The organism is Devosia sp. UYZn731 (assembly GCF_040546795.1).
Classification (GTDB): domain Bacteria; phylum Pseudomonadota; class Alphaproteobacteria; order Rhizobiales; family Devosiaceae; genus Devosia.
This window is the reverse complement of sequence record NZ_JBEPOL010000007.1, coordinates 110,036-167,184: the sequence shown is the minus strand read 5'-3', so window position 1 is coordinate 167,184 and position 57,149 is coordinate 110,036. Positions and strand designations below refer to the sequence as shown.

Annotated in this window: 55 protein-coding genes (2 of these 55 running past the window's edge); 22 read left to right on the top strand and 33 right to left on the bottom strand. The window is 61.3% G+C overall.

The genetic code is table 11. The features are described from left to right. Nucleotides 1–814 carry the 3' portion of an ROK family transcriptional regulator gene (locus ABIB57_RS18355; RefSeq protein ID WP_354042640.1) on the top strand. It extends 374 nt beyond the left edge of the window, so the window shows 814 of its 1,188 coding nt (coding positions 375–1,188); its start codon lies off the left edge, out of view; its stop codon occupies nt 812–814. Nucleotides 815–1,127: 313 nt separating this feature from the next. Here ABIB57_RS18355 and ABIB57_RS18350 read toward each other — a convergent pair whose 3' ends face one another. The 5 genes from ABIB57_RS18350 to ABIB57_RS18330 all read right to left on the bottom strand — a co-directional run bounded on the left by ABIB57_RS18350 (nt 1,128) and on the right by ABIB57_RS18330 (nt 6,441). Next, a complete protein-coding gene (locus ABIB57_RS18350; RefSeq protein ID WP_502914423.1) occupies nt 1,128–2,072 on the bottom strand; it encodes a D-ribose ABC transporter substrate-binding protein in 945 nt (314 codons plus the stop codon). A gap of 276 nt (nt 2,073–2,348) precedes the next feature. Further along, complete coding sequence (locus ABIB57_RS18345; RefSeq protein ID WP_354042639.1) at nt 2,349–3,194, bottom strand: DeoR/GlpR family DNA-binding transcription regulator; 846 nt, start codon at nt 3,192–3,194, stop codon at nt 2,349–2,351. A gap of 28 nt (nt 3,195–3,222) precedes the next feature. Further along, nucleotides 3,223–4,266 carry an ABC transporter permease gene (locus ABIB57_RS18340; protein ID WP_354042638.1) on the bottom strand — a complete coding sequence of 348 codons (1,044 nt, stop codon included), beginning with the start codon at nt 4,264–4,266 and terminating at the stop codon, nt 3,223–3,225. Between the two features lie 10 nt (nt 4,267–4,276). Continuing rightward, nucleotides 4,277–5,800, bottom strand: a complete 1,524-nt coding sequence (locus ABIB57_RS18335; protein ID WP_354042637.1) for a sugar ABC transporter ATP-binding protein — start codon at nt 5,798–5,800, stop codon at nt 4,277–4,279. Next, nucleotides 5,797–6,441 carry a DUF2291 family protein gene (locus ABIB57_RS18330; protein ID WP_354042636.1) on the bottom strand — a complete coding sequence of 215 codons (645 nt, stop codon included), beginning with the start codon at nt 6,439–6,441 and terminating at the stop codon, nt 5,797–5,799. Before ABIB57_RS18330 ends, ABIB57_RS18335 begins: the two co-directional genes overlap by 4 nt. 258 nt (nt 6,442–6,699) lie before the next feature. Here ABIB57_RS18330 and ABIB57_RS18325 point away from each other — a divergent pair, with 258 nt between their 5' ends. The 6 genes from ABIB57_RS18325 to ABIB57_RS18300 all read left to right on the top strand — a co-directional run bounded on the left by ABIB57_RS18325 (nt 6,700) and on the right by ABIB57_RS18300 (nt 12,419). Next, a complete protein-coding gene (locus ABIB57_RS18325) occupies nt 6,700–7,539 on the top strand; it encodes a transketolase (protein ID WP_354042635.1) in 840 nt (279 codons plus the stop codon). Continuing rightward, entirely contained in the window at nt 7,539–8,501 is a 963-nt protein-coding gene (locus tag ABIB57_RS18320; RefSeq protein WP_354042634.1) for a transketolase family protein, read from the top strand. Before ABIB57_RS18325 ends, ABIB57_RS18320 begins: the two co-directional genes overlap by 1 nt. Then, nucleotides 8,498–9,955 carry an FGGY family carbohydrate kinase gene (locus ABIB57_RS18315; protein ID WP_354042633.1) on the top strand — a complete coding sequence of 486 codons (1,458 nt, stop codon included), beginning with the start codon at nt 8,498–8,500 and terminating at the stop codon, nt 9,953–9,955. Before ABIB57_RS18320 ends, ABIB57_RS18315 begins: the two co-directional genes overlap by 4 nt. A gap of 17 nt (nt 9,956–9,972) precedes the next feature. Continuing rightward, nucleotides 9,973–10,953 carry a sugar phosphate isomerase/epimerase family protein gene (locus ABIB57_RS18310; protein WP_354042632.1) on the top strand — a complete coding sequence of 327 codons (981 nt, stop codon included), beginning with the start codon at nt 9,973–9,975 and terminating at the stop codon, nt 10,951–10,953. A gap of 489 nt (nt 10,954–11,442) precedes the next feature. Further along, nucleotides 11,443–11,895, top strand: coding sequence for a YybH family protein (locus tag ABIB57_RS18305; RefSeq protein ID WP_354042631.1), 453 nt, complete (start codon nt 11,443–11,445; stop codon nt 11,893–11,895). Between the two features lie 26 nt (nt 11,896–11,921). Further along, complete coding sequence (locus tag ABIB57_RS18300; RefSeq protein WP_354042630.1) at nt 11,922–12,419, top strand: GyrI-like domain-containing protein; 498 nt, start codon at nt 11,922–11,924, stop codon at nt 12,417–12,419. A gap of 789 nt (nt 12,420–13,208) precedes the next feature. Here ABIB57_RS18300 and ABIB57_RS18295 read toward each other — a convergent pair. From ABIB57_RS18295 to ABIB57_RS18285, 3 genes are all read right to left on the bottom strand, one after another. After that, nucleotides 13,209–14,135, bottom strand: a complete 927-nt coding sequence (locus ABIB57_RS18295; RefSeq protein WP_354042629.1) for a manganese catalase family protein — start codon at nt 14,133–14,135, stop codon at nt 13,209–13,211. A gap of 124 nt (nt 14,136–14,259) precedes the next feature. Then, complete coding sequence (locus ABIB57_RS18290) at nt 14,260–14,499, bottom strand: DUF6894 family protein (protein ID WP_354042628.1); 240 nt, start codon at nt 14,497–14,499, stop codon at nt 14,260–14,262. After that, a complete protein-coding gene (locus tag ABIB57_RS18285) occupies nt 14,499–15,248 on the bottom strand; it encodes a Crp/Fnr family transcriptional regulator (RefSeq protein WP_354042627.1) in 750 nt (249 codons plus the stop codon). Before ABIB57_RS18285 ends, ABIB57_RS18290 begins: the two co-directional genes overlap by 1 nt. 125 nt (nt 15,249–15,373) lie before the next feature. Between ABIB57_RS18285 and ABIB57_RS18280 the strand changes: the two genes are divergently transcribed. Genes ABIB57_RS18280 through ABIB57_RS18270 form a run of 3 tightly spaced genes read left to right on the top strand, consistent with a single transcriptional unit; the run spans nt 15,374 to nt 16,697 of the window. Then, nucleotides 15,374–15,727, top strand: a complete 354-nt coding sequence (locus ABIB57_RS18280) for a hypothetical protein (RefSeq protein ID WP_354042626.1) — start codon at nt 15,374–15,376, stop codon at nt 15,725–15,727. Further along, entirely contained in the window at nt 15,708–16,469 is a 762-nt protein-coding gene (locus ABIB57_RS18275) for a Crp/Fnr family transcriptional regulator (protein ID WP_354042625.1), read from the top strand. The genes ABIB57_RS18280 and ABIB57_RS18275 overlap by 20 nt, the downstream gene beginning before the upstream one ends. Continuing rightward, entirely contained in the window at nt 16,470–16,697 is a 228-nt protein-coding gene (locus ABIB57_RS18270) for a hypothetical protein (protein ID WP_354042624.1), read from the top strand. Nucleotides 16,698–16,716: 19 nt separating this feature from the next. On the opposite strand, the gene ABIB57_RS18265 is transcribed toward ABIB57_RS18270, so the two are convergent. The 8 genes from ABIB57_RS18265 to ABIB57_RS18230 all read right to left on the bottom strand — a co-directional run bounded on the left by ABIB57_RS18265 (nt 16,717) and on the right by ABIB57_RS18230 (nt 26,821). Next, on the bottom strand, nt 16,717–18,759 hold the full coding sequence (locus ABIB57_RS18265; protein WP_354042623.1) for a hybrid sensor histidine kinase/response regulator: 2,043 nt from the start codon (nt 18,757–18,759) through the stop codon (nt 16,717–16,719). Between the two features lie 163 nt (nt 18,760–18,922). Further along, nucleotides 18,923–19,741, bottom strand: coding sequence for an SDR family oxidoreductase (locus tag ABIB57_RS18260; RefSeq protein WP_354042622.1), 819 nt, complete (start codon nt 19,739–19,741; stop codon nt 18,923–18,925). Between the two features lie 86 nt (nt 19,742–19,827). After that, a complete protein-coding gene (locus ABIB57_RS18255; protein ID WP_354042621.1) occupies nt 19,828–20,391 on the bottom strand; it encodes a TetR/AcrR family transcriptional regulator in 564 nt (187 codons plus the stop codon). A gap of 254 nt (nt 20,392–20,645) precedes the next feature. Beyond that, on the bottom strand, nt 20,646–21,752 hold the full coding sequence (locus ABIB57_RS18250; protein WP_354042620.1) for an ABC transporter ATP-binding protein: 1,107 nt from the start codon (nt 21,750–21,752) through the stop codon (nt 20,646–20,648). Nucleotides 21,753–21,760: 8 nt separating this feature from the next. Then, entirely contained in the window at nt 21,761–23,689 is a 1,929-nt protein-coding gene (locus ABIB57_RS18245; protein WP_354042619.1) for a glycoside hydrolase family 127 protein, read from the bottom strand. A 23-nt stretch (nt 23,690–23,712) separates the two neighbouring features. Beyond that, entirely contained in the window at nt 23,713–24,588 is an 876-nt protein-coding gene (locus tag ABIB57_RS18240) for a carbohydrate ABC transporter permease (protein WP_354042618.1), read from the bottom strand. Further along, entirely contained in the window at nt 24,588–25,499 is a 912-nt protein-coding gene (locus tag ABIB57_RS18235; RefSeq protein ID WP_502914431.1) for a carbohydrate ABC transporter permease, read from the bottom strand. The genes ABIB57_RS18240 and ABIB57_RS18235 overlap by 1 nt, the downstream gene beginning before the upstream one ends. A gap of 71 nt (nt 25,500–25,570) precedes the next feature. Then, nucleotides 25,571–26,821 (bottom strand): ABC transporter substrate-binding protein, encoded by a 1,251-nt coding sequence (locus ABIB57_RS18230; RefSeq protein WP_354042813.1) that lies wholly within the window; start codon nt 26,819–26,821, stop codon nt 25,571–25,573. 286 nt (nt 26,822–27,107) lie between these two features. Here ABIB57_RS18230 and ABIB57_RS18225 point away from each other — a divergent pair, with 286 nt between their 5' ends. The 6 genes from ABIB57_RS18225 to ABIB57_RS18200 all read left to right on the top strand — a co-directional run bounded on the left by ABIB57_RS18225 (nt 27,108) and on the right by ABIB57_RS18200 (nt 33,646). After that, a complete protein-coding gene (locus ABIB57_RS18225; protein ID WP_354042616.1) occupies nt 27,108–28,145 on the top strand; it encodes a LacI family DNA-binding transcriptional regulator in 1,038 nt (345 codons plus the stop codon). Nucleotides 28,146–28,377: 232 nt separating this feature from the next. Further along, nucleotides 28,378–29,304: a galactofuranose ABC transporter, galactofuranose-binding protein YtfQ gene (ytfQ, locus tag ABIB57_RS18220; RefSeq protein ID WP_354042811.1), complete on the top strand. Its 927-nt coding sequence runs from the start codon at nt 28,378–28,380 to the stop codon at nt 29,302–29,304. A gap of 95 nt (nt 29,305–29,399) precedes the next feature. After that, complete coding sequence (locus tag ABIB57_RS18215) at nt 29,400–30,917, top strand: sugar ABC transporter ATP-binding protein (RefSeq protein ID WP_354042615.1); 1,518 nt, start codon at nt 29,400–29,402, stop codon at nt 30,915–30,917. Further along, nucleotides 30,914–31,918: an ABC transporter permease gene (locus tag ABIB57_RS18210; RefSeq protein ID WP_354042614.1), complete on the top strand. Its 1,005-nt coding sequence runs from the start codon at nt 30,914–30,916 to the stop codon at nt 31,916–31,918. Before ABIB57_RS18215 ends, ABIB57_RS18210 begins: the two co-directional genes overlap by 4 nt. Beyond that, the gene (gene yjfF / locus ABIB57_RS18205) at nt 31,915–32,892 is read left to right on the top strand and encodes a galactofuranose ABC transporter, permease protein YjfF (protein WP_354042613.1); all 978 of its coding nucleotides are present in this window, start codon (nt 31,915–31,917) and stop codon (nt 32,890–32,892) included. Before ABIB57_RS18210 ends, yjfF begins: the two co-directional genes overlap by 4 nt. A 1-nt stretch (nt 32,893) precedes the next feature. Continuing rightward, nucleotides 32,894–33,646 carry a FadR/GntR family transcriptional regulator gene (locus tag ABIB57_RS18200; RefSeq protein WP_354042612.1) on the top strand — a complete coding sequence of 251 codons (753 nt, stop codon included), beginning with the start codon at nt 32,894–32,896 and terminating at the stop codon, nt 33,644–33,646. Between the two features lie 50 nt (nt 33,647–33,696). Here the strand turns inward: ABIB57_RS18200 and mepA are convergent, their stop codons facing one another. The 6 genes from mepA to ABIB57_RS18170 all read right to left on the bottom strand — a co-directional run bounded on the left by mepA (nt 33,697) and on the right by ABIB57_RS18170 (nt 40,057). Beyond that, entirely contained in the window at nt 33,697–34,554 is an 858-nt protein-coding gene (gene mepA, locus ABIB57_RS18195) for a penicillin-insensitive murein endopeptidase (protein ID WP_354042611.1), read from the bottom strand. A gap of 138 nt (nt 34,555–34,692) precedes the next feature. Then, a complete protein-coding gene (locus tag ABIB57_RS18190; RefSeq protein WP_354042610.1) occupies nt 34,693–35,676 on the bottom strand; it encodes an ABC transporter ATP-binding protein in 984 nt (327 codons plus the stop codon). Next, nucleotides 35,673–36,644, bottom strand: coding sequence for an ABC transporter ATP-binding protein (locus tag ABIB57_RS18185; protein WP_354042609.1), 972 nt, complete (start codon nt 36,642–36,644; stop codon nt 35,673–35,675). The genes ABIB57_RS18190 and ABIB57_RS18185 overlap by 4 nt, the downstream gene beginning before the upstream one ends. Next, a complete protein-coding gene (locus ABIB57_RS18180; protein ID WP_354042608.1) occupies nt 36,641–37,558 on the bottom strand; it encodes an ABC transporter permease in 918 nt (305 codons plus the stop codon). The genes ABIB57_RS18185 and ABIB57_RS18180 overlap by 4 nt, the downstream gene beginning before the upstream one ends. Continuing rightward, nucleotides 37,555–38,478 (bottom strand): ABC transporter permease, encoded by a 924-nt coding sequence (locus ABIB57_RS18175; RefSeq protein WP_354042607.1) that lies wholly within the window; start codon nt 38,476–38,478, stop codon nt 37,555–37,557. Before ABIB57_RS18175 ends, ABIB57_RS18180 begins: the two co-directional genes overlap by 4 nt. A 55-nt stretch (nt 38,479–38,533) precedes the next feature. Then, on the bottom strand, nt 38,534–40,057 hold the full coding sequence (locus ABIB57_RS18170) for an ABC transporter substrate-binding protein (protein ID WP_354042606.1): 1,524 nt from the start codon (nt 40,055–40,057) through the stop codon (nt 38,534–38,536). Nucleotides 40,058–40,182: 125 nt separating this feature from the next. Between ABIB57_RS18170 and ABIB57_RS18165 the strand changes: the two genes are divergently transcribed. Next, nucleotides 40,183–40,968, top strand: a complete 786-nt coding sequence (locus ABIB57_RS18165) for an IclR family transcriptional regulator (protein WP_354042605.1) — start codon at nt 40,183–40,185, stop codon at nt 40,966–40,968. A 70-nt stretch (nt 40,969–41,038) separates the two neighbouring features. Beyond that, nucleotides 41,039–41,752: an RraA family protein gene (locus tag ABIB57_RS18160; RefSeq protein WP_354042604.1), complete on the top strand. Its 714-nt coding sequence runs from the start codon at nt 41,039–41,041 to the stop codon at nt 41,750–41,752. Nucleotides 41,753–41,764: 12 nt separating this feature from the next. Here the strand turns inward: ABIB57_RS18160 and ABIB57_RS18155 are convergent, their stop codons facing one another. From ABIB57_RS18155 to ABIB57_RS18115, 9 genes are read right to left on the bottom strand one after another with little or no spacing between them, the layout of a single operon-like run. Then, nucleotides 41,765–42,529: an enoyl-CoA hydratase/isomerase family protein gene (locus ABIB57_RS18155; RefSeq protein WP_354042603.1), complete on the bottom strand. Its 765-nt coding sequence runs from the start codon at nt 42,527–42,529 to the stop codon at nt 41,765–41,767. Next, on the bottom strand, nt 42,529–43,722 hold the full coding sequence (locus ABIB57_RS18150) for a CaiB/BaiF CoA transferase family protein (RefSeq protein WP_354042602.1): 1,194 nt from the start codon (nt 43,720–43,722) through the stop codon (nt 42,529–42,531). Before ABIB57_RS18150 ends, ABIB57_RS18155 begins: the two co-directional genes overlap by 1 nt. Before the next feature lie 12 nt (nt 43,723–43,734). Then, a complete protein-coding gene (locus ABIB57_RS18145; RefSeq protein ID WP_354042601.1) occupies nt 43,735–44,505 on the bottom strand; it encodes an SDR family NAD(P)-dependent oxidoreductase in 771 nt (256 codons plus the stop codon). Continuing rightward, a complete protein-coding gene (locus ABIB57_RS18140) occupies nt 44,505–45,686 on the bottom strand; it encodes an aldose 1-epimerase family protein (RefSeq protein WP_354042600.1) in 1,182 nt (393 codons plus the stop codon). Before ABIB57_RS18140 ends, ABIB57_RS18145 begins: the two co-directional genes overlap by 1 nt. A gap of 10 nt (nt 45,687–45,696) precedes the next feature. Continuing rightward, nucleotides 45,697–46,029: an L-rhamnose mutarotase gene (locus ABIB57_RS18135; RefSeq protein WP_354042599.1), complete on the bottom strand. Its 333-nt coding sequence runs from the start codon at nt 46,027–46,029 to the stop codon at nt 45,697–45,699. Nucleotides 46,030–46,033: 4 nt separating this feature from the next. Next, nucleotides 46,034–46,945, bottom strand: coding sequence for a carbohydrate ABC transporter permease (locus ABIB57_RS18130; protein WP_354042598.1), 912 nt, complete (start codon nt 46,943–46,945; stop codon nt 46,034–46,036). Further along, nucleotides 46,932–47,867: a carbohydrate ABC transporter permease gene (locus tag ABIB57_RS18125; RefSeq protein WP_354042597.1), complete on the bottom strand. Its 936-nt coding sequence runs from the start codon at nt 47,865–47,867 to the stop codon at nt 46,932–46,934. The genes ABIB57_RS18130 and ABIB57_RS18125 overlap by 14 nt, the downstream gene beginning before the upstream one ends. A gap of 25 nt (nt 47,868–47,892) precedes the next feature. Beyond that, nucleotides 47,893–49,167, bottom strand: a complete 1,275-nt coding sequence (locus ABIB57_RS18120; protein WP_354042595.1) for an ABC transporter substrate-binding protein — start codon at nt 49,165–49,167, stop codon at nt 47,893–47,895. Nucleotides 49,168–49,202: 35 nt separating this feature from the next. Beyond that, entirely contained in the window at nt 49,203–50,354 is a 1,152-nt protein-coding gene (locus ABIB57_RS18115; RefSeq protein ID WP_354042594.1) for a mandelate racemase/muconate lactonizing enzyme family protein, read from the bottom strand. A 97-nt stretch (nt 50,355–50,451) separates the two neighbouring features. On the opposite strand from ABIB57_RS18115, the gene ABIB57_RS18110 reads away from it, so the two are divergent. Together ABIB57_RS18110 and ABIB57_RS18105 are read left to right on the top strand one after the other, a co-directional pair. Continuing rightward, the gene (locus ABIB57_RS18110; protein ID WP_354042593.1) at nt 50,452–51,126 is read left to right on the top strand and encodes a GntR family transcriptional regulator; all 675 of its coding nucleotides are present in this window, start codon (nt 50,452–50,454) and stop codon (nt 51,124–51,126) included. 235 nt (nt 51,127–51,361) lie between these two features. Beyond that, the gene (locus ABIB57_RS18105; protein WP_354042592.1) at nt 51,362–53,314 is read left to right on the top strand and encodes a hybrid sensor histidine kinase/response regulator; all 1,953 of its coding nucleotides are present in this window, start codon (nt 51,362–51,364) and stop codon (nt 53,312–53,314) included. Nucleotides 53,315–53,432: 118 nt separating this feature from the next. Here ABIB57_RS18105 and ABIB57_RS18100 read toward each other — a convergent pair whose 3' ends face one another. Continuing rightward, nucleotides 53,433–54,491, bottom strand: coding sequence for a sensor histidine kinase (locus ABIB57_RS18100; protein WP_354042591.1), 1,059 nt, complete (start codon nt 54,489–54,491; stop codon nt 53,433–53,435). An 8-nt stretch (nt 54,492–54,499) separates the two neighbouring features. Next, nucleotides 54,500–55,936, bottom strand: a complete 1,437-nt coding sequence (locus ABIB57_RS18095; protein WP_354042590.1) for a DUF7125 family protein — start codon at nt 55,934–55,936, stop codon at nt 54,500–54,502. Between the two features lie 480 nt (nt 55,937–56,416). Here ABIB57_RS18095 and ABIB57_RS18090 point away from each other — a divergent pair, with 480 nt between their 5' ends. Next, nucleotides 56,417–56,764 carry a response regulator gene (locus ABIB57_RS18090; RefSeq protein ID WP_354042589.1) on the top strand — a complete coding sequence of 116 codons (348 nt, stop codon included), beginning with the start codon at nt 56,417–56,419 and terminating at the stop codon, nt 56,762–56,764. Between the two features lie 117 nt (nt 56,765–56,881). Continuing rightward, on the top strand, nt 56,882–57,149 hold the 5' portion of the coding sequence (locus ABIB57_RS18085; RefSeq protein WP_354042588.1) for a DUF72 domain-containing protein. It continues 614 nt past the right edge of the window; 268 of the gene's 882 nt are visible here — the first part of the coding sequence; its start codon is at nt 56,882–56,884; its stop codon lies beyond the right edge, outside the window.

Sequence of the window (57,149 nt, the reverse complement as noted above, 5' to 3'; positions counted from 1 at the left end):
CACCCGCGTCGTTCGCCACGCCATCGAAAATCTCTATAAGGAGCACAGCTTGCCCTATTCGGGGCTGCTGGGCGTAGGCTTTGCGGTCTCCGGCCCCCTCGCCCCCAATGGCCGCATCATGCGCGCCTCGGTGCTGCCGACCTGGGGCGGCATCGATCTCAAATCCACCTTCGCGCCGGTGCTGCAAAAGCCCATCTTCGCCGACAATGAAAGTAATTGCGCCGCGCTTGCCGAAGTGATGTGGGGCGCAGCGGCCGGGGTCGAAGATTTTGTGCTGTTCAAGCTCGACTTGGGCGTGGGCGGCGCCATCGTCGCCAATGGCAAGGTGCTATCCGGCTCCTCAGGCGCGGCGGGCGAATTCGGCCATATGGTGATCGAGCCGCAAGGCCCGCTCTGCCGCTGCGGCAATCGCGGTTGCCTGGAACTCTATTGCAGCGCCGCCAGCGTCGTATCGCTGGCTCAGCAGCGCCTGGGCCGCGCCACCAGCGTCGCCGAAGTCGTCACCCTCGCCAGCAATGGCGATGTCGGCTTCCAGCGTCTCTTGGCGGATGCTGGCGAGGCCGCGGGCCGAGGCCTGGGAATTGTCGGCAGCATCATCAATCCGCCCCTCTTCATCATCAGCGGCGGCCTCGCCAAGGCCGGTGAACTGCTGCTCGCGCCGCTGCGCGCCAGCTATGAGAAGCATGCGCTGATCAAGCGGCAGGACCTCGATGAGGCCGCATATCCGCGCTTCGTCACCGGCCGGTTCCTCGACAACGACAATTGCATGGGCGCCGTCGGCCTGGTGCTGCGCCACAGCGGCAGATTGACCTGACAGTAAGGTCAAATCCCGACCTCCAACCAAACCGGACGGCCTCTCCCCCCCTTGTGGGGAGGGAACCAATCGAGATCGGCACAAGATCGTCGATTGCCCACCGCCTTCCCGCGGACTTGATCCGCGGGCCTTTCCCCACACGGCACATGTTGATCGTGGCCCGCGGATCAAGTCCGCGGGAAGGCGGTGGGTGGGGAGGCAGCCGGGCTATGGGGCGCCGCCACCATCGGGCTCTGAACCGATGCCCTCCGCCCATCAAACAAAAAGCCCGGGCCTTGCGGTCCGGGCTCTGGGACGCCTGGGAGGGCGTTGATTATCCCTTGACCTGGAAGGTCTCGAGCTGAGCGGCATTGGTGCTGTCGATCAGCACGCAATCCATCGAGATCTTCTCGTCGACGCCGGTGGCGCCGTCCTTGAGGAACTTGTCGGCCAGCTCGACCGCATACTGGGCCTGGCGGAACGCCGGCTGCAGCACGGTCGCCTTGATGGTGCCGGCCTTGATGGCGTCACGCACGTCGTTGGAACCGTCGAAGCCCACAACGACCACGTCCTTGCGGCCAGCTGCGTCGAGCGCAGCCACGGCGCCCATGGCCATGGTGTCGTTGCCGGCAATCACGCCCTGGATATCGGGATTGGCCTGCAGGATGGATTCCATCTTGGTGAAGGCCTCGGTCTGGCTCCAGTTGGCGCTCTGCTGGGCGACCATCTTGAGGTCCGGATACTGGTCGATCACGTCGTGGTAGCCCTTGGACCGGATGCCCGCATTGGTGTCGGATTCCTTGCCCGTCAGCTCGACGAAATTGCCCTTTTCGCCAACTGCAGCCACGAAGGCTTCGGCGCCCAGGGTCGCGCCCTGGTAGTTGTTCGAAACGATCTGTGCGGCAGCGACGCCGGTGGCGTTGATTTCGCGGTCGATCAGGAACGACGGGATACCCGCGTCCTTGGCCTTCTGCACCGCAGCCACCGAAGCATCGGCGCCGGCATTGTCGAGGATGATGGCCTTGGCGCCAGCGGCGATGGCCGAGTCGATCAGCTCGTTCTGCTTGTTGGCGTCGTCATCATGCGAATAGACCTGGGTCGTATAGCCCAGCTCTTCGGCCTTGGCCTTGGCGCCCGCGGCTTCAGCCGCGAAGAACGGGTTGTCGTGGCTGGGCGTGATGATCACGATCAGCTTGTCCTGCGCCATTGCGGGCATGACCAGAGCAATACCGGCCATCGCGCCCAGAGCCAGGGCGGCAAGGGTCCTTACGATCTTCATTTCTGTCCTCCAAAAATGACCCTTGCGGGTCGTTTCGCAAACAAAGCCTTTTCGGCTGGTTCGTATTTTTTGCGTATTTTGATGATTACAAAGCAAGCGCAGACGAGTCAATGCGAGTATTTGCGATTGTTGATGATTGCGGGCGAGGCGGTGGAGCGGCGACTCCAAAGCGAGCCGTGATGTTGACCGGACGCTAGCGCTAGGCGGCCCAAAAATAGGCCGTTGGGACGCCGCGTCAACACGGCGGCCAGACCAAAAACCAATAGAAATCAGCAGTTAACGGGCGATGATGACTTCGATTCCGCGCTTCTCGAACTCGGCGCGGTCAGTGTCGGAAATTCCGTCATCGGTGATGAAACCATGGATCAGGTCGATCGGCCCCAGCGACGAGAACGAGGTTCGTCCGATCTTGGTGCTGTCGGCCACCAGATAGACCTTGGAGGCCGCCTTGATCATGGCTCGTTTGACGTAAAGGTCCGCCATTGCGGGGAAAGTCAGCCCCGCCTCGAACGACACCGCAGCCGTCGCCAGGAATAGCTTTTCGGCAAAGATACCGCTGAAGAAATCGCCGGATTTCTCGCCCGTCAGCGACAATGTCGGCGCTTTGAACAGCCCGCCCGACATATGCACGGTCATCGACGGCAGCGCGCCAAGCAGTAGCGCGATGTTGATGGCATTGGTGATGACATTGAGGTTCTGGTGCCCGGTCAGGTTGTTGGCAACCTCGGTCGCGGTCGATCCGGAATCGATGATGATGGTCTCGCCATGCCCCACCAAAGCCGCGGCGGCCCTGCCGATTTTCTTCTTTTTATCCATATTGGCTAGGTGCTGCAGCGACATCGACTGCACCTGCTGCGGCATGGATTTGAGATAGGCCCCGCCATGCTCGCGCACCACGAAGCCATCGGTATCGAGCCGCTCCAGATCCTGCCTGATGGTGGCTTCGGACACAGCGAATGCCACCGATAGGTCACGCACGCGGGCGCTGCCTTCTTCCTGCAGCCATTCGAGAATTTTCATGCGGCGTGGCTCGGCCAGCAGGTTCTGGCGGGGCGCCTCTACAGCCGGCTTGCGGCTCTTGCGGCGTCCCGACATGTCTCCCGTCGCGCTGGAATCAGCCAATCTTCGCTCTCCGAATGCAGCTTGCTGCTTAGCCCTGCCGCGTATTGGCGGCAAGCCGTCGCTGCAACTGATCCAGCACCACGGCCGCGATAATCACAAGCCCTTTGATGACCATTTGCCAGAATTCGGAAACACCCATCATCACCAGCCCATCGCTGAGCACGCCGATGACGAAGGCGCCGATAATGGTTCCGCCGATCATGCCGCGCCCGCCGGACAGCGACGTGCCGCCCAAAACAGCCGCCGCGATGGCGTTGAGTTCGAAGGTTTCCCCGCTCGCCGGATGTGACGCCACTAGTTGGGAGGAGACGATCAGGCCGACCACGGCGGCACAAAATCCCGAGATCATGTAGACCGCCAGCTTGATGCGATCGACACGGATGCCCGACAGGGCCGCGGCGCGCTCATTGCCGCCCACGGCGTAGACCCGACGGCCAAACGGCGTGCGCTGGGCCACATAGGCGGCGATCAGCGCCAGCACGATCAGGATGACGATGGAGAGCGGAATACCCAGCAATGTGCCGGATCCGATGATCGGATAGCCCTGGTTTTCCAGTTCGGGCTTGCCCACGAGGTTAGCGAACGTTGCGCCACCCGACAGCAGCAAGGCCGCGCCGCGCGCCACATACAGCGTGCCCAGCGTGGCGATGAAGGGCGCCACCCCGAGCTTGGTTATGAGGAACCCGTTGATCGCTCCGATCAGCGTGCCGACCACCAGCGCGATCACGATCACCTCGATAACATTGGGAAACACCACCACGCCGAACATCGGCAATTGGATGCCATGCACGATCAACCCCCCGGCCACCATGCCGGTCAGGCCGACGATGGAGCCGACCGACAGATCGATACCCCCGGTCAGGATCACATAGGTCATGCCGATCGCCAGGATCGCGTTGATCGCCACATGCTTGGAAACGATCACCGCATTGGCCACCGAGACGAAGTTCGGTGCCATGAAGGCGAAGAACAGCACAACGACGATCAGGGCGATGAAGGTGCGCAGCTTCAGAAGCAGGAGCAGGACCGAGCCATTGCCGGCCGGGACGGAAGTCACTGTAGCGGTGGACATGGCGGGCTCCTCAGGCGAATGCCGGTTCGGCGGATTTGGTGGTTGAAGCGCGTACCAGCGCCTCGTCGGTGGCCTCGTCGGCCCGCAGGTCGGCGGTGATCCTGCCATAGGCCATCACCAGGATACGGTCGGCTACGGCATGGGTCTCCTTGAGATCGGAGGTGGCGTAGACAACGGCGAGCCCAGAATCGGCGAGATCGCGCATGGTCGAAAACACCTCGCCCTTGGCGCCGATATCGATGCCGCGGCTGGGCTCATCCAGCAGCAGCACGCGCGGCTGGGTCAGCAGCGATTTGCCGATCACCACCTTCTGCTGGTTGCCGCCCGACAGCGAGGTGATTGGCGCATCAGGGCTGGAGGTCTTGATGTGGAGCTGGCCGATAACCTGGCGCAGGAGCGGGGCTTCCGCCGATTTGGAAATGGACAGGAATCTGGTGAACCGGCGTAGGCTCGCCAGCCCCAGATTGCCGCCGACGCTGAGATTTTGCACCAGCCCGTCGCGCTGCCGGTCCTCGGGGACCAGCAGCAGGCCCTGCTTGATGCGCCGGCTGATCGACTGACCGGCAAGCTCGGCGCCGTCGAGCTTTACCGAGCCCGTCGCCGCTTGGCGCAGGCCGCAGAGGCTCTCGAACAGTTCCGTGCGCCCTGCCCCAAGCAAGCCGTAGATCGCGGTGATTTCGCCGGTGCGGAACGCTACGGTGACGTTGTCCACGGCCAGCCCGGCGCCACGACGTGGCAGGCTCAGATGCTCGACCTCCAGAATCACCGGACCGGCCGGTGCTGCTGGCGGGCGCTTGGCGATGATTTCGTCAGCGCCCAGCATTTTCTGGATGATCCAGGGGATGCTCACCACGTCGCGCCCAGCCGTCGCCGCCAGCTTGCCATCACGCAGCACGGTGAAATGATCGCCGATCCGCACCAACTCTTCCAGCCGGTGGGAGATATAGATGATGGCGACGCCGGCGCGCTTGAGCTCGGCGATCACCCTGAACAGCACTTCGACTTCTGCGGCCGACAGCGCCGAGGTCGGCTCATCCATGATGAGGATGCCAGCGTCCTCGGCCAGCGCCTTGGCGATTTCCACGATCTGCTGCTGCCCGATCATCAGGTCGGCGACCAGGGCGTCCGGGTCGACGGCGTGCTCCAGTCGCCCCAAAAGCTCGACGGTGCGGGCCTTCTGCGCCGCGCGGTCGATATGAAAGCCGGCCCGCGTCATGTCACGGCCGAGGAAAATGTTCTCGGTCACGCTCATGTTGGGGCACAGGTTAAGCTCCTGGAATACAATACCGATGCCCTTGCTCGCCGCATCGCGCACCGACGAAAAGCTTACCGGCTCGCCACCCATAGTGATCACGCCAAGCGTCGGCCGTTCGACACCGGCCAGTATCTTCATCAGCGTCGATTTACCGGCGCCGTTCTCGCCGATCAGCACGTTGACGGCGCCCGCATGGACGTCGAAATCGACATCCTGCAACGCCAGCGTGCCGGGAAAAGCCTTGGTAATGCCGCGGGCGCTGAGAACGATGTCGCTCATGGCGCCGCCTTCTTGAGCACTACCGGCGTCACCAGCAGTTTGTCTGAGGCACCCGCCATGCTGATCGCACCAGTGAATTCGACGTGGTCGCCGACGGCTAGGCCCGCCACACCGGCGGCAATCCCTTCGACGGCCAGCGCCGTCAGCGCCTTGCCGGCATCGGCATATTCGATCTGGTTGGTGAAATCCTTGAACGACACGAACGGCAATGCGTCGCGAACGGCATTGCCCCGGATCACGGGGCCGATTTGCAAGGCGACCTCAAGCGGGGGCACGACACCGTCGAGAGCCACGACCAGAGTGCCAGCCCGCGACTCGGTGTTTTTGGCCGTCACGATGCCAGCGCCGTTCACGATGAAGCTCCAGGGCGAGCCTTCTCCGGGCCGGTAGCCGAACTTATCCCCGGCCTCTGCGAAATCAGCCATAGTCGCCGCAATGACTTCGGCCGCCGGTTTGGCATTGGCGAAAAAATGCGGCAGCGCCTGTTTGGTCCAAAGCCCGGTCGCATAACTGGTCGCGTCGAAGGCGCCGGCCTTGTCTTCGGCCTGCTCCTGCCCGATCGGCACAATCTTGCAGCCTGCCAGGGTCAGCGCCATAGCCAGAAGCACGCCAAAGCAGGCTATACGCCGTTCAATTATCATCAGGCTTTCCAGCTCCCCATCGCCGACCATTCGGTTCATTGCGATAATTTGCGATTTTTCCTGTTGTGCGCATCAAATTGGCCAGTGTCAATGTCGATTTCAGGTACATAAAAGCCCATATCTTGGTACTTTAATGAGCGAAATCAGTTACTTGTTTGATTCCTCAGAAAACGAAAATTTTCTCGTTGCGAGCTGCGGTTCCGGGCGTTAGCTTGCAACCAGCCCGCCAAGACGCCGCTCGCGACAGGAAAATACCAAGTGCCCCTCACCGCCCCAGATCGCCGCAACGACCGCGTTGCTACCATTGCCGACAAGGCGCTGTGGATTCGACGCCGCAGCTTCCAAATGGTCTATGAGGCGCAATTGGGCCATCCAGGCGGCGATTTCAGCGCCACCGACGTGCTGGCAACGCTGTATTTCGGCGTGATGCGCTATGATCCGACCAAGCCGAACGATCCCGGTCGCGACCGCTTTGTGATGAGCAAGGGCCACTGCACCGGCGCCTTCTATTCGGTGCTGGCCGCCGCCGGCTATTTCCCCGAGGCGGACCTCTCGAGCTATATGCAGCCGCTGAGCAAGCTCAACGGTCACCCCAACCGCAATTACCTGCCGGGCGTCGAGACCAATACCGGCCCGCTCGGCCATGGCCTGCCGGTCGCCCTGGGCATCGCCATTGCCGGGCAGATCGACAATGCCGATTTCCGCACCTTCGTGCTCACCGGCGACGGCGAATTGCAGGAAGGCAGCAATTGGGAGGCGGCGCTCACCGCGGGCCACCGCAAACTGCGCAACCTGACGCTGATCATCGACCGCAATCGCCTGCAGCAAGGCGCCCGCACCGAGGAAACCGCTTCGCTCGATCCGCTGGACGACAAGTGGCGCGCCTTCGGCTGGCATGTCGAAATGGTCGATGGCCACGATCATGGCAAGCTGCTCGACGTGCTCAGTGCAGACCCGGCGCAGCGCGACAAGCCGCTTTGCGTCATCGCCAATACATTCAAGGGCAAGGGTGTCAGCTTCATGCATGACAATGTGGCCTGGCACCACGGCGTGCCGACCAAGGAACAATTCGAGCAGGCCATGGCGGAGCTGGTTTGATGAGCGCAGCAGCACCAATCAAGACGGGTCTCTTCGATTGCCGCGATAGCTTTGCCGCCACCATCGAGTCGCTTGCCGAGACCGATCCGCGAATCGTGACCGTCGTCAGCGACAGCCTGGGATCGTCCAAACTGGGTGGTTTCAAGAAGCGGTGGCCCGAGCGCATGGTCAATGTCGGCATTGCCGAACAGACCGTGGTTGCGGTGGGCGCGGGGCTGGCAAATGGCGGCAAGGTGCCGTTCGTCTCGGCCGCCGCGTGCTTCCTGACCGGCCGCGCGCTGGAGCAGATCAAGGCCGACATCGCCTATTCCAACGTCAACGTGAAGCTGATCGGCCAGTCGAGCGGTGTCGCTTATGGCGAACTTGGCCCCACCCACCATTCCATCGAGGACATGGCCTGGCTGCGGCTGCTGACCAATCTCACGGTCATCGTCCCGTCCGACCCCTGGGAAACCGAGCAGGCTATTCGCGCCGCCGCAGCCATGGATGGCCCGGTCTTCGTGCGAGTCAGCCGCATGCCGGTGCCCGCGCTTGAGCGCAGCAATGCGAAGTTCGAAATCGGCAAAGCCGAGACGCTGGTTGAGGGCGATCAGGCGACGATCATCGCCAACGGCACCATGGTGCATCGCGCGGTTGCGGCAGCCAAGACCTTGGCCGCCGAGGGCATTGCGGTGCGCGTGGTCAATATGTCGACGATCAGCCCGCTGGACGAAGCTGCGATCATCGCCGCCAGCCAGACGGGCGCTATCGTCACCGTCGAGGAGCACAACGTGCGCGGCGGGCTGGGTGGCGCGGTCGCCGAGGTGGTGACGGCCAATACGCCGGTGCCGATGCGCATCATGGGTTTCCCGGGCTTTTTGCCGACCGGTTCGGCGGAATGGCTGATGGAGCAGTTCGGGCTGACCTCGGCTGGCATCGTTGACGCGGTTCGCCAGACCATCGCGCGCAAGGCCAAGAAATGAGCACGCCGCTCGTCCTAGCGATCGACCAGGGCACGACCAATACCAAGGCCCTGCTGGTCACCCCGGATGGCCGCATCCTGCAGCAGGCTTCCGTGCCCAATCACGTCGATTATCCGCAGTCCGGCTGGGCCGAACAATCGGCTATCGCGCTGTGGCAGGGCGTGCAGGCGGCGATTGCGGCGCTGCTGGCCAAGGCGGATGGGGCCCAAGTAGCGGCCATCGCCATCTCCAACCAGCGCGAGTCCATCATGGTCTGGGATGCGGCGACCGGCGAGCCGATCGGGCCCTGCGTTATCTGGCAATGCCGCCGTTCGGCGCCAAAATGCGAGGCTCTGCGCGCGGCGGGTCATGCCGAAATCATCGAGCAGAAGACCGGCCTGGCACTCGACCCGCTGTTTCCAGCGGCCAAGATTGCCTGGTTGATCGATTCCCTGCCCGGTGCCCGCCTGCGTGCCGTGCGTGGCGAGTTGCGCGCCGGTACGGTCGATAGCTGGCTGCTGTGGCGCCTCACTGGCGGCAAGGTGCACGCCACCGATCATTCCAATGCCTCGCGCACGCAATTGTTCAATACGCAGACGCTGCAATGGGACGATGAACTGCTGACTCTGTTCGACGTGCCGCGTCCGCTGCTGGCGCCGGTGCAGGCATCGGATTCAGAGTTCGGCCAGACGGTTGATGGGGTAACTGCCCTGCCCGCCGGTATTCCCATCCGCGCCATGGTGGGTGACTCCCATGCCGCCCTGTTCGGCCATGGCGTGCGTCAGCCGGGAACCGTCAAGGCCACGTACGGCACTGGCACCTCGCTTATGACGCTGACGCCGCAGCGCGTGCGCTCGGGCCATGGCCTATCAGGCACTATTGCCTGGAGCACCAGCGTCGGCGTCGTGCATGCGCTCGAGGGTAATATCTCGGTTTCGGGCCAGGCGGCGGCGTTCATTGCGCAAATACTTGGTGTCCCTGACGTCGCCGCGCTGTCGGCGATGGCGGCCGGGGACAGCAATGGCGTTGCCTTCGTGCCGGCGCTGGTTGGCATGGGTGCGCCCTATTGGCGCTCCGACGCCCGCGGTACGATCACCGGCCTGTCGCTGGGCACGCAGCCGGGGCATCTGGCTCGCGCGGCCATCGAGGCGATCGCCTTCCAGGTCGCCGATGTGTTCGCGGCCATGCAGCAGGATCTGGGGTTTCCGCTGGCGGAATTGCGGGCCGATGGCGGGGCGTCGCAGAATTCCGTGCTGATGCAGTTCCAGGCCGATCTCATCGATCGCCCGGTCAGCGCCAGCACCGCGCCCGAAGTCAGCGCACTCGGCGCTGCCGCGCTGGCGTTCGAGGGCATGGGGATTACGACGGGTTCGGCGGCGCCCGGCGCCCGCTTCGCCCCGCATATGGCGCCAGACATTCGCGCACGCCACCTCGATGGGTGGTCGGCGGCCATTCGACAAACACTGACACAATAAAACAGGGAGAGACCAAAATGAGCACACTCCGCTTTGGCGCCGGAATTTGGCACTTCGCGACCTATGTGGATCGCTATGCCACGGACGGCTACGGCCCGCCGCGCAGCGTCATCGAGGCCATCGACATTGCCGGCAAGGTCAAGGACCTGTCGGTGGTCGACATCAACTACCCCTATTTCGGCGGCGAGTTCACCAAGGAGCAGATCAAGGTGGCGCTGGATCGCAACAAGCTTGGCGTCATCGGCATTACGCCGGAAATCTACACCCGCGAATTCGCGAAGGGCGCCTTTACCAATCCGGACGCCGGCGTGCGCCGCCGCGCGCATGAGCTGATTACCGAAGCGGCCGAACAAGTGCGCTTTTTCGGCGCCGACTACGTCAAGCTCTGGCCCGGCCAAGATGGCTGGGACTATCCATTCCAGGTCGATCACGGCGCATTGTGGAAGAATTCGCTCGACGGCGTCGGCCAGCTTGCCAGCGAAAACCCGGACCTGAAATTTGTCATCGAGTACAAACCGCGCGAGCCGCGCGTACATATGAGCTTTGACTCGCTGGCCCGCACCCTGCTGGGCATCGAAAAGATCGGCCTGCCCAATGTGGGCATCCTGCTCGATTTCGGCCATGCCCTGTTCGCCGGCGAGTCCGCGGCGGATTCTGCCCAGATGGCCATCGATTACGGCCGGCTGTTCGGCATGGACGTGAATGACAATTACCGTTCATGGGACGATGACTTGGTCGCCGGCAGCCTGCACCCGATCGAACTGTTCGAATTCTTCTACACGCTGCGAAAGAACAAGTGGGAAGGCGTCTGGCAGCTTGACCAGTTCCCCTTCCGCGAGGACAGTGTAGAAGCGGCTACCTATGCCATCGACTTCCTCAAGGCAGCGGGGCGGGGCCTTGATGCCCTGGATATCGACGCGCTCAAGGCGGCCCAGAGCAAACACGACGCGATCGGCGCGCTCCGCATCGCCCAGAAGGCCCTATTCGGCGCGTTCTAGAACGCGCTGCGCCAAAGAGTGCATTGGGCCGATGGGCATTGACGGCGGGAAATTCCGCCGTCAGTCTTTATTGAAGCGTCGCCATTGAGCAGCCGTCTCGCCGATGTTTCCCTAAAAGTCTGCGCCTGCGATTAAGGCGCGCCGTAATCAACACTCGGCAGGGGGCGGCGGTTAAATCGTGGAAGGTCTAACTTTGGGACCCGGTCGTGACCTCGAATGACCGGCGTGCGGCGCACAACTGGCGTTCCTCAGTGACGATGAACGGCAGCTTTGGGTTCGGCCAGCTAGCTCCGAACGACTGCAATGGGGTGGGACCAGATGAATTGGAAAAGCCGCCAGTCAATGCTTGGCGAGTGAAGGTGGATAACTCACAGCTTACTATCCGGACCTTCCCGTATGCTAGCTGCAGGCGGCTCGTAACCATCCTAGCTCGATCGTCAAGCCGTTTGTCGGTCCTACCAATTCCTGGCCCTTAGGCGGTGACCAGCCTTGGAACGAGGCTGTAACTGTTATCAATTATTTTATCTGTCGATGTCGGGATGGTCAGACCAGCTTCGTCTTTTCGTAAGACGGGAAGGAGCAGGGAAATGTGCGAAGCAGCGGTTATATCCGTCATTTTTTGATCTCCCGCCGCCGTTGGTTTATCAGGGCAATCAGGCGCGCGACATTGAAGCGCTGGACGCTTGGTTTGCGACTTGGCGCGACGGAGTCACGGTTCATCTGGCTGATCCACACATCATCATCGATGGCGACCTTGCCGTCGCATTTGGACTGTCGGGGATGACCGGCATTAAGACGGATGGCACCAAGGTCGACTCCTGGAGCCGGCGAACCGTCGTGCTGCGGCGCAGCGTCGGAGTGTGGAAAATCGTTCACGAGCATGCCAGCTTCCCCATGGCGATGGACGGCAGTGGCCGCGCGGTAACGGACCTTCTGCCGTGACCCGGAAATAGCCAGGAACGCGACACATGGAAATCATTGCGGCACCGGCATTGGGGTTCCGGCAGGCCTATCCCACGCTAGGCATCCGCGTCCATGCTCCATTTCGCGGCATGCTCTCCGTACGGGACCAACTTTGGGCCGAGTTGATCGATTGGCTCAAGGCCAACAATGTCCCATATACAGGCAGGCTGTTCCTGCGCTTCCATGTGGTGAACATGACGGGAACGATGGATATGGAGGCTGGCGTCATCACTTCGGAAAGGCTTGGCGGCGATGACCGGATCAAACCCGGAGAGCTGCCTGCCGGCGATTATGTAACCCTTACACACCGCGATCACTCGGTGCGGGCAAACAAACTGCTTCTGCAATGGGCTGCAGACAATCAGATCGAGCTTGATAAGACGACGGGCGAGAGCGGCGACCATTTTGCCTGCCGATACGAGCGGGTCTCGTCGGATATTCGCACGGAACGAAGGAGGACAAACTGGTTGGTCGAACTCAATATTCGCGCATTGACTCGATGATGCTTGCTCTCGGCTCTCCTGCGCAAAGCTACTCATCGACTGGTTGGAGGAGCGCGCCCGGCTTAGCATGGATTTTAGCCAACCTCGATAAGCCTCGGCGCCGCCGGCGCATTGCACTGGCGACTTGCCACCGCCGAAGCGGGGGCGGCCGACCATGGTGCGGCCCTATGCCCGGATCGAGGATCAATCATCGGGCATTGATCCCAGCCTGTCCGACGCGAACTGTGTTGGAACAAACGTCCACGGCGGAGATTGTCTCTCGTCGCTGAATCTTCAAACGGCGAAGAGACCGCTGCCCCCTGCCCCGGGGGCTCGGCGGCCTCAACTTAGGGAGGCAAGCATGCGAGTGAACGTGTTCATTAGTCGCTCGAATGGCAGGGCGCAGAACTCGTTTCTGGCAGTTCCGGAGAGCCAAGTGGTGCTACCGCCCAAACTGCGGAAACACTGGCAGTATTTTACAACAGTTGACACTGCGGATGCCATGTTCAGGTCTGTCAAGGTCGACGAGGAACTGTCGATGAAGGGATCTTGCGTATTCACGCCATAGAGGACGCCGCCTCACGCATCGCCAGGCGTTTCGCGCACTGATTTCGTCCCTTGCTCGCTCGGACTAACAAACCGGCACCCGGCCGGAAGCCGCGTCGACAATTGCAGGTGCCAAGGGGGTAAGTCTTAGCGAGCATGGCTCAAACAGGCTGAGTTAGCCCGGGCATTATGCTTCCCAGCGAGTGCCTCTGGTGCATTGTTCGAGGCAGATCGCCGGCCGCATGCAGGCGATCTATCCATTCTTCAGCGCGAGGCTTTATAGAGCTTGCTGGCGATTTCGAACATTTCTTCGGGAGCGTAGTCTGGAGTGAAGGCCGAGGGCACGCCCACCAGCTGCTGCATTTTTCCTCCTTCGGGCATGCCTTCCACCACCTCTAGTTCACCCGGCGGGTCATCGGGCAACGCAACTTCTCCGTTGCCCCAAATTCCCGAGATTTCCTGATAGTCGGTGTTGCTCCAAGTGTAGAGACGGCGATGCGAGCCTTCGTCGAGATATTTCTGGCATTCCGGAATGTTGCCGAGCGGGATATTGGGTGTCGGCAGCATTTTCTTGATATCCACCCCCGTCAGCTTTTCGATTGCCAAGGCGTAGGAATGAGCGTGGACAGATCCGCGAACCAGCAAATATCCGCAAACCTCGCGGCCAGTCGGGTCGCTTAAGGTCTCGTAGACCCGCATCTTGTGCAGCCGGGCACCGCATTCGAGATGAAAGTTGTGCAGCAGGTCGAAGATCACATTGCCGGTGGTGGTGATGAAGTCCGTGTTCCATGAAACGCCATTGCTGTTGACCGGCGTCGCGCCTCCGCCATTGGCGAGGAAGGCCGCGGCGAGACGAATATCGGTCATGGCTTCGAAAGGCGTCTTGGAGATATCGCCGCCGTTGCCCTTGTCGCCGTTCTTTTTGTCAGGCCCACTATTCAGCATAGCGACGCCGTTGCTGACCAGTTCCACATGGGCGAGCTCTTCGGCGGTGATTGAGGCCACCAGGCTATAGAACGGCCGCAGCTTGTCCTTGGACCTGAAATTGAAGCTCTGAAACATGTAGTTCCCGAGCGTGGACATTTCGCCATATTTTCCGCCCAGCAATTCTTGCAGGGCGGCAGCAGCATTGGGATCTTGTGTCTGTGGTGGAGGCAGTTCCGTTATCAGTCTGTCGACCCGCATAAACATCGCGCCACTCCTGTGTTGGACGCGCCCCAACGGTCTCGGCAGTGTGGTGTTCCTCAATGAATGGCGCTTGCCACCGAGCGTGCGTTTTAGGACGCTCGAACGCCGCTAAGGGCGGAAGCGGCTTTTACCCCTGCTCGGGCAATTCGGTTGTCAACGTGACCGACAGGACAACGGGGCCCTCAGCGCCATCGCGGATGCGAATGAGAACTTCTCGTGCGGATTCATCTCGTAAGACGTCCCGAACCATATCGGCAAGCGCCCGACGCGCTTCGCGGATTGCCGCATCCATGCCCGAAAGTTCGAGGCCGATATCGTCAACGAACACCCCCTCGCCGTCCTGCACATCGAAGAAGTAGCGGGGCATTAACGCGGCTCCTGAACGAGGTGTAGATATCGGTCATCGAACTCTGCCGCCTTGGCAAGAGCAGGCCAGCTAGGAATTTCCATGATGCCGCCGTCCCAAACAATGAGTTGGAGCTGGCGCAGTTCCTGCAAAACCCGGTTGATGTGCACAGTTGAAATTCCGACCGCGTCCGCTAGAGCGGCCTGCGTGATGGGGAAATTGAAACGGTTTCCAGAGGCCAGCCCGATCGCCTCCAGGCGCCTGTAGGTTTCGCAAACCAGATGGGCTGTGCGTTGCGGGGCGGACAGACGACCCATCCCCACCAGCCATTCGCGATGGATCGCGCCATCGAGAAGCGTCAGCAACCACAGCAGCCGGGTCAGATGCGGAAAGCGCTCGGTGACTTTGACTAAGCGCTCATGCGGAAACGTTACGATCGAGCACTGTGTTAGTGCTCCAACTGAATGGTCCATTTCCTTGAGCAGGAAGCTATGCAGATCGACGAAATCGCCAGGGAGATGAACGGCCGTTAGTTGGCGCTCGCCAGCGTTGACCATGCGATAGCGGCAGGTAAACCCTGTGGTGACCAACATGCTGCGCCGGGGGCGATCGCCCTCGGACACCAGATCATCACCCGCGGCAAAGTCCACCCGCTGATCGGCTGCTGCAGCAATTGCGCGCTGCTCTTCGGCGCCCAGTACATCGCGTAGCTGAATTTTTCGGAAGAATGGCTGGAGAAGCTCTTCGACCGACGCGCTGCCATCTGCCATTGGACCTCTCCTTCCCATGGGTAATCGGCAGTGGCACTGTTGGTTGCAAGGACCGTGGGAAACTTCATTTCGGTGCGATTAACACACGTTAATTGAGCGGCTTCGCGCCGATGGTATGGGGGAGGATGAACCATCTTCTGGATGACATCGCTGAACCCCAACAGATTGCGTGCCCGTCGCGACCAAGCGCCGCGTCGACAGAATGCCGTGGTTACTCGAACGGCGCGATCGTGCAACAGAGCTCGATGGTTCTGGATGTTGAAGTTTCGCACCATGGCACCGTTCACAAGGCGAGCTATTTCGTGGAGCACGGCGTTATTCATGCCAAAATCGGCGACGGTGTAAGGCAGTTCCCCTTGGACGACGGGGATGCGGGGGCCACCGTGATGTCGCACCTGACGGGATACCTGCATCAGATTGACCGGAAGCGGGCACTGGCGCGTATCTGGAGCAGTGTGCTTGGAACCCCAAGCCAGTAACGCATTCATGATGTCCCCAACCGCCAACAGATTGCTTCGCTCTTTACCGGCTGAGCTTGTCGCATCACTCATTCCTGACCTGGAATTTATTCCTTTGGTTTCCGGACAGGCTTTGGAATTCGCCCGCGCGCCGACGGATTTTGTTTGCTTCGTCGTCGCCGGCATCGTGGCGGCGTCTGTACAAGCAGGCAGCGACCACACATCGACCGTGGCGATTATCGGCTCAGAAGGCGCGACCGGTGCGGCGCTCGCGATGGGCGATGAAATTGCCGTACATGACACCATCGTCCAGATGGACGGCAGCGCGTTCGGGATGCCGGCGGATCGTTTCCTCTCGCACCTCGACCGATTGCCAACACTGCGCTCAATGATGCAGCGCTACGCCCGATCCTTGTGGCTGCAAACAATGTTCACCTCGGCCTGCAACGCGCGCTCTGGCCTGGACGTCCGGATGGGGCGTATACTTTTGATGATATCGGATCGGGTCGGGCCCGAATTCCGCGTAACGCACGAGCATCTCGCGCGTATACTCTGCGTACGCCGCCCCGGCACAACCAGCGCCATACACCTGCTTGAAGGTCTGCACCTGATCAGGTCCAGCAGAGGCTACATGGCCGTTACCGACCGCGCGGGCCTTTTGGATTTTGTTGGCGACGCATATGGCAGGCCTGAGAGCGAATATGAGCGCTTGATCGGAGGGCAGTCCGCATCAAAACTCAATCATCCCTCGGTCGAGGCCTAGATGTTCAAACAGTATCGCGTCGTCGATTGCAGATCGCCTATCATCCAACCAGACGATCATATCGTGGCTGCCGACACCCCGGAGCAGGCTGCCAGACTAGTTCTCGGCGAAAATCTGGTCCGCGGGAGTCAGGGCAATAAGATGATCCGGGCACGCGTCTATTCGGACAGTGTGTCCGGCATCAAGACCATGGTTCGCCTCTATGCGCCGGCAGCGCCGCGCCGCTGACCAGCCAAGCGCCCATGTGTTAGCTTGTCTTGGCAGTCAAATCCCTCACCCGTCGGGCGAACGTCTCGCCGACGAGGGGCTTGGTCATGACGTGCATCCCAGGATCGAGATGACCGTGGTTTAGCACAGCATTTTCGGCATATCCGGTAATGAACAGAACTTGCAGCCGAGGTCGACTTGTTCGCGCCGCATCGGCCAATTGGCGGCCATTCATCCCATTCGGTAGGCCGACATCGGTGACCAGAAGATCGATTGGCTGATCTGATTGAAGAATTTTGAGAGCTGAGGGCCCATCAACGGCCTCGAGCACCTGGTAGCCGAGGTCGGTCAACATCTCGATCGCCACCATGCGTACCAACGGTTCGTCATCTACTATCAGGATCGTCTCGTGATCGCTTGACCGGACGGCGGCCGCTGGCTCGGGCTGACCGTCATCGACGTCCGCGTCGCCATGATGCCTGGGCAGATAGATGCAAACCATCGTCCCCTTGCCGATCTCAGAATATATCCTCACTGCTCCGTTCGACTGCCCCGCAAAACCATAGACCATCGATAAGCCGAGGCCTGTGCCCTGGCCAGTCGGCTTGGTGGTGTAGAAAGGATCAAAGGCGCGGTCGATCACGTCTTTGGCCATCCCGGTTCCAGTGTCGCTAACGCACAGTGATACATATTGTCCGGTCGGTAAACCGCGCTTCTTCGCAGCCCGCTCGTCCAGCCAGCGATTGCCGGATTCGATCGTAAGCTTGCCGCCGTCAGGCATGGCATCACGTGCGTTAAGGCATAGGTTGAGCATGGCATTCTCAAGCTGCCCTTGGTCTACGAAGGTGGTCCAAAGTCCTCCGGCCGCTGCGGTTTCGACCTGCACGGCGGGGCCTACGCTTCGCTCTATCAAGTCCTGCATGCCTGATATCAGCCGGTTTAGATCGGTCGGCTTCGGGTCAAGCGTCTGGCGGCGCGAAAATGCCAGTAGGCGCTGCGTCAGGCCGGCCGCGCGCCTGGCCGCCCCTTGCGCGCCGGTGACATACCGATCCAGATCGGCAATCCGACCTTGCGCCAAGCGCGTCTTCATCAGGTCCAGGCTTCCGCTGATGCCGGCCAGGATATTGTTGAAATCGTGCGCCAGGCCGCCGGTGAGTTGGCCGACGGCTTCCATTTTCTGGGACTGGCGCAATGCCTCTTGGGCTAGGCGAAGCTCTTCCGCCGCCGCCGTTTCCTCCGTGATGTCACGGCCGACCGTATAGAACAGGCCGCTTCCGGTCGCCTCGGGAACCGCAGACCAGGCAAAAGCGATCGGCGTTCCATCTTGGGCAAGAAGTCGAACATGAAACTGATGAACGGCTCGTCCGGCCTGGAGCTCTGCGATGACCGCGCCGGTCTCGCCGAGATCGTCAGGATGGATAAATTCCCCAAACGGCGTGCTCAGCAGCCAATCGGCCGGACGTCCCAGGCGGCGCGACCATGCCGGATTGATCGATGTCAGCATGCCATCGAATGTCGCAACCGCGAACAGATCGGGGCTCATCTCGAAGATGCGATCCCGCTCTCTAACCGCCGTGGCCAGTTGCGCCTTGTCCACAGCAATACGGCCGGTGGTTTCGATGCATACCCCGTAAAGGCCCTCTACCGTTCCGTCGTCCGACTTGATCGGGGTATAGGAAAAATCGAAAGAGGCGTCCTCGACCACGCCCTGCCTGTCGAGACCGACGGTGAAACCGGTCATATGGATGGCTTCACCGGCAAATACGCTATCGAATAAAGGCCGCAGGTCAGACCATGCCTCGGCCCAAACCTCGCTGCTCGGAAGGCCAATCGATATCGGATGCTTGCGTCCGGCAATCGGAATGAAGGCGTCATTGTAGAGCCAAGTTCGCTCAGAACCCCAAGCCAGGAACATGAGCTGCTTGCTCGTCAGAAGCAGTTGAACGAGCAGCTCCGCCGGCCACATCTCGGGCATACCGAGCGGGGAACTCGACCAGTCGAATGCGCGAAGCCGTTGCGCCATCTCTGAGCCCCCGGACAGGAACTGCGGCTGTCGATCAATATCCGCTGTCCCCAAAGCCATGGCTCCTCAAAGTTTGCGACAGCGCAACGCCCACGTGCCGACTTGGATGCAATGAGCGTAGCTAGTGTTCGTCTACCAGCGTCAGCGCTGATTGAATGGCGGCTTTGGGAAACCGAAAATTTGCTCTCAACGCCGTAAAGGCAGGATGAGAGACCGCGCGCTCTTATGCGAAATTGGCCGCGATTTTCGCCAGATACTCTTCGATTGGCACGCTGTTGCGCAGTGCCATCAAATCCTTACCCGCCTGGCCCACCAGCGTCCTGAACTTCTGGTTTTCGCCCGTCGCCAAAGCGAGGATTTCATCCACAATGTCCTGCGGATCATCCAGCGTTGCGTCTTTGGCGGAGGCGAACATAGCCTCCACCTTGCCGAGTATGGCGTCGTAGTCGGTGATCCCGGGATGGGTATTGAACACGACGCTATCGAGGAAATTATTTCCCTTGGATCCACCCTGTTCGATCAGGCGAAGTTCGATATTGAGGGGCTTGAGTTCATAGTAAAGGCCTTCAGTCAGGCCTTCGAGGGCGAATTTTGACATGTTGTACAGCGAGCCAGTCGGCACCGCCGTAGTGACCCCCATGAACGAGCTGATATTGATGAACATGCCGCCCTTGTTGGCGCGGAAATGGGGCAGGAAGCTGCGGATGACGTTGATCGGGCCACGCACATTGAGGGCGAATTGCCAGTCGATGGTCTCCTCCTTCGCAAATTCCAGCGGCCCATATGAGCCAGCGCCGGCATTGTTGACGACGACGTCGACCTTGCCAAAACTAGCAATTGCCGCCTCGGTGGCCGCCTGGACCTGCGCCACATCGGTCACATCCAGCTTGAACAGCCTGATGTTGTCATATTCCGTCAGCTCGGTTTCCTTTTCCGGCGTCCGCATGCTGGCCGCAACGTTCCAGCCAGCCTTGGCAAAATGCATTGCCGTCAATTTCCCGAGGCCACTGCTGGTGCCTGTGATGAAGATGGTCTTGGTCATCGTTTTCTCTCTTGGTTGGGATAAAATTATGGACTATTCAGTCTAAAAAAAGACATGCGGAAGCATGTGGAGCTTGCCTTGAAGCTCTAGGCCAAACTCCTCAGCGCCATGTGCATAATGTCCCGGAGGGCTTCCAGGGGCGCGCCGCCACGGGCCGCGACCTTTATCCCGGAGAGGGTCGCCATAACGAAGTGGGCCGCCGCCGTTTCGTCGATCCCTGCATCGATCTCGCCAGATGCCTTTCCCTCCGAGATCCGCCGCTGGAGTGCGGCGCGCAGGGCCCTGGCTGCGGTGTCGTTCAGCATGGCTATCTCGGGGTCCCTATGGCCGAACTCGCAGACGGCGCTGACCCCTAGGCAACTCCTGGAAGGCCGGAGAATAAAGGCATTGAGCATAGACTCGATACCCTTGAGCGGCGAGCCGCCATTAAGCGATTGCAACTGCTCGGCTATGCTCTCGGCCGCATAGGTCTGCAACGCTTCCAGATAAAGCTGCCGCTTATCGCCATAGGTATTGTAGAGGCTCTGGCGGCTGATATTCATGGCGTCAAGCAACTGGTCGGTCGAGGTGCCTTCATAGCCATGCTCGGCGAACGCCGAAATGGCGTTCCCCAGTGCTGCTTCGCGATCAAACTCTCTTGGTCTGGCCATGAGCGGGGATATATTCATACTAGACTGATTTGTCAAGAATATGGATGGTTTCAAACCCGATGGACGCTTAGCGATCTGAGCAGTTCGCCACTGACCACATTTTGCGAGACCAGGTCTGCCAGCATTCGTGCGCCGTGCTCGCAGGACCGAAGTGGTCGACCGCGGAGGCGAAAGGCCGCCTCGTGCTCTCCTGCACCAGAGGAGCCCGTCAGCAAGGCGCCCGTGTCGGCCGTTCAGCGAAAACTGCGTACGTCCTAAAAGCGGACATCCGGACGAATGGCCTGTTCTGTCTGCGGATCGAAGATATGGATTTTCTCCATGTCGATGCTCAGCACCATCTGCTGACGCGATGGCGGCGCCGCCTCCGGGATGACGCGAGCGCAGACAACAATTTCGCCAATGTTGAAATAGAGCAGCGTCTCCACGCCCAGGGGCTCAACGATGTCCACCTTGGCCAAAACCGGAGCCGCATTCGGTCGCCCCATGGGCTGGCTGACGGTTTCGGGCCGTATGCCGACAATAACCTGACGGCCTTCTGTCAGGGTGGAGCTTCGCATGGCGGGTGGCAAAGCCAGCGCCGTGCCGTCTGCCAGAACGAGGCTCATTGCATCCGCAGCGACCGCAACCCGCGCTGGCAGCAGGTTCATTGCGGGTGAGCCGATGAACCCGGCGACGAACAGGCTGATCGGGCGATGATAGAGTTCCTGCGGCGGGCCGACCTGCTCGATGCGCCCCTTGTTCATCACCACAACCCGATCGGCCATGGTCATGGCCTCGATCTGGTCGTGGGTGACATAGACCGTGGTGGTCGGCAGGGCTTGGTGCAGCCGCTTGATCTCGGTGCGCATCTGCACGCGCAGCTTGGCATCCAGATTGGACAGGGGCTCATCGAACAGGAACACCTTGGGGTTCCGGACGATGGCACGCCCCATGGCAACGCGCTGACGCTGGCCACCCGAGAGTTGGCCGGGCCGGCGCTCCAGCAAGTCGGTAATGTGCAAGGTCTGTGCCGCCGTCGCGATGCGCTGGGCGATCTGCTCCTTGGGCATCTTCTTCTGCTGGAGGCAAAAGGCGATGTTCTCGGCAACGCTCATATGCGGATAGAGTGCATAGTTCTGGAATACCATGGCGATATCGCGCTCGCCCGGACCCAGATCGTTGACCACGCGATCGTCGATGGCGATCTGGCCGCCGGAAATGTGCTCCAGCCCGGCAATCATGCGCAGCGTCGTCGACTTGCCGCACCCGGACGGTCCCACCAGCACGACAAACTCCTTGTCCGCCACCTCGAGATCGATACCACGCACGGCGTGGTGTTCCTGATAGGCCTTGATGACCTTGCGAAGGGAAAGCTGGGCCATGATGTTTCCTATTGCTCCCGGAGCCAGACGAGCATGCCGCCGGCCTGGCGGTTGGCCCAAAGATGATATGGAATTGCAGTGAGCGTCGCGGCTTCCCTCGACGGACGCCCGCGCTGGTACAGTTTGCCGTCCCAGCCTGCGTCGCTGGCCTTGCTGGCCGGTGCCGAGAGACGCACCGCCCCTCCGAGCAGACCGGCGTCGAACGAATGGCTGATCGTCGCTTCGGCCGGCAGGGACAGGCGTTGCGGTGCAAAGCCGATATCGGCTTGCTCCACGCAGTACACCACCGGCCCGCGCTTGAGCGCCACGCGCCCGGCATCTTCGCTCACCTCGGGATGGGCGTAGAGGCGCTCGACCGGCATATCGAATGACAGACGAACCACGTCACCCGCCGCCCATTCGCGCTCGATAGCGAGATAGCCCTTGCGCGCTGCGGCGACGTCAACCGCAATGCCATTGACCGACACTTCCGCCTTGCTGCACCAGCCGGGCAGGCGCAAGCGCACCGTGAAATGCGCCGGCGTGGCAGGATCTATCTTGAGCGCGATATCGCCATCCCACGGATAGGCCGTGACCTGCGCAATACGCACCGTCTGCCCCACGATTTCCGCCTCGGCAGTGTTGGCGCCGTAGAGATGCACCGCCAGTTCATCGGGCTTGGTGGTGTAGAAATAGCTTCCGAGCGAGGCGATCAGCCGGGCGATGTTGGTCGGGCAGCAGGGGCAATAGTGCCACTTCCAGCGCCGGTGCTGGCCATGGCTTTCCAGAACATTCTCATAGAAATAGTGCTCGCCATCGCGGGCTATGCCCGAGAGCGCACCATTAAAGATCGCCAGTTCGACGTGGTCGGTATAACGGCTGTCCAGATCGACCTGCGCCATGCGATGCCCCCAGAAGGCCAGCGCGATGGCCGCGCAGGTTTCCGCATAGGCGCTTTCATTGGGCAGGTCATACTCGCGGGTAAAACCCTCATTGGCGCCCGATGGGCCAAGCCCCCCGGTCACATAAAGCTGGCGTCCAGTCAGGTTGTCGAACAGCCGGTCACAGGCGGCAAGCAGCGTCAGATCGCTGGTCTCAGACGCAAGGTCCACCATAGCCGAGAATAGATACATCGCCCGGACGGCATGCCCAACCACTTGCGTCTGCTCGCGAACCGGGCGATGGGCCTGGCTGTATTCATAGTTCTGGCCATAGTGATACTTGGCCGGATCATCGCCACGGCGGCGGGCTTCTTCGTCATAATAGGACGGTTGCTGGCCACGCTCATCGACAAAGTACTTGGCGAGCTTGAGATGCTTGGGATCCTTGCTCACGCGGTAGAGCTTGATCAGCGCCAGCTCGATTTCCTCATGGGCGTCATAGCCGCGCAGCTTGCCAGGCTCTGCACCGAAGGTCGCGTCGATATGATCGACGGCTTTGGTCATGACATCGAGGAACCTGCGCTTGCCGGTCGCCTCGAAATAGGCGACGGCGCCCTCCAGCAGATGCCCCATCGAATACATCTCGTGCAGGTCGCGCAAATTGGTCCAACGCTTGTCCGGCTCGCGGCGGATGAACCAGGAATTGAGGTAGCCGTCCGCCATTTGCCCCTTGGCCAGCTTGTCGACGATATCGTCGATCTTGGCTTCGAGCGCTGGATTGGGATGCGCCCGAAGAGTGTAGCTGGCCGCTTCGATCCATTTGCCGAAATCGCTATCGAAGAAGTGCTGCATCGACAGCCCGGACGGTTGGATCGGGCGCGCCAGATCGGCGGGTGGCTGGTCGAAATTGAGCACTTCGAGGAAGCGCTCCTCGTCGAGCCGCATATGCTGGGTCGGCACGGTCACCTTGCGCACCGTTTCACTCCAGCTTTCCCAAAATCCGCCGGTGAAATCGACCTTGGCGTGATCGACGGGAGCATAGCGATCGAGGCGCGCGCGGGTGGATTGGTCAGTCATGAGGCAAACTTTCAGAAGAGAGGTTATTTGACGGCGCCTGCCGTCATGCCGCGGACATAGTAGCGCTGCAGCAGGAGGAAGAGGATGAGACAGGGGATCATCGTGACGGTGACGCCGGCCTGGAGCGCGCCCCAGTCGATGATGCCGTAAATGCCGGACGACACGTTCACCAGCATGATCGGCAGTGTAAATTTGTTCTGATCCGACAGGAAGATCAGCGCGGCCAGAAACTCATTCCACGAGTTGAGGAAGGCGAACAGGGCCACGGTCGCCACGCCCGGAAAGGCGATGGGGATCATGATGCGGCGCAGGATCGTCCATTGCGATGCGCCATCAATCCGCGCCGCTTCGATCAGTGCCTTGGGCACCGCATCAAAGGCATTGCGCATCATGAAGATGGAGAATGGCAATTGAAACGTCGTGTAGATGAGCACCAGCCCCACCAGGCTATTCTGCAACCGGAGCGCCTTGAGGATCAGGAATAGCGGCGTCAGGATCGACTGGAACGGGATCATCATGGTGGCCATGATGAGCACGAACAGCACGATCTGGCCGGGGAAGCGGAACTTGGAAAAGCCATACCCGGCCGGCACCGCGACGAGAACCGTCAGCAGCACCGTGCCGGCGGCAATCATCAGGGAATTGCCGACATAGACATACCACCCCGCCCCAACGCCTTCGAGCCGGCGATAGTTGTCGAGCGAGAACGCCTTGGAAAACAGTGCCAGCGGATTGGCGAGTGCCTCGGCTGGTGGCTTGAACGAATTGGCCACCGACCAGATCATCGGCAATAGGAACAATACCGCGACAATGCTCGCGACGACGTAAGATGCCCATGTTCCGAGGCGTTCGCGCCGCGATTGGCGGTTGAGCGGCGGGTTCAAGCTCAGGTCGGCCATCAGCTTTCCTCCGGACGCGTACGCAGGAAGGCGAGCTGGATCGAGCTGATCGCCACAAGAACCACGAGCAGGACCAGCGACAGCGCCGAACCATAGCCCAGGCGATATGAGCTGAATGAGGCCAGATAGATCTGGAACACCGCCGTGATGGTCGAATTTTGCGGCCCGCCCTGGGTGATGACGAAGAACTGGTCGAAGGCGAGCATGGACGAGGTAACATTGAGCACCAGTGCCAGCAGCACCGAATTGCGCATCAGCGGCAGGGTAATATTGCGAAAACGGCTCCAGGCATTGGCGCCATCGATCTTGGCCGCCTCGATGATCTCGCCCGGCACGCTTTGCAGGCCCGTGAGCAGGATCACCATGGTGAAACCGGCACTCTTCCACACCACCATGAGAATGATGACGCCCAGCGCGGGCCAGAAGCTTTCGATCGGTCGAGGCGCGGCGCTAACCAGATGCAGGCTTCGCAGGAGCTGAGCGAAAACACCGCTATCGGGGTTAAGCAGCCAGAGCCAAAGCGTCGAGGCGGCGCCGAAGCCGATGACGACCGGCATGAAATATTTGGTTCGGAAGAACCCCGCAGCGCGCAGCGGCCGATCGACCAGCAGTGCCAGCGGAAACGCCACCGCGAACAGGGCCAACGTCACCAGCACCGTATAGAGCATGGTGAAGCCAACGCTGTTCCACAGCTGGCTGTCACCCATGATCTCGACGAAATTGCCGAGGCCGATGAAGCTCGAGCGACCAAGCAGAGGCCAATCATGCAGGCTCATCCACACCGTCATCAGCAGCGGTACGATGAAGAAGACGCCGATCATGATGAGGCTGGGTACGATAAAGAAGGCACCCAGCCACTGGTGCGGCTCGCGCGTTTGGGGTGCCGGCTGGTCTAGAGGCACGGTCAAGATGGGACACTCCGTACTGGCGGATCAGACGGCGGACGAAACAATGTTCCGCCCGCCCACGCTTGGGAGGAGCGTTACTTGGGATTGGTGCGATTGAGAATGCGGGTAAAATCTGCCTGGGCCTTGGCGATGGCCTCATCGATATTGCCGTCAAAGATCGCCGACTGCAGCAGATTGACCCACGGACCGGTGCGAGCGACGAACAGTTCATCGGACGCGTAGGTATAGGGTGTCTTGGCCTTGGCGAGGATGTCATAGGCGACGAGATTACGCGGATCGAACGCACCATAGGCCTCTTTGGCCAAGTCCGTACGAGGGGGCATGCCCGATTCCTTGGTAATCAGCACCTGCTGCTCAGGCTGCATGTAGAAATCAATAAAGCTCTCGGCCACGGCCTTCTTTTCGGGGCTGATGCCCTTCATCAGGGACAGCGTATCGCCACCGGCAAAGCTGGATGCGCCACCATCTGGCCCCGGAATTGCCGCGACGCCGAAATTGACGTCCGGGTACTGGCTGGTCATCAGGTTGACGATGTAGGAGCCCGTCATCAGCACGCCGACCTTGCCCGACGCGAAGGCCGCGACAGCATCATTGCCGACGCCCGAACGGGAGGTCGGGTGAATGGCGCCGGCTTTCCACATGTCGTTATAGGCGGCCAGCGTCGCGCGCATCGCCGGCGTGTCGATCGTGGCCGTGCGGCCATCTTCGGAAAGGATATCGGCTCCGGCAGCCCAGATATGAGGCGTGAAGTCATAAACCAGCCAACTGCCCGAACTTGCGACAAAGAACAGGCCGTAGGTGTCATTGCCAAGGGCGGTGATCTTCTTGGCGTCCTCGGCGATTTCAGCCAGCGAGGTCGGCGCCTTTTCCGGATCGAGACCCGCCTTGGCAAAGAGGTCCTTGTTATAGGCAATGATTGAGGCATCGGGCAGCGCCGGCACGCCGTACTTCTTGCCATCAAAAGTGGCGAGACGGATATGGGACGGGCTCAGAGCCGCGGCATAAGGCAAGCCGTCGATGAAATCGGTGAGGTCTTCGAGGCTGTCGGTGGCTGCAAATGTCGGCAGGTAAATCAGGTCGAGCACTGCGCCGTCCGGTGCAGCGCCAGCGGCGATCGACGCCCCAAGCTTGGGCACCATCTGTTCGGCGGTGATGCCAGTGATGACCACCTTGTCGTCATGACTGGCATTGTAGAGGTCGGCGAGCTTTTCGAGCACGCCAGCGGAGGAGGTGCGTACCCACAGATTCAAATCCTCCGCTTGCGCCGGCATGGACATCAGTCCTGCGGTCGCAATCGCCGTGGTCAACAGCATCCAATTCTTCATCATCGTCCCTTCCCTATCCCTGTTTACCAAGGCCCCTCGGCTCCTGGATTTCACCCGCCCTGCGGCAGGGCAGATTGTCGTCGTCGATTCCTGCGTTTAGCACCCGCCTTATACGAAAATGCCTGATCTAAATTTGCGAAAACGCTTTCGCAATTTCGTCAGACTATCGTGAATTTCATTGGGATCAAGCGGATTCTTGAAGACAAAATCGCAGATTTTGCGAAAACATGCGAAAATGCCTGGGAGGACCACTTCTCCGAACACGCACCGCCTGCTACGAGACCGCATGAAAGCCCCGCTGACGCCTGCTGACCAAAAGCCCAAAGTCGCCACTCTTGAGGATGTCGCGCGCGCAGCCGGTGTATCGTTGGCCACGGCATCCAAGGCGCTGAACGGCCGGGACCGGGTCAGCGATACGACGCGCTCGCGGGTGGAGGACGCTGCGCGAGCCCTGTCCTACGTGCGCAATCCCATGGCCAAGGGGCTCTCGGAGGGGCGCTCCGGCACTGTGGGTCTACTGACGTCGGATCTGGAGGGTCGTTTCAGCCTGCCCATCCTGATGGCGGCTGAGGACAGTTTTGGCGCCGGGCAGATATCGGTGTTTCTGTGCGACGCGCGCGGCGACGCCATAAGGGAGCGCCACTATATTTCGGCCCTGTTGGCGCGGCGGGTCGATGCGATAATGGTGGTGGGCAGCAAGACCGATCATCGCCAGCCCATCGGTCGCGATCTGCCCGTGCCGGTGGTCTATGTCTATACGCCGTCCCGCGATCCCCGTGATTTGTCCATCACGCCCGACAATGTGGTCGGTGGCCGTCTGGCGACGGAACACTTGCTCGCCACGGGACGCAAGCGCATTGCCCACCTAACCGGCCCGCGGACCGAGCGAGCGGCGGCAGATCGCGCCGTTGGTATTGGCCAGGTCCTTGCCGAAACAGGAACCAGCCTCGTGTATGAGACTAGTTATGGCGAATGGAGCGAGCGCTGGGGCCGCTCGTCCTGCGCCATGATGCTGGACCAGGGGGTTGCCGTCGACGCCATCCTCTGCGACTCCGACCAGATCGCCCGAGGCGCCCTCGACGCCCTGCGCGAACGCTCCATCCGCGTGCCTGAGGATGTCGCTGTCGTCGGCTTCGACAATTGGGACGTGATCGTCGAGGGCACGCATCCTGCCCTTACCAGCATCGACATGAACCTGGAACTGCTGGGGCGCAGTGCTGCCGAAAAGCTGTTCGCCGCCATCGGTGGAAAGCCGCTGGCACAGGGTATCGAACTGGTCGACTGCCGCCTTGTGGTGAGGGGCTCGACGACGCAGACAATCTAGGGCGGGCCGCCGGGACTGATTGACTGTCTCCGGACCAGTTTCGAACCATTTTTGGCTGTGTTAGCGAGCAGAACTCAAGGCATCGCCGAAAGCATTTTTGAGACTTTACATATAATAGTACTTTATATAGCGTCCTCTCACCGTCGCAGGCGAATACGCCGCGACGGCCACATGGGAGGACATCGTGACCATCATTTCCAAGCTTGCCATCGCGGCAAGCCTCGTTACCGCTTTGACTTCAGTCAGCCTTGCGCAGGAAAATCTGAAAGGCCTGACTATCGGCTTCAGCCAGATCGGTTCTGAATCCGGCTGGCGCGCAGCCGAGACTTCGGTGACCAAGCAGCAGGCCGAAGCCCTGGGCATCGATCTCAAATTTGCCGATGCGCAGCAGAAGCAGGAAAACCAGATCAAGGCCCTGCGCGGCTTCATCGCCCAGGGCGTCGACGCCATCCTGGTTGCCCCAGTGGTCGCCACTGGCTGGGAAGACGTGCTGAGCGAAGCCAAGGAAGCCGAAATTCCGGTGATCCTGCTCGATCGCGGCGTCGATGCCCCCGAAGACCTCTACCTCACCTCGGTCGCGTCGGACCAGGTCAAGGAAGGCCGCGTTGCCGGCGACTGGCTGGTCGGCGCAGTGGGGGATGCCGATTGCAAGATCGTCGAACTCCAGGGCACCGTTGGCTCGACTCCGGCAATCAACCGCAAGAAGGGCTTTGAGGAGGCCATTGCTGACCATGCCAACCTGACCATCGCACGTAGCCAGACTGGCGACTTTACCCGGGCCAAGGGCAAGGAAGTGATGGAAGGCTTCATCAAAGCCGAAAACGGTGGCGCCGATATCTGCGCGGTCTATGCCCATAATGACGACATGGCCGTAGGCGCCATTCAGGCGATCAAGGATGCCGGGCTCAAGCCAGGCACGGATATCAAGGTGGTGTCGATCGACGGCGTGCCGGATATCTTCCAGGCCATGGTTGCCGGCGAAGCCAATGCCTCGGTCGAGCTGACCCCGAATATGGCCGGTCCGGCATTCGCTGCTCTCTCGGCCTATCTTGCCGACGGCACGGAACCTGCGAAGTTCATCATCACCGAGTCCAAGCTCTACACTCCGGCGGACAACCCGCAGGGCGAGTATGACACCCGCAAGGGTCTGGGCTACTAATCGCAGGGACGAAGACGGGCTCCGCCAGTACGCTGGCGGGGCCCACTGTTGCGACACGACCAAAATGGCGGCGCGACGTGAATGGGGAGGGTTGCATGGCAGATGGCGAATACGTGCTCGAAGCACGCGGCGTCATGAAGATTTTCGGCAACCATGTCGCTCTCGACACTGTCGATTTCGGCCTGCGCAAGGGCGAAGTCCATGCCTTGCTCGGCGAGAACGGCGCGGGCAAATCCACGCTCATCAAGATCCTGACCGGTGCCTACCAGCCAGACGGTGGCGGAATTTACATGGATGGCGTGCAGATATCGCTCGACAATCCGCTCCACGCGCAGTCCTTCGGCATCGGCACGGTCTATCAGGAGGTAAACCTGCTGCCCAATCGCTCGGTGGCGGAGAATCTCTTTCTCGGTCACCAGCCGCTGCGCTTCGGCTTCGTCAACTTTCGCAAGATGGAAGCGGACGCCCGCGTTCTGCTGGCCAACTACGACCTGCAGATCGATCCGGCCAGCGAACTGGGCACCCATTCGGTAGCCGTCCAGCAAATCGTCGCCATCGCCCGCGCGGTGCAATTGTCCGGCAAAGTGCTGATCCTGGACGAGCCCACCGCGAGCCTGGACCGCAACGAAGTGGAACGCTTGTTCGAAGTGATCCGCGGCCTCAAGGCCAAGGGTCTGGCGATCATCTTCATAACCCATTTTCTCGATCAGGTTTTCGCCATTTCCGACCGCGTCACTGTGCTGCGCAATGGCAAGCTGATCGACACGCGCCCGCTGGATGATCTGAGCCGCACCGACGTGGTGCGCCTGATGCTGGGCAAGGATATCGCCTTTTCAGGGGCTACCGACCTGGAGAGCAGCGCAACGCAAAACGAGGTGCTGGTCGAATTCAAGGGCTATGGGCGCAAGCGCGGCGTGCTGCCCTTCGATCTGACCATCCACAAGGGCGAGGTCGTCGGCGTGGCCGGCCTGCTCGGCTCCGGCCGCACCGAGGTGGCGCGCATCATGTTTGGCGCCGATCCGGCCGATCAGGGCACGGTGATGGTCAATGGCCAGCTCACCGCCATCCGCAAGACGACCGACGCCATCCGGCACAGCTTTGGCTTCTGCCCGGAGGATCGCAAGGCCGAAGGCATTCTGGGCGACCTGTCGGTCCGCGAGAACATCGTTATTGCGCTGCAGGGTAAGCTGGGCTGGTTCAAGGCTCTAAACCGCGACGAACAACTTGAGATCGCCGGCAGGTTCAGTGAGGCCATGGACATCCGGGCCGCTTCGCTCGACATGCCAGTCAAGCTGCTCTCGGGGGGTAACCAGCAGAAGGTTATCCTGTCGCGCTGGCTGGCCACCGACCCGGCATTTCTTATCCTGGACGAGCCGACGCGCGGCATCGACGTGGGCGCCCATGCCGAGATCGTCCGCACCATCAACCGGCTGCGCGACGAGGGCATGGCCATGCTGGTCATCTCGTCCGAGCTGGACGAGGTCGTGGCCTACAGCTCCCGCATCGTGGTGATGCGGGACCGCGAAATGGTCGCCGAACTGCGTGGCAAGAACATCAACCCCGGCATCATCGTGCAGGCGATTGCCAATAACAGTGACGAGGCTGTCGCATGAAGCGGCTCCATCTCGAACGCCTCGCCAATCCGCAACTGCTGGCGCTGGTGGCCGTCCTGCTCATCAACTGGCTGCTGTTTCCCAACTTTTTCCGCATCGCCTGGCAGGATGGGCGCCTGTTTGGGAGCATGATCGACGTCATCAATCGCGGTGCGCCGGTTGCAATCTTGGCCATCGGCATGACCGGCGTCATTGCCACCAAGGGCGTTGACCTTTCCGTCGGCGCTATCATGGCCGTCTGCGGGGCTGTCGCTGCTACCATGGTGGTCGCCGGCTATCCAACGCCTGTCGCCGTCGTTTCTGCGCTTGCGGTAGGGCTCGCCTGCGGACTGTGGAATGGTTTCCTGGTCGCGGTGCTCGATATCCAGCCCATTATCGCCACACTGGTGCTGATGGTCGCAGGACGCGGCATCGCGCAGCTGATTACAGAAGGCTCCATCGTCACATTCAACGATCCGGCTCTGGTTTTCCTGGGCACCGGCTCCTTCTTCGGCTTTCCGATGGCGGCGGTCATTGCTTTGGTGCTGATGCTCGTCGTCACCCTGCTGGTGCGGAAAACCGCTATTGGCCTGTTCATCCAAGCCATTGGTGTCAACCGGGCCGCTGCATCGCTGGCGGGCATCCATAGCCGCATGCTGCTGATGCTGGTCTATGCGCTTTCCGGCTTCTGTGCCGCCATTGCCGGCATTGTCGTGGCCGCCGACATTCGCGGCGCCGATGCCAACAATTCCGGCCTGTGGCTCGAACTCGACGCCATCCTCGCGGTGGTTATTGGCGGCACTTCGCTGCTGGGGGGCAAGTTCTCGATCCCCCTGGCCGTGGTCGGAGCGCTGATTATCCAGGCCATGAATACCGGCATCCTGGTGTCCGGCTTCCGGCCCGAGTTCAACCTCATCGTCAAGGCCGGGATGATTATCCTGATCCTGATGCTGCAATCGCCGCTGCTGGGAAATGCCATCGCTTTTTTTAAACGTGACGCCAAGCAGGTGGGCCCCCGATGAAACGCAGTCTTCGTCCGCTGGCCGCCACCGCCGTCATCTTCCTCATCGCCTATGCCGCGAGTGTGCTGCAGTTCCCGGGCATGCTCTCCACCCGCGTATTGGGCAATTTCCTCACCGACAACGCCTTCCTTGGCATCGCCGCGGTGGGCATGACCTTCGTCATCATCTCTGGGGGGATTGATTTGTCCGTCGGCGCGGTGATTGGCTTTACCGGCGTCTTGGTGGCCGTCCTCATCACCTGGCTGGGCCTGCATCCCCTGGTCGCATTCGCCATCGCGCTGGGGGTCGCTGCGCTATTTGGCGCGGCCATGGGTCTGACCATCCACTATCTGCAGGTGCCGTCATTCATCGTGACGCTGGCCGGCATGTTCCTTGCGCGCGGTGGCGCGTCCGTGATTACCCAGGACTCCGTGCCGATCGATCACGAATTCTACCGCACTATTTCCGAAGCCATCATCCGTCTGCCCGGTGGGGGCCGCCTGAGCTTCATTGGCCTGCTGATGGTAGCGGTGTTCCTCGTCGGCGCTCTGCTGGCACACCGCACCCGCTTTGGCTCCTATGTATACGCCCTGGGGGGCAATACGGTTTCCGCCCTGCTGATGGGCGTGCCGGTGGCGCGCACCACGGTCCAGATCTACATGTTATCGAGTGTGCTGGCGGCCTTGTCGGGGATCGTGTTTTCGCTCTACACCTCAGCGGGGTATCCGTTGGCCGCGGTGGGTGTCGAACTCGATGCCATCAGCGCGGTGGTGATTGGCGGTACGCTGCTGACCGGAGGCTATGGCTTCGTGCTTGGCACCTTTGTCGGCGTCATGCTGCTGGGGCTGGTTCAGACCTATATCATCTTCGATGGCACGCTATCGAGCTGGTGGACCAAGATCGTGATCGGCGTGCTGCTGTTCTTGTTCATCGTGTTGCAGCGCATCATATTTGCGGCCTCCGCTCCCGGAGAAGAGTCGTCCGAGAAAGTGTAGAATGATCGAAGCAGGCAGCCTTATTCGCTCGCTATCCGGGCGACCCGCTGCACGGAATTTCCATACCTTCGTTCTCAATGAAATCGGCCTTGGCATCGTCACGGGCAGATTTCCTGTCGGCTCAATCTTGGCAAGCGACGCTGTCATGATGGAAACCTATGGGGTCTCGCGCACCGTGTTGCGCGAGGCGCTGAAGACGCTCGAAGCAAAGGGCATGATTGAAGCCCGGCCAAAGGTTGGCACGCGGGTTTCTCCCCAAAGCCGCTGGAGTTTCTTTGATCCCCAGGTCCTCAGCTGGCATTTCTACGCCAGGCCGGACCGTAGATTTTACGAGAGCCTGTTCGATATCAGACGGGCCCTGGAGTCACGCGCCGTTATATTGAGCAGCAGACATCGCACCGCCGAACATGTTCGCCTGATGAAGTACTGGCTTCATCAGATGGACATGTCTGAAAGCACGTTGGAAACCCATGGCCTGGCTGGCCTTGAAATCCACAGGGTGATCGCCGAAAGCTCCGGCAACATTCTGCTCAGGTCGGTTACCGGCATTGTTGAACTCACCTTGGCTTTGGCTCTCAAGTCTCTCGCAGGGCCGGAGGCGATCGGTTACCGCAATGGCTCGGTGGAGGCTCACACAAGACTCCTCGTGGCCATCGAAGGCGGCAACAGCGCCGATTGCGAACAGGCAGTCGGCGAAATCATCGCCATGGATGCTGAGCACGCGATGAAAGCTGTTTCACCGCAATCCATGTGATCGCCTTTCCAGCGCCGCCCCATCGTGGGCACGAGCACCAGAAAACCGTGTCAATTCGCCCGCAGCACCGCCGTGCAGGCGTTGGGGAGGTCGGCCAGCGTCAGTGGCGGCGATGGAGGGCTGGTGCTTGGCTGGTATGGGGCGTCGGTGAACCAGTAATCGAGATCTGCCCCGCAGCCATCACCGGCTGGAACCGGGCTTTGATCGATACAGGATTGCGACGTTGCGGGGCATGCGAGCCTCACATGGAAGTGGTCGTCATGCCCGTACCATGGCCGAAGCTTGCCGAGGAAGCTTCGGTCGCGCCAGTTGATCGCGCAGAGCGACCGCTTGATGCCGGGGGCGACAAAAACACGAGCAACGCCAGGCAGTTGTGCCGCGCGATAGATGAGAAGGCGCTGGGCTTCGCCGAATAGCGCGGGGTCAACCTCGCGTGTGCCTGCCTTCAGCACCGATATGGCAGAGAGGCTTTCCCGCTCGCTGGCGGGGATGGTTTGGTTCGGCATCGGCTGCAACCAGATATCGACGTCGAGGCCGATTTGATGGGACGCATGCCCACTGGCCATCGGTCCGCCTCGAGCCTGCCCCATATCGCCCACAAGGATGCCCGGCAAGCCGTCCTGCCCTACCGCCTGGGCCAGAGACTCGATGTACTGGACAAGCTCGGCGCTCCCCCAGCGCCGGTCACGAGATAACCGCATCGCCTGCCAACCCGGTCCATCCGTTGGCAACTGAACCGCGCCGCCGATACAGCCCTTCGCATAACTGCCAATGACCATCTCGGGGCCTGCGGCGGGCTGGTGCATCTCACCAAAGAGATCGCGAGCCGGTTGGGCAGAGGCGGGGGAGCCCAGCATCAGGATGGTGATGAATGCAGCAGCCAGAATACGAAGAAGCGTCATCGCCATGCCGTTCCAAAGCCAACCCGCCCAGCGCCGGTCGCTGTTGGGATGCCGCAAGCAAGCTAGCATCTTGGACACGCGATGGCGACGTCATGGACTTCGTGGTGTGGCCTCACGTCATGCCTTTGCCGGGCAACGCTATCGTCAATTCGTGCTGACGCCGATCGGCTCTGCATAGTGACAGGCCGTCAAAAGCGTTGGGTCATTTCCGCGAGCCATCAGTTCGGGAGCCTCCCGCGCGCAAAGTTCGGTGGCCTTCCAGCATCTGGTGCGGAAGCGGCAGCCGCTTGGGGGATTGCTTGGGCTGGGCAGGTCACCCTGCAGCACGATCCGCTTGCGCCTGCCGCGCTGGGTTGGATCGGGCGTGGGCACTGCCGATAGCAATGCCTGAGTATAGGGGTGGGAAGCGCGATTGAAGATTGCCTGTGTCGGGCCGCTTTCGATGATCTTGCCCAGATACATCACCATCACCCGATCCGAGACGTGGCGCACCACGGCGAGGTCATGGGCAACAAACAGCATGGCGAGATTGCGCTCGCGGCGCAGGGTCGCCAGCAGGTTGATGACTTGGGCCTGCACCGACACGTCGAGCGCCGAGACAGGCTCGTCGCAGACCAGCAGAGCTGGATTGAGCGCGAGGGCACGCGCAATGCCGAGCCGTTGGCGCTGGCCGCCGGAGAACTCGCCGGGATAACGCAGGGCATGCTCGGGGCGCAGACCGACCGCCACCAGCAGCCGGGCAATCTCGGCCGGCCGTTGCGCGCGCGGCAGCACGTCCGGATGCAGCGCCCATGGTTCGGCGATCAGCCGATCGACCCGCATGCGCGGATTGAGGGACTGGTAGGGATCCTGGAACACCACCTGCATCTTGCGGCGCATGTCACGCAGCGCGCGGCCTCGGGCATGGGCGATATCGGCACCATCCAGTTCAGCCGTACCGGCAGTGGGAGCATTGAGACGCAATAGTGTCCGCACGAGGCTGGTCTTGCCGCAGCCGCTTTCACCCACGAGGCCTAGCGTTTCACCGCGCGCGATCTCGAAGCTGACGCCATCCACAGCGCGCACTGGCGCACCGGCATCGCCGAAATGCTTGGACAGGTTCTCGACCTTGAGCAGGGGCTGGTTCACGCGAAAGCTCCTGGAAAATGGCAGGCAACCTGGCGGCCCTGGCCCGCGACGGCGAGCAGCGGCTCGACTTCGGCGCAGAGGTCTTGGGCGCGTGGGCAGCGGGTGCGAAAGGCGCAACCCGACGGCAGTGCCGCTGGATTGGGCGCCGAGCCGGGGATCGGCACGAGATCGGGCGTTTCCACATCGACGCGCGGCTGCGAGGCCAGCAGGCCCTGACTATAGGGATGCTGCGGCGTGGCGAACAGTTCGAAGACGCTCGCGGTTTCCACGATACGGCCGGCATACATGACCGCAACCCGATCGGCGAGTTCGGCGACGACGCCGAGATCATGGGTGATAAAGATCATGCCGGCGCCACTGCGCTGTCGGACCGTCGCCAGCAGATCAACGATCTGCGCCTGGATGGTGACGTCGAGCGCCGTGGTCGGCTCGTCGGCGATGATGATATCGGGCGACAACGCCACCGCCATGGCGATCATGATGCGCTGGCGCATGCCGCCGGAGAATTGATGCGGATACTGATCGGCGCGGCGAGCGGCGTCAGGAATGCCCACTGCCTCGAGCAGGTCGATGACCGCGGCCTGCACCTCAGCGCCGGTCTTTTTCTGGTGGATGCGGAACATCTCGCCGATCTGCCAGCCTACGGAATAGACCGGGTTCAGCGAGGCCAGCGCATCCTGGAAGATCAGTGCTATGCGGGCGCCGCAGAGATCGCGCCGCTGCCGTGGCGGCAGGGCCAGCAGGTCGATGCCGTCGAAGATGATCGCACCGCGATCCACGGCACCGGGCGGATTGGGCACCAGGTCCATGATCGCTGCTGCGGTGACGGACTTGCCCGAACCGCTCTCGCCCAGCAGCGCCAGCACCTCGCCGCGCTCCAGCGAAAACGACACGCCGGCCAGCGCTTGGATCCGTCCGGCTTCTGTACCGAAGCTGACCGCCAGGTCGCGAATATCGAGCAGGCTCATGGTGTGCGCTTCCGGCTGGTCAGGCGCCAGCGCTGGGTCGGATCGTTGACGATGCGAAACCAGTTGGCGAGCAGGTTGAAACTCATGGTGGTGAGCATGACGGCAAGACCGGGAAAACAGGCGAGCCACCAGGCGGTCGCCAGATAACCCTGCCCCTGCGCCACCATCAGGCCCCAGCTGACGGCCGGCGGCTGGATGCCAAGCCCGAGATAGGATAGCCCTGATTCAAACAGCATCACCATGGCGACATTGACCGAGGCCAGGGTCAGCATGGTGGGCGCCACGATAGGCAGAATGTGATTGCGCAGGATCCACAAAGGACCGGCCCCGAACACGCGCGAGGCGTCGACGAACAGCCGCTCGCGCACTTCGAGCACTTCGGCGCGCGCGACGCGAATGTAGGCCGGCATGCGGGTGATGGCGAGCACGAGGATCAGATTGGTGACGCTGGGACCGAACAGGTAGAGCCCGACTAGTGCTACCAACAGGGTTGGGAAACCCATGACGATATCGGACACCCGCATAATCAGATTGCCGATATGACCGCCGGAATAGCCGGCCACCATGCCGAGCACGAGGCCACCGGCCAGGCTGGTCAGCACCGCCGCGAGCGCGATGCCGATCGAGGCGGAGGCGGCTTCCGCCAGGCGCGCCAGCAAGGGGCGGCCCAAAGCATCAGCGCCAAGCCAGAGTTTCCAGCCGAACGAAATATCGAACGGCGGCAGGTTGCGCGCCTTGAGGTCGATGCGGCCGCCGGAGAAGGCGCCCAGGTTGAAGGCGACAATGCCAGCAACCACGATCAGCAGCCAGATCGCCGCGGCCAGTGCAGTCGGATCCCCAACCAGCGCACGCCACAGCCATTTGAGCCGGGACAGCAGGGACGAGCTGGGCGCCAGGCCTTCAACCGCGCTCATTGTTCGATCCTCACGCGTGGATCGATGGCGGCATAGAGCATATCGACAGCAATATTGATGATGAAGATGACGATGGCGACGCAGAAGATCGACGCTTGCACCAGCGCGAAGTCGCGCTTGAGAATGCCGTCGATCAGCAGCTTGCCGATACCGGGAAAGCCGAACACCACCTCCACCACGCCGCCACCGCCGGCAAACTGCGCCGCCAGATCGCCGGTCACGGTAATGGCTGGCAGCAGCGCATTTCGCAGGGCATGCACGAAAGTGACGCGGCCGGTCTGGGCACCCTTGGCACGGGCGGTGCGGACGAAGGCGGCATTGAGCGCCTCGAGCATGGAGCCGCGCACGATTTGGACCAGCGTGCCGAAGGGCCGGGCGAACAGGCACACCACCGGCAGGACCCAATAGATCGGGCCGCCAAACCCCGACGTGGGCAGAACCCGCAACGTCACGGCGAACACCAGGATGCACATCAGGCCGAGCCAGAAATCGGGTACGCTGGCCGCAGCCTGGGAGACGAGATTGATCACGCGGTCGACCCAGCTTCCGGCGCGCACGGCGGCGACGGAGCCAAACAGCACCGCGCCACCAAACGCAAAGGTGAGGGCGATGGCACCCAGCGCCAGGGTGTTGGGCAGAGCCTGCAGCACCACTTCGATGGCCGGGCGATTGTGCCACAGCGAGGTGCCGAAATCGAAGCGCAGCATCTGCCCGCCCCAATCGAGAAACTGGAAGAATACGGGCTGATCCAAACCCAGCTTGGTGCGCATGGCATCGCGCGCACCCTGGGAGGCATCGACCGGCAGATAGAGATTGACGGGGTCGCCGGTCAAGCGGACGAGGAAGAACACGGCAATCATCAAGCCGGCCAGAGCCAGCAGCGCGAAGGCGGTTCGCTTCAAGAAATATCCAGCGGACATGGGCAATCCTGGGGCGGCTTACCCGGCGATATGCCGGGCAAGCCTGGGGTCACGTTCAGCGATAGGTGATGGATTTGAGCTTGAGCTCGTTGCCGGCCTGGACATCGGGCACATAGGTGATGCTCGGCGCGATGCGGGCGCTGGTCACCATGTGGAACAGTGGCACGATGTTGATATCGTCCACTGCGATCACCTTGAACGCCTCCTGGAACAGCTTCTGCCGCTCCTCGCCAGTGGCCTTTGAGGCATTGGCGATCAGCGCATCGAGCGCGGTGTCGACCGTCGTGGACGTATTGCCATCGGTGGTGAAGCGGTTGGGCAGCGTGAAGACCGCGTCGCCCTGCGTGTTGTCGATCTGGGACTGCAGAATGCTCGGCTGACGGGTACCTTCCCAGGGCTTGATCAGCTTGGCCAGCCAGGGATTGGTCTCCATCATTTCGAGCCGGACGTTGAAGCCGGCGTCAAGCAGCATGGCCTGGATGGCCTCGAGGCTTTCCGAGGAGTTCGGATAGATGCCAATGCGGCCGTAAAGCACGATTTCGGTATCCACCGCGACGCCATCGGCACGGGCTTGTTCGAGCAGGGCGCGCGAGCGCTCCGGATCGTAGGTCCAGACTGGAATATTGGGATTGTAACCAAACACCGATGGCAACACGACCTGCATCGCCTTTTGCGCCCCCGCATGGAAGACGGTGCCGATCAGGCCATCGCGATCGATGGCGAGGTTCAGCGCTTCACGCACGCGCTTGTCGTCGAGCGGAGCAATGGCCTGGTCGATGCGGAGCAAGCTGGTCTCGGCATTGAGATAGGCGTAATCGTTCGCGGTCGTGGCATCCTGCGGGGCGATCTCGAAGGCGATCTGCGCCTCGCCGGTATCCACCATGGCAGCACGAACGGCGGACTCGGCACGCCAGAAGATGTTGACGTTGGCGATGGCAGGCTTGTCACCCCAATAGCCATCGAAGCCGGCCAGCACGACGGACTGGCCTTCGTTCCAGGCGGCGAGAGTATAGGGGCCGGTGCCGATCGGCGCGCGGGTCTTGGCATCGGCCGGGGTAGAAGGAGAGCCGATATCGAGCGACGCCATCTTGTTGGGCAGGATCGGCTCGACGATGTCGGTGCTGATCCGCAGGGTCAGAGGATCAACGACTTCGGGGGTGAAGACCACGCCCTTCAGATCTGCATTGGCAACTTCGCAACCCAGATCCGGCGATTGTGCTCGGATCAGCGCTGCGGCGACGGCGGCGGCGTCGAAGGGTGTGCCGTCGTGAAACATCACGCCTTCGCGCAGCTTGAATTCCCAGGTCAAATCGTCGACTTGGCTCCACTCCGTTGCCAGGCTCGGCAGCACCGCCCCATTTGCCGGGTCCAGATTGACCAGCGTCTCGGTGACGTTGTTGCGCAGTACGCGCGAATTATTGGACAGGTCGGTGTCGCAGGGATCGAGCGATTTCGCCTCGTCGGTCACCACGACCGTCAGGCTGTCGGCTTGCGCGGACGCGGGGCTGGCCATGGCAGTCCCCAGCAGCAGTGTGGTCAAAAGCGTGGCGCCCCAGCGGAGCGGCTGTTGTGCAGTCATCAAATTCCTCCCTGTACCGCGTCCACCAAGTGAGCTAGTTTCAAATGTGACATCGGCTCGTCATCAAATTCAGCATACGGAACCTAGATTGTCAATCTTGGTTTCAAATAGGGTTTTTTAAGTTCATGGATGAAATCCGACATGGTTCGCCTGTGGTTGAGAAAACTGCCCACCTGCTCGGCGCAATCGCGGATGCGCCTGCGGGCATCTCGCTCAACGAACTGGTCGACAAACTGGGCGTTGCGCGCTCGACGGTGTATCGCATTCTCAATTCGCTGACGGCACACGGCCTGGTTGCTCGCGTCAATGGCGGGTCAAATTATGCGCTCGGCCCCAAGTTCATCGAACTGGCGCGCCGCATTTCGCCCAATGCAGACCGCGTCACGCTGACCGAAGCCGCTAAACCGATCCTGCAATCGGCGGCCGAGCGCCTCCGCGAATCGTTCAAGCTTTCGGCCCCCGAAGGCCATGAGATGATGGCCATATTCGGTGTCGCAAGCCCCGCGGAATATGCCCTGACGATCCGTATTGGGGCCAAGACGCCCAAGCATGTCGGCGCGTCGGGCAAGCTCGCGCTGGCCTATGACGATGCCGAGGCCGTGGCGCAATATTGCGCAATGGGCCTGACGGCGCGCACGCCCTATACCATCACCGAGCCTGAGGCTTTGCTGGAGACCTTGGCACGGATTCGGCGCGACGGCTTTGCCGATGACAATCTGGAATCCAGCCTGGGCATTCGCGCCTTGGCAGCGCCGGTCTTCGACGCCGAGGGGCACTTCGTGGCCGCCATCAGCGTGCCGTTTATCGGCGATGCCACTCCCGAGCGAACCCGCGCCATTCGCAAGGAAGTGCTGGACAGTGCCGACGCGGTGATGCGCACTATCAATGGGCGCAAACCAAGTTCCAAATAAGAAATTATAAATCCCATATTGAACTTCTGCGACGAAGCCTGCTATTGGCCTTGCGTCAAGGAGGAGCGACATGACGCTTTTGGATCTCAATACGCAGCGCAAATTGAAGCGTGCGAGTTCGGCCACCCTGAGCACGCTGCTGCTCAAGCGCGGGATGCGCAATACCGCTGTTCGCGGGGTCAAGCTGCTCGGCACCATTACTGAACCGATGGTCGGCCCAGCGTTGACCGTGCGCTATATCCCGGCGCGCGAGGATATCGACGGTTCCGAATACAGCTCAGACCCCTCCAACTTCCAGCGCAAGGCCATCGACACGATAGAGGCCGGTCACGTCCTCGTGCTGGATTGCCGCTCCATGCCGGAGATTGCCGGCATCGGCGCCGTGCTTGCCCGTCGCCTGGTCTATCGCCAGGCCGAGGGCCTGGTGCTGGATGGCGGCGTGCGCGACACGATCGACATGGCGACGCTCGACCTGACCACATATTGCCTCGGCGCCGCTGCTCCGGCGAACCTGGTGGCGCACCACGCCTCGGACATGAACCAGCCGATCGCCTGCGGGGGCGTGGCGGTCTATCCCGACGATATCATGTTTGGTGATGGCGAGGCCGTGATCGTCATTCCGCGCAAATATGTCGAGGAAATAGCCGACGAAGCCGTCGCGATGGAGGAGCACGAAGTGTTCATCAAGCTCGAGATAGACTCGGGCGCCCCGACGCTGGGCGCCTATCCTCCCAACGCCGAAGCCAAGGCGCGGTACGAAGCCTGGCGCCTCCAGAATAGGTGAACTCGCTTTAGGCTAGCGTCTTCGAAATATTGGAGACCGCTTCTCCTTGAAAGCGGCCCGCCCTTCCTTGGCGTCCTCGGTTGCAAAGCAGATGGCCTGGAGATCGCGCTCATAGGCAATCGCATCCTCGATGCTGAGGGCCCAGGCGGCGCGGAGGTTGAGCTTGGCGGTTTCGGCAGCGATGGGGGCGCGGGCGGCGATGGCCTTGGCGATGTTTTTGGCTTCGGCCATCAGGGTCTGCTGAGGAACCACGCGGGACACGAGGCCCCAACGTTCGGCCGTGGTGGCGTCGATCGGATCACCGGTCATGATCATCAGGGCGGCGTTGGACGGTCCCACGGCGTGGGCGAGGTTAACCGCCATGCCGCCACCGCCGATCCAGCCCAGCTTGATTTCCGGTGCGGCGAAGCTGGCATTGGTAGAGGCGATGCGGATGTCGCAGGTCATTGCTGTCTCCAGCCCGCCCCCAAACGCGTAACCGTTGACCGCCGCTATCGAGGGCTTGAGCAGTGCCCGGATCGCGTCACAATAATCCGGCCGGTTGCGGAAATTCCACGCTGAGTCGTAGTCGTCCAGCGTGCGGATATCCGAGCCCGCGCAGAAGGCTTTTTCACCCGCCCCGGTGATGACGACGCAGCGGATCGCATCGTCGGTGTTGAAGTCGTTGACCGCCGCGACCAATGCGGCCGCCATGTCCGGCGTCATCGCATTGAGCTTTTCCGGCCGGTTGATGGTGATGATGCCGACTCCATCCTCGCGTTCGACCAAGATGCTCATCAGATCGTCCCTTGGACGATGGCGCCTTCACCCAACAGCCGGGCGATGGTGGCCTCGTCGTAGCCCGCCTCCCGGAGCACGTCGGCGGTATCCTGCCCCGTCACCGGCGCGCCGCGATCGACAGTCGAGGGCGTCTTGGAGAATCGGATCGGAAAACCCGGCGTCTTCACATGGCCTTCGGTGGGGTGGTCATATTCCACGAAGGTGCCGTTGTGCTTGATCTGCTCATCCTCGACCAGATCGGCATAACCATAGACCGGACCGCACCAGATATCGGCGGCGCGCAGCAGCGCCAGCCATTCGGCGGAGGTCTTGGTCTTGAGGCGCTCGCGGGTCTTGGCGAAAATTTCGTCGCGCCGGCTCCACGTATCCACCTCATCGTCCATGGTCAGGAAGCTCGGCTCACCGATGACATTGCCGAGGTTTGCCAGCTTGGGGAAGGCCACGATGATGAAGCCGTCCGACGTCGCGAAAGCGCCGTAGGGCGCGCGGATATAGACGTGGGCATGCGGCTCGGCCGAACGGGTCTGCGGCTTGCCGCCGACGGTGAACACCGAGAGTTCCTGCATCTGGATCGTGGTGATGGCATCGAGCATGTTGACCTCGACCTTCTGCCCCTCGCCAGTCCGTTCGCGATGAAGCAGCGCGGCCAGCGCGCCCTCGAACGCGTTATAGGCGGTGATCGCGTCGACCAGATACTGGCCGGCGGGGTTGGGTGGCTCGCCCGCGCGACCGGCCGACAGCATGGCCCCGGACATGCCCTGCAGGACAAGGTCCTGGCCGGGACGGTTGAGATAGGGCCCGTCCTCGCCATAGCCGGAAATCGACACGTAGATCAGGCGCGGGTTGATCTGGCTCAGCGTCTCGTAATCGACGCCCAGCCGCTTGGCGACGCCGGGCCTGTAGTTCTGCAGGAACACGTCGGCGGTCTTGACCAGTTCGAGCAGGATGGCCTTGCCGTCCGGATGCTTGAGGTCGACCGCCAGCGAACGTTTGTTGCGGTTGAGCGAGAGGAACGAGACATTGACCTTGTTGCCCCGCGCGCCACCGGCCGCGGTATGGCGCTGCCATTCGCCGGTCACCGGCTCGACCTTGACCACGTCGGCGCCGAGATCGCCCAGGCGCTGCGCCGCGAAGGGACCGGCCATGGCGATGGAGCAATCGAGAACGCGATAGCCGCTGAGGATACCCATGGAAACTCCAGGTCAGTACATGATCCAGCCGCCATCGACATTGATGGTCTGGCCGGTGATGAAGGAAGCCGCGTCCGAGGCGAGGAACATCAGCGCATTGGCGATATCGTTGGAATTGCCGCGGCGCTTGATCGCCTGGCTGTCGATTATGCGCTTCTCGTAAGCAACGAGATCGGGATGGATTTTTTCGGCGTCTGTGGGGAAGGCGCCGGGCGCGATGGCGTTGACGGTGATGCCATAGGCACCGAATTCGCGGGCCCAGGCGCGCGCCAGACCCACCAAGGCGGCCTTGGACTGCACATAGGGCGTTAGGTCCGACCAGCCGCCGGAGCGGGTGATCGAGGACATGTTGATGATGCGCCCCCAGCCCTTGGCCTTCATGAAGGGTAGCGCGACCTGGACGCAGACGATGCCGGCATCGACATTGATTGTCTGCACGCGCTGCATTTCGGCCAGCGTATAGTCCTCGAACTTCTTCGAGGGATAGATCGCGGCATTGTTGATGACGACATCGAAGCCGCCGATCTCGTCGGCAATGGCCTGCAAGGCGCCGCGCAGGCCCTCGAGATCGGACAGGTCGAGCTTATGGATGGCGAGGCCGTCGAGGCCTTGCTCAGCGGCCGCGGCCCGCAGCGCCGCGATCTTGGCGTCGTCGTTGTCGATGGCGATGACGCGCGCGCCGGTTTGCAGCAGATGCAGTGTGGTTTCGAGCCCAAGGCCACCGGCGGCACCGGTGTAGAGCACCGTCTTGCCCGCCAGCGAGCCGAAATTGTCCTTGCCCATCAGCCGCGTCCTTCGATCTTGATATGGTTGTTTGATGGCTCCGGGTAATCGTCATCCGGCTGGCCGGAAATGGCGCGGATGCGCGCTTCCGATGCCGCGATGGCCGCCGCGCCATCGAGAATGCGGAAGGTTGAATCATACCGCCGCTCCTCGCCATGCTGCAGCCAGATCATCTCGCCGCGATCACGCGCCGCCTGATTGCCCAGCACGTGGTGCGTCGATGGTTCGATGCCCAACGCATATTGCCCCGCCTGCAGGTTCTGCCACTCGAACTGGCAGGGGAACTGATCCTTGCGGGTGGTCACCTCGAACCCAACGCCGAGCCGGTCATTGACCAGCGCCACCGGCACCTCCCCATTCGCGTCGGCGCCTAGCTCGTGCTGCCAGACCTGTTCGTGAAAATCGAGCTTCGGCGCCGGTAGCGTGCGGTAGCCGGTATCCTGACTGCGATAATCGGCGCCGGCATGCGCAGCCCAGACGACGTCCCGGATCGGGGCCAGATAGCGCGAGCCCGCGTCAAGAACGGGATGGCCTACATTGATGTGGTAACAGAGCATATGCGGCGTCTTGTAGAAGCCGTGATTGACCACGCGATCGGTGAGCCGGATTTCGTTGGTCCCCACCTCCGCCTCGATCCGGCGGATCAAGTGTAAATCCTCGCCGAACACGGCCGATTGCTGCACCACGCCCTCGGCCCAGAGGAAGCAGCGATCGTCCTCCCAGCGCTCGCCATAGCCGGTCAGGCGCGCCGGGATCGTGCCGACACGGCCATGCAGCGAATGGCTGACGGTCTTCTTGGGAGAATAGATATAGGTCTGCGCCGAGACCTCGTTCATGAAGAGGATATGGTCCAAGCCGCAGGTGACCATGAGGCCGGAGAACGAGCGCGCCCAGGCGAGACCGCCCTCCCCTTCATATTCGTGCAGACCCGGATGCCGGAATCCGGCCGGGGAATTCCAGCCGATGGGTACCCCCCTGAACTCGCAATCGGCGATGTCCATCGCCCGATCGACCAGCGCCGTGAAGCGTAGCCCGGTGCCGGTCCGGAATTCGAGCATGCGGATGCCGCGCTCGACGCCGTCGCCCAGCGTCATCAGCCGAACGCCTGCGAACTGGCTCAGCGCGCCGGCATGCTCAGCGATCTCGCGGCGGCTATAGGCCCGTCCGTTGAGCTGCACCATCGAGGTCTCCTCAGTCCAGGTGGTAGATTTCCGGGATGGTGCTCCACCACTCGCCTGGCGCGGCGGTCTTGAGCGGCGCCTGGCACGGGTCGGTCAATGCCAGCCATTGCTTGGTGATGGAGCGCTCGCCGAGCAGGGCCATGTCGGCCGCGTAGTCGGTCCCCGCATATTCCCAATAGCCGAACAGCAGCATTTCGGGCTCGCGCAGGTAAATCGAGTAGTTGGCAATGTTTGCCGCCGATAGCGCTGCGTCCATTTCCGGCCACGGACTGGCGTGGAGGCGCTTATACTCGTCGAGCTTGTCGGGCTTAACGCCGATCACCATGCCCATCCGCTGGACCATCTGCCTATCCCTTGATGCCGCCGGCGGTCATGCCGCTGACGAGATAGCGCTGCGCGAACAGGAACACGATCAGCACCGGCGCGATAGCCAGCAGCGTCCCCAGCGCCAACGAGGACAGCGAGATGGTGGTCGAAGCGGCATTGGTTGGATTGAAGGCCGGCACGTTGGAGAGCAGCTCCGCCAGCCCCACCTGTACCGGCGACTTTCTGCCCGGCAATGTCACATAGGGCAGGAAGTAGTTGTTCCAGTTGCCGGTGAAATTGAAGAAGCCGACCAATGCGATCACCGGTGTGGCGAGCGGCATGGCGATCTTGGTGAACACCTGAAACTCATTGGCCCCATCGACACGCGCCGCGTCCAACAGGTCGCGGGAGATGGCGGTCGAGAAGTAGATGTAGGTCAGATAGACGCCGAACGGGAAGAACGAAAAGGGCAGGATCGCCGCCAGCGGGTTGCCGATCAGCTTCACGGCGCTGAGTTCGAGAAAGATCGGCAGCACCAGCGCGGTTGAGGGCACCAGCATCACGATCAAGGTCGCGGCCAGCAGCGTGCGGCGTCCGCGGAACTCAGTCAGCGCCATGGCGTAGCCTGCCGGGATCGAGATGATCAGCGTGATCGCCAACGCTGCGAGGCAGTAGAAGGCCGAGTTGCCAATCCAGGTCCAGATCAGCCCCTTCTGAAACGTGACGAGCGTCGTCCAGTTGGCGGCAAGTGTTTCGAAGCTGCCGAAGGCAAAGGGCATTTCCAGGAGCAGCTGCCGGTCGGTCTTGGTCGGGGCCAGGACGAGCCAGACCAGCGGCACGATGAAGAACAGCACGAAGACGATGAGGATCAGGATCGCGAAGGCGCGGCCCAGCCACCGGCCCGGCGTCATGCGGCCAACAGCCCCATCCATGGAAAAATCAGACGCGCTCAAACAAGCCACCCTTGAAGACGAAGTAGACGGAAAGGACCAGCGCCACCACCAGCAGCATCAGCGAGATGGCCGCCGAGCCGTTGAAGTCCGACTGTTTGAAGGCGTAGAGGAAGGCCAGCTGGTTGAGCGAATAGTCCTGCCCGACAACGCCTCGGCTCGCCTGCGAGAGCACCCGAGGCTCGACAAATAGCTGCGTGCCCGCGGCAAACGACATGATCACCATATAGGCGATCCACTTGCGCATCAGCGGAATCTGGATCGACCAGGCGATGCGGATGGGACGGGCACCATCGACGCGCGCCGCCTCGATCACGTCCTTGGGGATATTGTTGAGGGCGCCGTACATGACCACGATCCAGCCACCAGCGCCGGTCCAGAAGGCGATGACGGCCAGGACGAACGGGAGCCGATCGACCTGCACCGCGTCGACCAGCGAGGTTGACCCGAAGGCCCGCAGCATGAAGCCCACCGGGCTGACGGTGGGATCGAGCACGAAGAGCCAGAGCATGACACTGGATGCGCCGGCGAGCGCGCCGGGAATATAAAACAGGAACCGGGTGCCGGTGGATAGCCAGCGGATACCGATCGAGTGGACCAGCAGCGACAGCAGCACGACCAGAACCACCAGCATGACGAGCCAGACGACGAGGAAAATGCCGACATGCTCGACCGCCGGCCAGAACCGGTAGTCCCTAAACACCTTGAGGAAATTGTCGACGCCGACAAACGCGCCCTTCTTGGTGAAGGCGAGATAGATGGCATAGAGCATCGGCAACACGCCGAATGCCAACAGGAACAGGGTATAAAGGCTGACGAACGCGGCACCCATCCGCCCCTGCGCACGCTCGATGCTGTGGCGGCCGGCCTTGGCCGGCCGCCCGCTCGTGGTCGAGCGGGCAGTCGGTTGGTCAAGCGTGGTCACGTCGTCAGACCTCCAATATCGCAGGTTATTCGACTGTGTAGCCGACGACCTGCGCCTCGTTCTTCATTTCCTGCTGCCAATCGGACGACAGGTCCGTCATCGTCTTGCCTGCGACGAGGCCCGGCGTGATGATCTTGGCCCACGAGGTTTCAGGCGAGAAATTGGGGTAGCCCCAGCCATTCCACACGCTCGACGCCGCAGTGTTGATCGCCGCCTTGAAGTCGCCGGCGTAGAAACCGCTCGCTGCCTGGCCGTCAAGCCACGCATCGGCCGCAGCCTGGTAAGCCGGCAGGCCGCCAGTGCCCGCGACCTTGGGGTCGGAGACGATGAACTGGAGGAAGGTCTTGACCGCCTCAGGGTTGGTGGTGTGGCTCGAAGCATACCAGACGCCGCCGCCCACGTTACCCGTGACCTTCTCGCCGTCCTCCCAGTACAGCGGGGGCGCCGCGACCCAGTCGCCGGCCTTGGCGTTGACGCCGCCCGGGTTCTGGAACAGTGCGCCGGCATACCAGGCCGGGCCCGGGATGGCGACGAGGTTGGCGGCGGTGGCGACAAAGCTGGCGCCGAACACGCTGTCGAGCGTCAGCGACTTATTGGCCACCATATGGTCGATCAGGTTAGAGACCTTCACCGCTTTGGGATCGGTGGTGTTCGACTTGAAGGTATCGCCCTCGAGCTGGAAGATCGGCGCCTGGCCGCTCCAGTAGTAGATATAGGGGCCTTCGAACGCATCGCCGATGCCGCCGAGGAAGTAGCCCGGATGGTCGGCGGCGAGCTTATCGCCCAGCGCCTGGTATTCCTCCCACGTGGTCGGGGCTGTATAGCCGAAACCATCGAGCAGCGTCTTGTTATACCAGAACAGCACCGGCGCGAGGTCATTGCGCAGGCCATAGACCTTGCCGTCGACGGTGACCGGATCGAGGGCGCCGGGGGTGAAGCCTTTCAGGAAATCGTCACCGAGGAAGCCCTCGTTCAGCACCTGCGCGAACGGCTGCACGCCATTGGTCTCTTTGGTGGCCCAGGCGGCATCGTTGTTCTGGGTCGAGAACACCACGTCCGGCCAGCCTTCGCCGGCTTGGTCGGCGAGGCTGATCTTGGTCTGGAAGGTGCCCGAGGCACCCGATGAGCCATCATCCACGACGAGATTGACCGGAACTTCCGGATGGGCGGCGATGAACGCCTCGACGGCCGGCTGGCGGTTGGCGTCGGCCCAGACGGTGATGCCGGTGGCATCCTGGGCGAAGGCGGCGCCGGCGACGAAGATCGCCGAGAGCGCTACCGTGGTGCGCAGAAGATTCATGTTGCTCCTCCCTGGAGTGTAATTTGCTCGAAACTTCAGGCCGCGCGCTGTTGTCCTCTGGTGCGCGGATTGAATGGGGCTTCGCCGAGCTGATCGCGCGGCAACAGATTGGGCCGCGACCAGTCACGGCGGGCAGTTTCGCTCAGCACCAGGCCATGCCCGGGGCGATCCGGCGCATAGGCCACGCCATTTTCGATGCGGATCGGCTCATCGACCAGATGATCGAAATTCTGGAATGAATATTCGAGCCACTCGACCTCGGGCAGTGCGGCGGCCATATGCACGCCGGTTTCGAGGAAGGTATTACCCAGCGAGACCGGAATGCCGCGATCGGCGGCAAGCCATCCAACGCGCATGACATCAGTCACCTGACCATGCACGTTGAGAATGTCAGTGCCGCCCGCCTCCATCAGCAGGCGCTTGCCATTGGCGTCCAGATACTCGCCCGAATTGATCATGGTCCAGGGCGCGGATTGGCGCAGCAGACGCAGACCGTCATGATCGTTGCGCAGGATCGGGTCCTCGACCCAGAGCAGCTCGTACCCGGCCTTGCGGATCGTCTCGAGCTTCATCAGCGCTTCCTTGGCGCCCCAGGCCTCGTTGGCGTCGATCATGATCTTGGCGTCCTTGCGGACGGTGCGGGTCAAAAGGTTCAGCCGATGCAGGTCCCATTCAAAATCGGGATTACCGACCTTGATCTTGAAAGCCGGGTAGCCGATCGCGTCGGCATGGCCGAAGAGGTCGACGAATTCGTCGTCGGTCAGGTGATAGTCCAGTCCCGAGGCATAGGCACGAACCTGGTCACGCGAGGATCCGAGCAGCTTGTGCAACGGCAGATCGACCTGCTTGGCCGCAAGATCCCAGAGCGCAACCTGCAGCGCCTCATGGAATGGCAGCGTAAGGGCTCGCTGCTTGCCGCCGCGCGGCCTGCCGACACGGTGGGCCAAGGCGGCCGGCGCCTGCCCTTCCAGCCCGGGCCAGACTTCGCTGCGAAACACGCGTTCGATTTCGGCGACATCGGGCAGCGGGAAAAACAGGGTCTGTACGAAACCCAGACCGACCGCGCCGGTGTCGGTAACCAGCTCGAGGGCAGCCAAATTCGCGTCGTCGGCGCGGACCTGGCTATCGCCGATCACGCGATCGCGCGCAAACTGGAATCGAGTGAGTCTGAAATCGGCGATTTGCATGATACAACGTTCTGATCGACTAATTGCTCTGTCTGATCTATCAGACGACGAGCGTAATATAGAACCGAAGAGGTCTTCGCAAGTGGGTGAACGTCACTTGGCCGTTCCGGCAAGCGGGCCGATCCATGCCGGCCGGTTGAGCGATCTGGCTTATGAGCGCATCCTGGCGCACCTGTTCGATCGGCGGCTGCCTGCGGGCGCATTCGTATCGCAGACCGAACTGGTGGAGTTGCTCGGCGTGCCCGTTGCGCCGCTGCGCGATGCATTGCGGGTGCTGGAAGCCGAGGGCGTGCTAAAAATCCTGCCGCGCTCCGGAATCCAGTTTGTCAAGCCGGGGCTGGAGCTGACCAAATCGACCTACCAGTTCCGCACGATCATCGAGCGCGCCGCGGTGCGCGTCTTTGCCGAAACCGCAGACGAAGCCGCACTGGATGCTCTGGCCACCAGCCATGCAGCCCTGATGCGCCATATCGAGGACCATGGCCTCAGTGCCTACACGAACGAAACCATGGAAGTGCTGGAATCCGAGCTGCATGACGCCATCATCGGTGCGCTGCAAAATCCGTTGATAGATGGCAGCTACAAACGGATGCACCACTACCTGCGGCTGGTGCGCCTCGAACGCAAGATTACCCCGCCGCTGGTGCTGCGTTCACTCCGCGAGCACATGGAGATCATCCAGGCTTGTAGGGTCCGCGACGCCAATGCTGCAGAAGCGGCGCTGCAGGCACATTTCACCGCGGCGCTGCAGCGGCATATGGGACTGTTCTAGCAGGGGTGCCAATCAGGTGTCGATTGAGCCGCGAGGCCCGGGCTCAAGGCGCTGGGCCTGATCACGAACAAGGATAATCACAGCGCGGCAGGCAAACCTAAGTGTCATTTCAGGCATAAAACGAGCAAAATGCTCGCATCTGGGGTCATTTGCCTTTTGTTGGAACCATCTAGACCGATTGCCGTTCCTTCGGGTTGCGAAGGGCGTCGCCTTCACTTCGCGCTAGGGGTAATTTATGCAACGATCCGATCCTTTTGAGGCGTCTGCAACTGCGGACGGCCGGTATCGGCTGCTTGTCGAGTCGATCAGCGACTATGCCATCTACATGCTTGAACCCGACGGCACGGTCATTAATTGGAACGCCGGTGCTCAACGCTTCAAGGGCTATACCGCCGACGAAATCATCGGTCAGAACTTCGCTCGCTTCTATACCGAAGAGGATCGTCTTGCCGGCATGCCGCAGCGCAACTTAGCGCGTGCTGCCCAAGAGGGTCGTTTTGAAGAAGAGGGGTGGCGGGTGCGAAAGGACGGCCGCCGCTTTTGGGCAAACGTCGTTATCGACCGCATCCTGGACAGTAATGGGAGATTGGTCGGGTTCGCGAAAATCACACGCGACCTGACCGAACGCAAGGCACAGCATGACGCTCTGCGCGTCAGCGAGGAACAATTCCGGCGGCTGGTCAAAGGCGTTACCGACTACGCGCTCTATATGCTTGATCCCGAAGGCAAGGTCGCCAGTTGGAACGCTGGCGCCCAGCGCATCAAAGGCTACGAGGAAGCCGAAATCATCGGCCAGCACTTTTCTCGGTTCTACACCGACGAGGAGCGTCTCAACGGGGAGCCAGGCAAAAATCTCGATATTGCCCGAGAAAAAGGCAGCGTCGAACGCGAAGGTTGGCGCCTGCGCAAGGACGGCAGCCGATTTTGGGCGCATGTCGTGATCGACGCTATTCGCGACGAGCAGGGCGAGCTGGTTGGTTTTGCCAAGGTCACCCGCGACAACACCGAGCGTCGCGAGGCCCAGGCCCAGCTCGAAAGCGCGCGGGAGGCACTATTCCAGGCCCAAAAGATGGAGGCCATCGGGCAACTGACCGGCGGGGTCGCGCACGACTTCAATAACCTTCTGATGGCAGTGCTCGGCAGCCTGGAAATCGTCAGCAAGCGGCTTTCGTACGATCCCAAGATTTCTCCGTTTGTCGAGAACGCCATCCAGGGCGCTCAACGTGGTGCGGCCCTCACGCAACGCATGCTTGCCTTCGCACGTCGTCAGGAATTGACCATGGGGGCCGTTGACGTCCTAGAAGCAGTCCGCGACATGGGCGATATTCTGGAGCGATCGCTTGGCCCCTCCGTCTTTGTGACCACACGGCTTCCCCTCTCGGTTCCCAGGGTGCGCACTGACAAGGCACAGCTCGAGTCCGCTCTACTCAATCTTGCAGTTAATGCGCGTGACGCAATGCCGGCGGGCGGATCGATCGTGATAAGCGCGACAGCCAAGACTGTCAGCGAGGGCGGTGACGCGAGGATCAAGCCGGGAAGCTATGTGGTCCTTTCGGTCGCCGATCAGGGCGAAGGCATGGACGAGGCCACGCTGGCAAAGGCGACGGAGCCGTTCTTCACGACCAAGGGTGTTGGCAAGGGCACCGGCCTGGGCTTGTCGATGGTCCATGGGCTCGCCGAGCAATCGGGCGGCAAGTTTATCCTCTCTAGCAAGAAGGGCCGTGGCACCACCGCGGAGCTGTGGTTGCCGTTCGCCGCCGATGAGGCGGCTGCAACAACGGCACGCACCTCGCCCGTGCCCGTAGAAGAAGAATTCGCCGCCAAGCGCATTCTCGTTGTCGATGACGACGCTCTGGTATTGCTCAACACCGTAACTATGGCGGAAGATCTGGGGCACCAGGTGTTTGATGCGACGTCCGGGAAGGAAGCTTTGGCGATCCTGGAGAGCCAGAAGATTGATATCCTGGTCACCGACTACGCCATGCCGAAGATGAATGGGGGAGAGCTTGCCTCAACCGTCGCGGCGAGATGGGGCCATATTAAGATCATCGTCGCGACGGGCTATGCCGAAATGCCCACCGAACACAAAGGGCGGTTTGAGCTGCTCGGAAAACCGTTCGGTTCGCAGGACCTTAAAACCGCGCTTGAGAGAGCTGTTCTAGCTGATGACGACGCGACGCCTTTATAGAGCCGAGTATTGCCGCGTCGCAGGGGTCATCAGGAGCAGGTGATCGATGTTGCGCGCCGGCCCGGACCTGGCAGGTGGTCCGTTGCCGCCACCAGGCCGTCAAGGTTGGGAAACCCATTCACAAAATTGGACGCTCCGGCCGGTCATCGGGCGAAATTCTCTGGAGCGGACCGCTGACAGTGCAGCGAAAGCCTTCTGCCGCATAGCTCATGACAGGAGGCTCGCCGAACAAGGTCGCCAGGGCCGAGCGGATGTATCGTGTTCCGTAACCGACCCTGGTCGGAGCCGACACCGGAGGACCGCCGCTTTCCTGCCACTCCATCGTAAACACCGGCTCAGTATCGCTGGTTACTTCCCAGGTTAGCAGGACCTTCCCGGCAACTTGAGACATAGCTCCATATTTGATGGCGTTGGTAGCCAATTCGTGCAGACACAGAGCCAAGGTCGTTCCGGCCTCGCCAGTGATTGTAATATCGGGGCCATGAACACCGAGCCGGCCCTCGCCCTCTGTCCGGTACGGCAACACGGTAAGGTCGATGACCGTCGCCAACGATACGGCGTCACCTCCGGCTTGGAAGACGGCCGAATGAACATTGGCTAAGGCATTCAAGCGCCCCTCAAAATCCTCCGCAAGCTCATCGACCGAATGGGCTCCGCGGCGCGTCATTTGGAAAATTGATGAGACGCTGGCGAGAATGTTTTTGACCCGGTGGTTAAGTTCGAGGCGGAACTCGACCTCCTTATCGATATGATCACGCACCTCTTTTTGACGACGCCGGATAGCGAGCGCCGACTGGATTCCGCTGATGAGTTCAAGGCCTGCTACCGGTCGCTGGTAGTAAATCTGACGCGCGCCGGGCCAAATCTTTTCGAGCTGAGAGCGAATGCGAGCGTGCGGAACTGATCGATCCAACAAGACCACGATCGGCAACTCAGACCAATGCGCTTGCGCGACCAGATGCACGGAAACAGCCTCGATCACATCTGGCGTGAGGGCCTCGTGGGTAACCACCACTACGCCGGGCGAATCCGTGATGCAGGCTACAAAGGCTTCCGCGTCCAAGGCTTGCTGGACGGGCAGGCCGTGTTCAACCAGCAGCGCCTCCAAGTATGCGCCGTCGCGTCGATATGGAGCCAGGATGAGCACCCAATCGAGGTCACTCTCTTCAACTTGCATACGCGCGGTCACGTCTCTGGCAAGGGGTTATAAGAGACGACGGAAATTCCCCCGCTTTGAATCAGCAGTTCTCGAACATCGAGATCGTGCGGCCCGTGGCGCTTCTTAACGACGGCGATATTCCGCCTGAGGCGGCCTTCATGTTCGGCAATCCGGAGCAGCAGAACCGTGTCGCCAAGGAAGCTCACATCCACATCGATGCCGACATTCTGGCCAAGTAAGCCATGCTGAGCGACGATCAGCATGGTCAACACCCCCGACCGTGCCAGGTACTTCAGCAGCGATTGAATGTCGCGCACGGCTTTTTCGCGGTGTGGCAGGGAATTGAGATAGCCTGTGAAGCTGTCGATGACGACGACACGGATTTTCTCCCTCACGACGACCTGCTGCACGATCTGCGCAAACTCGCCAGGAGAAATTTCGTTGGGATTGAAATCACTGATAATCAGCTGACCGTCTTTGTGAAACTGGCGCAAGTCCATGCCAAGACCCTCAGAGCGGCGGAAGAAGGTCTCAAGCCGCTCCTCGAACAAAAACAGCGCTACGCTCTCGCCCCGCTTGAGGGCAGCTGTGGCATAGAGCGACGCCATGGTGGACTTCCCGGTTCCCGATTGGCCGATCACCAGCGTGACCGTTCCGGCTTCCTGGCCACCGCCGAACATCTCGTCCAGCTCGGCAACCCCAGACTTGATCAGGTGGGGTTTTGCGTCTTCCGTCGCTGCGCCCGGTATGATCCGGGGGAAAACAACCACGCCCTGCCCTTCCCGGATGGCCATGTCGTGATACCCATCGGCTATCGGCACGCCGCGCATCTTGCTGACTTCGACACGCCGCCGGACCGCGCCATATTCCTCAAGTGACTTATCAAACCGGATAACGCCGTGGGCGATGCCCTCCACTTCCTCTCCGCTCCGCTCGGCTCCCGAGGTTTGCGTGTCCAGCAACAGCGCTACGACATTGCGTTGCGCGAGGAACGCTTTAAAGCCCAGAAGCTCACGCCGAAATCGTGGGCTGTCGCCAGTAATCAGTCGAATTTCAAGCAGCGAGTCATAGACCAACCGACGTGGCTTGTGCTCCTCGATGGCGTTCTCGATGGCTTTGCGCGTCTCATCAAGGCGCAACTCGGCAGTCTGGAATATGGTTTGATCCGCGGCGCCATTTATCGCATCCGAGGCCGACAGCTCCTCAACCCTGATCCCGTCAAGGCTCCAGCCGTGGGACACTGCAATTGCTTCGAGTTCCGCCGCAGTTTGGGAAAGACTGACATAGATGCAGCTTTCCCCCAGCTCGACGCCCGCCCGAAGGAATTGGAGCGCCGCGGTGGTTTTGCCGGAACCGGGGGCACCTTGCAGAATGTAAAGATTGGACGCCGGCAATCCGCCGCGGAGAACTTCATCGAGGCCGGCGACACCGGTGCTGGCTACGGTTTGCTTGCGTTTAGCCATAGGAGTCTGGTTCCTTCCGCGACGTGTGGATCACGTGTAACCGATATCAATTTGAGGTGCTACCTGTCGCGCCATCACGCTCCTGAGGGCGCGATTCTGTGGCCATATCGCGATGGCGCGATCATCGCCCGCGAGGCACGCTCGGGGGCATCTTACCGAAGCGGTTAAAAAACGGATGCCCCCAGGTAGCGCCCTTAACTGCAGCCGTCTTCGCCAATTGAATATGCGGACGAACGCATCGATCTACCAAGTCGATGTGAGAAATGCGCTTGCGCTTTGACTTGAGAAGAGGCGCCGGCCCGGAACCGCAAGCGTCCAGCGCTGCCGCTGCAACGGCAGCATCCGTCCACAGAAACGGTTGCCATCGCTTTGTGATGAGATGGCATGGATCGGGAGCAATCGTCAGGCGTTAGCCGTCGTCAGTCGGCGTCGCTGACCGTAATATAATAGCCGGGGGCGCTTATGTTTGCGAGGATTGTGGTGCTCGTTGTCGAAGACGAACCGTTGGTTCGGTTGGCTATTGCTGACCACCTGGCCGATGATGGGTTCGAGGTTTTCGAAGCGGGTAATGCCGACGAGGCAATCGAGATTTTGCAGGCCAATCCAGCGATCCAGATCATGTTCACCGACATCGACATGCCCGGCAGCATGGACGGGTTGAGATTGTCGGCCGCGGTTCGTGATAGATGGCCGCCTGTGAGGATTATCGTCACCTCGGGCCACAGAGTCGTCGAGATCACGGACCTGCCGGATGGCAGTATGTTCTTTTCCAAGCCCTATCGGCTTATTGAGATTTCGGACTCGATACGGACGCTCGTGGCAAACTGATCAGGAGTCCATCCTGCTGACAGGGGTGAGGCCACCCACAGTCGATTTTCCGACCTCTGATCCGCATAATTAGGCAGCCCTATGCTGAACTATTGGCAGCCTGATTTGTTGACGTGAATGATCGAAACAGCATCCCCGACAATTGTGGAGCGCCGGGCTAAAAAGGCGGAAAGGCGCATCAAGCAGCGCCAGATCACGCTTCTGCGGGCCGGCAAAATGCACGAAGCCCGCCTGCTCGCGCAAAAGGCCGGAAATGGAGCCCAAGCCTCAAAACCGCCAGCGCTGAACATCGGATGCTCCGGCTGGTTTTACTGGCATTTAAAAGGCAGCTTTTACCCGACCCAAATGCCCACCAAGGAGTGGTTTGCTCATTATGCGAGCCATT

Coding starts and splice junctions, on each gene's coding strand:
- ABIB57_RS18350 (WP_502914423.1), bottom strand. CDS start 2,072: ATGAAGATCGTAAGGACCCTTGCCGCCCTGGCTCTGGGCGCGATGGCC.
- ABIB57_RS18340 (WP_354042638.1), bottom strand. CDS start 4,266: ATGTCCACCGCTACAGTGACTTCCGTCCCGGCCGGCAATGGCTCGGTC.
- ABIB57_RS18335 (WP_354042637.1), bottom strand. CDS start 5,800: ATGAGCGACATCGTTCTCAGCGCCCGCGGCATTACCAAGGCTTTTCCC.
- ABIB57_RS18330 (WP_354042636.1), bottom strand. CDS start 6,441: ATGATAATTGAACGGCGTATAGCCTGCTTTGGCGTGCTTCTGGCTATG.
- ABIB57_RS18320 (WP_354042634.1), top strand. CDS start 7,539: ATGAGCGCAGCAGCACCAATCAAGACGGGTCTCTTCGATTGCCGCGAT.
- ABIB57_RS18315 (WP_354042633.1), top strand. CDS start 8,498: ATGAGCACGCCGCTCGTCCTAGCGATCGACCAGGGCACGACCAATACC.
- ABIB57_RS18310 (WP_354042632.1), top strand. CDS start 9,973: ATGAGCACACTCCGCTTTGGCGCCGGAATTTGGCACTTCGCGACCTAT.
- ABIB57_RS18300 (WP_354042630.1), top strand. CDS start 11,922: ATGGAAATCATTGCGGCACCGGCATTGGGGTTCCGGCAGGCCTATCCC.
- ABIB57_RS18295 (WP_354042629.1), bottom strand. CDS start 14,135: ATGTTTATGCGGGTCGACAGACTGATAACGGAACTGCCTCCACCACAG.
- ABIB57_RS18290 (WP_354042628.1), bottom strand. CDS start 14,499: ATGCCCCGCTACTTCTTCGATGTGCAGGACGGCGAGGGGGTGTTCGTT.
- ABIB57_RS18285 (WP_354042627.1), bottom strand. CDS start 15,248: ATGGCAGATGGCAGCGCGTCGGTCGAAGAGCTTCTCCAGCCATTCTTC.
- ABIB57_RS18280 (WP_354042626.1), top strand. CDS start 15,374: ATGAACCATCTTCTGGATGACATCGCTGAACCCCAACAGATTGCGTGC.
- ABIB57_RS18270 (WP_354042624.1), top strand. CDS start 16,470: ATGTTCAAACAGTATCGCGTCGTCGATTGCAGATCGCCTATCATCCAA.
- ABIB57_RS18265 (WP_354042623.1), bottom strand. CDS start 18,759: ATGGCTTTGGGGACAGCGGATATTGATCGACAGCCGCAGTTCCTGTCC.
- ABIB57_RS18260 (WP_354042622.1), bottom strand. CDS start 19,741: ATGACCAAGACCATCTTCATCACAGGCACCAGCAGTGGCCTCGGGAAA.
- ABIB57_RS18255 (WP_354042621.1), bottom strand. CDS start 20,391: ATGGCCAGACCAAGAGAGTTTGATCGCGAAGCAGCACTGGGGAACGCC.
- ABIB57_RS18250 (WP_354042620.1), bottom strand. CDS start 21,752: ATGGCCCAGCTTTCCCTTCGCAAGGTCATCAAGGCCTATCAGGAACAC.
- ABIB57_RS18245 (WP_354042619.1), bottom strand. CDS start 23,689: ATGACTGACCAATCCACCCGCGCGCGCCTCGATCGCTATGCTCCCGTC.
- ABIB57_RS18240 (WP_354042618.1), bottom strand. CDS start 24,588: ATGGCCGACCTGAGCTTGAACCCGCCGCTCAACCGCCAATCGCGGCGC.
- ABIB57_RS18230 (WP_354042813.1), bottom strand. CDS start 26,821: ATGAAGAATTGGATGCTGTTGACCACGGCGATTGCGACCGCAGGACTG.
- ABIB57_RS18225 (WP_354042616.1), top strand. CDS start 27,108: ATGAAAGCCCCGCTGACGCCTGCTGACCAAAAGCCCAAAGTCGCCACT.
- ABIB57_RS18215 (WP_354042615.1), top strand. CDS start 29,400: ATGGCAGATGGCGAATACGTGCTCGAAGCACGCGGCGTCATGAAGATT.
- ABIB57_RS18210 (WP_354042614.1), top strand. CDS start 30,914: ATGAAGCGGCTCCATCTCGAACGCCTCGCCAATCCGCAACTGCTGGCG.
- yjfF (WP_354042613.1), top strand. CDS start 31,915: ATGAAACGCAGTCTTCGTCCGCTGGCCGCCACCGCCGTCATCTTCCTC.
- ABIB57_RS18200 (WP_354042612.1), top strand. CDS start 32,894: ATGATCGAAGCAGGCAGCCTTATTCGCTCGCTATCCGGGCGACCCGCT.
- mepA (WP_354042611.1), bottom strand. CDS start 34,554: ATGGCGATGACGCTTCTTCGTATTCTGGCTGCTGCATTCATCACCATC.
- ABIB57_RS18185 (WP_354042609.1), bottom strand. CDS start 36,644: ATGAGCCTGCTCGATATTCGCGACCTGGCGGTCAGCTTCGGTACAGAA.
- ABIB57_RS18180 (WP_354042608.1), bottom strand. CDS start 37,558: ATGAGCGCGGTTGAAGGCCTGGCGCCCAGCTCGTCCCTGCTGTCCCGG.
- ABIB57_RS18175 (WP_354042607.1), bottom strand. CDS start 38,478: ATGTCCGCTGGATATTTCTTGAAGCGAACCGCCTTCGCGCTGCTGGCT.
- ABIB57_RS18170 (WP_354042606.1), bottom strand. CDS start 40,057: ATGACTGCACAACAGCCGCTCCGCTGGGGCGCCACGCTTTTGACCACA.
- ABIB57_RS18165 (WP_354042605.1), top strand. CDS start 40,183: ATGGATGAAATCCGACATGGTTCGCCTGTGGTTGAGAAAACTGCCCAC.
- ABIB57_RS18160 (WP_354042604.1), top strand. CDS start 41,039: ATGACGCTTTTGGATCTCAATACGCAGCGCAAATTGAAGCGTGCGAGT.
- ABIB57_RS18155 (WP_354042603.1), bottom strand. CDS start 42,529: ATGAGCATCTTGGTCGAACGCGAGGATGGAGTCGGCATCATCACCATC.
- ABIB57_RS18150 (WP_354042602.1), bottom strand. CDS start 43,722: ATGGGTATCCTCAGCGGCTATCGCGTTCTCGATTGCTCCATCGCCATG.
- ABIB57_RS18145 (WP_354042601.1), bottom strand. CDS start 44,505: ATGGGCAAGGACAATTTCGGCTCGCTGGCGGGCAAGACGGTGCTCTAC.
- ABIB57_RS18140 (WP_354042600.1), bottom strand. CDS start 45,686: ATGGTGCAGCTCAACGGACGGGCCTATAGCCGCCGCGAGATCGCTGAG.
- ABIB57_RS18135 (WP_354042599.1), bottom strand. CDS start 46,029: ATGGTCCAGCGGATGGGCATGGTGATCGGCGTTAAGCCCGACAAGCTC.
- ABIB57_RS18120 (WP_354042595.1), bottom strand. CDS start 49,167: ATGAATCTTCTGCGCACCACGGTAGCGCTCTCGGCGATCTTCGTCGCC.
- ABIB57_RS18115 (WP_354042594.1), bottom strand. CDS start 50,354: ATGCAAATCGCCGATTTCAGACTCACTCGATTCCAGTTTGCGCGCGAT.
- ABIB57_RS18105 (WP_354042592.1), top strand. CDS start 51,362: ATGCAACGATCCGATCCTTTTGAGGCGTCTGCAACTGCGGACGGCCGG.
- ABIB57_RS18100 (WP_354042591.1), bottom strand. CDS start 54,491: ATGCAAGTTGAAGAGAGTGACCTCGATTGGGTGCTCATCCTGGCTCCA.
- ABIB57_RS18095 (WP_354042590.1), bottom strand. CDS start 55,936: ATGGCTAAACGCAAGCAAACCGTAGCCAGCACCGGTGTCGCCGGCCTC.